Genomic DNA, 54,595 nt, shown 5'->3' with positions numbered 1-54,595 from the left:
CCTGTGCGGGTGGTTCTTTTTATCCATACGATCCTGGGGGGGACTCGGCCGGACCCCCGCGCGTGGTGCCGACCGAAATCGGGTGGGGGGGGCGTCCGGCGGGGGGGGCGGCGGGGCCCCCCCGGCCGCCCCCACTCCCTCGCCGACGGGCTCAGGCGCCGATCGGTGCGGGCCGCTCGACGCCGCCCGCAACGTCGTTGACGCCCGGCGAGGCGCTGCCGCCCCGACCACCGTCGCCGGAGAGCGGCCCGCCCGTCGCCGCCGCCCGCCGGGCGCGGAGACCGAACGCGCTGACGGCGGCGGTCAGGGCGGCGGCCAGCGGGACGACCAGGGCCGCCCGGTAGCCGTCGAGGAGGGCGGCGGACGACGTGCCGTCCGTGGCGGCGATGTTGACGGCGGCCACCGCCGACAGCCCCAGCGCGGCCCCGAACTGGAAGGACGTGTAGAGCAGCCCGCCCGCCACACCCTGCTCCTCCTCGGCGATGCCGTCGGTGGCCACGATGGTGAGGGGCCCGTAGACCAGGGAGAAGGACACGCCCAGGAGGAGCAGGCCGGGGAACATCGCCGCGTACGTCCAGTCCTCGGCGATCGGCAGGAACAGGGCGTACGACAGCGACGCGACGAGCAGCCCGCCGAAGATGACCCGGGCGTCGCCGAACCGGGCCACCAGCCTCGGGGTGAGGAGCGGCGAGAGGACCGCGTCCACACCGATCACGATCAGCGCGAAGCTGGTCCGCAGGGACGACCAGCCGCGCAGCTCCTGGAGGTAGAGCACGGCGATGAACTGGAAGCCGAAGAATCCCGCGGCGAACAGCAGCCCCGACACATTGGCGCGGACCAGCGCCCCGCTGCGGAAGAGGCCCAGGCGCACCAGCGGTGAGGACGAGGCGCGCTCGATGAGGACGAACGCGAGGAAGAGGAGCAGGGCCGCGCCGATCGTGCCGACGGTCCAGGCGGCCGGGACGTGCGTGGCCCGCTCGACGCCGAAGACGAGCAGCAGGATCCCGGCGGTGACGGCGACCGCCCCGGCGAGGTCGACGCCCTGCCCTGCGCGGTCCGGCCGGGGCGAGGCGGGGACGAGCGCGAGCGCGGCGAGGAGGATGCCGAACGAGAGGATGACCGGGGCGAAGAACACCCAGCGCCAGTCGATGGCGGAGAGCAGCCCTCCGACGACCAGGCCGATCGAGAAGCCCCCGGCGGCGGTGCCCGCGTAGACCAGCAGGGCCTTGTTGCGCTGCGGCCCCTCCGGGAAGCCGGTGGTGATGATCGACAGGCCGGCCGGGGTCATGAAGGCCGCGGCGATCCCCGTCACGAAGCGGGCGACGACCAGCATCCAGCCCTCGGTGGCCAGCCCGCCCAGACCGGAGAAGAGCAGGAACACCACGAGCCAGAGGACGAACATCCGGCGGCGGCCGAACAGGTCGGCCGCCCGTCCGCCCAGCAGCATGAAGCCGCCGTAGCCCAGGACGTACGCGCTCATCACCCACTGGAGCGTGCCGGTGGACAGATCCAGATCGTCCCGGATCGCGGGCAGGGCCACGTTGAGCATGGCCACATCGATGCCCTCCAGGAAGATCGCGCCGCACAGGACGAACAGCACGCCCCAGGCGCGTCCGGTCATGCGGTCACTGCTCGAACTCGACGGGGACGGTTCCGAAAGGGTCGGTGATGAGGGCACGGGACTTCTCCTTGTACGCGGACGAGTGGGCATGGCGAGGCAGCGCAACGGCAGCCGTGCGGAGCGGGGTTGTTGTGCGGAGACCTCAAGCGGGTCGATGCATCCGGGAGTTACCGAAGTGCTGGTCGGTTCCCTCTTGTAACCACTCGAAGCTTGCGGCACCGTGGGGAGGTATGGAAGAAGGCACTTCGAAGTCACCGAGTAACTGCGCGGATACCGACGTCGGTCAGGACTACGACATCAGCCAGTGGGACGTCCGTGAGGGATGCGAGGTGCGGCAGATCCTCGACCGCGTCGCGGACAAGTGGTCGCTCCTCGCCATCGCCCACCTGGAACGCCGCACGCTGCGCTTCTCCGAGCTGCGCCGGCTGATCGAAGGCATCAGCCAGCGCATGCTGACGGTGACCCTGCGCCAGCTCGAACGCGACGGCCTGGTGCGGCGCACGGTCTACCCCGTCGTCCCGCCCCGCGTGGAGTACGAGCTCACAGAGCTGGGCGCGACACTGCACACGACGATCAGGTCCCTGGTCGACTGGACCGAGAGCCACCAGCAGGAGATCGCGAAAGCGCGTGCCGACTACGACGCCCGCCAGGAGGCCGGGGCGGCGGTCTCCTGAGGCCGAGAGGCCTCACCATGTCCGTGGCGGCCGGGGCCGCACTAAAGTGAAGCGGTGAACTCACCCCAGGGAAGAGCCGTTTCGCGTGTGAGCGAGGACGACCGCGAGAGCGCCGTGCGGCGCGTGCGGGAGGCGTACGCCGACGGGCACATCGCGCACGAGGAGATGGACGAGCGCCTCGACCGGGTGCTGGCCGCCACGACGCACGGAGAGCTCACAGCGGCCCTGGACTCCCTCCCGGCGGAGGACCCGGGCACCACGGCGACGATCGCCGCCGCCGGCGGGCGGATCAAGCGGCGCGGCGCATGGCGGGTGCCCCGCGTCCTCAAGGTCGAGTCCGCCTTCGGGCGGGTGCGCCTGGATCTGTCCCGGGCGATCATCGACCACCCGGTCGTCGACATCGAGCTGAACCTCGGCACCGGCAACGCGAGCATCACCGTGCCGCGCGACGCGATCGTCGAGGTCGAGGGCCTGACGACCGGCTGGAAGGACCTGCGCTACAGGCCCCGCCAGCCGGCCCGCCCCGGCGCGCCGCGCATCCGCTTCTCGGGGGCGCTGGGTTACGGCCGGCTGAAGATCCGCCACGCCTGGCGCTGAGACGGCCGCGGATACAAGGGTCGGAGACTCGCGTGGGGTGAGTACGCGTACTCACGCGGGCCGCACGGTGTCGGCGGAGACTCGGCGGATGACCCGTATACGTGCCTCCGCCAGTGCGTTCGCCCACCCCCGGCCGAGCCGATCGAGCCAGGCCCCCTCACCGGACCTGCGGCGGAGTTGAGCGCACGGGACTGGTGCGCGAGTGCTCACCATGAACAGCGCGTCATCGAGGCGCTGCAGTCGGTCCCGGAACCGACCCCCGCCAAAGTCCGGGCGACCCTGAACAGCCTCGGATACATCGACGAACACATCCACGGCCTCCAGCAGTACGGCAAGGCCACACGCTTCTACCTCGACCTGCGGGAGAGCCGCGGACGGCTCTGCGAGGCGGGTCGTCCGGGCCCTGGCGACGGCATCCGTGGCCTGCTCCTCACAGGATCAGCCGACGCGTGAACCCGGCCGCGACCAGCCGCTCGTAGGCCTTCGCGACTCCGTCCGGGACGGGCTGCTCGATCATGAAACCCTGCGCCGGGTAGACGAGCAGCCGTTGCAGGGTCCCGACGAGCATGTCGACGACCATCCGGTCGTCCCCGATGGAGTCCACGTACTCCTCGAAGGTCATCGGACTCGAAGCGCTCACGATGTCGACACCCGGCCACAGCTTGCGGGCCGTGGCGTACGCCCGCCGCTCCTCGTACGGCTTGCTGACCAGCAGGACGGATTCCACGTTCACCCCGGCCTCTTCGAGGAGGGCCCGCGAGAAGCGGATGTTCTCACCGGTGTTGCGGGCATTCGGCTCGACCAGCACGGCGGACACCGGCACGCCCAGCTCTACGGCCCGCTCCCGGTAGTGCACGGCCTCGCCGCGCGGCATCCGGTCGCGGGTGGTGGGGCTGGTCGAGCCGGTGAACACGATGACGGGGGCCAGCCCGCGCAGGTAGAACCCCGCCGACACGTCGGCCACCCCGAGGTCATGGCTGCCGAGCCCGACGATGACCGAGCAGGGGCGCGGGGTGTGGTGCATGAGGTGGTGATCCCACACCTGCCGGGCATCCGACCATGACTGGGTAGTGATCACGACTGCTTGCCCTTCGTGCGTGCCGAGTCCGGTACTGCGAAGTCGTATGTCCAGCGGAACCTTGACGCGGCGTGCACACCGATGGCGAACTCGACAGGCGATCCGCCTGCGGTGAAGGCTGTCCGATGAAGCTCCACCACGGGTTCACCAGAGGGTAGTTGTAGCAGCTTCGCCTCCTCCGGCGTGGCCGGGCGAGCGAAGAGCTCTTCGCGCATGTGGTCGATCTCGTACCCGGCGTCGTACAGGACACGGAACCCTCCACCACGCCCAGCCGGGCCGGGCGCTGGGTCGACCAGGCGGGTACCTTCGACGTGTTCGGGGCGGTAGTAGCTGGTCAGGGTGTGCGTGGGGTGGCCGCTCTCCTTGATGAGGCGGGCACGCGCGTACACGTCGGATCCTGGCCGCAGGCCAAGGGCGGCGGCAATGGTGTCCGTGGCTTCGATGCGGCTCACTGTCTGCGTCTGGTCGCCACGGCTGTGCGGTCGCCCAGACGCTACTCGGTCCGCGATGAACGCGACTTCGTCGCCGTCGCGCCACTTCGCCTTGTCGTAGCGGTCGATGCCCAACCGCTTGAGAGCCGCAGGCGGCCGTACGACAGTGCCGTGACCGCGAAATGAGGTGACCAGGCCCTCTGCCTCCAGCGCCTTGTACGCCGCATGGACCGTCGACTTGGACCCCTCGCCCGTTGCCACGAGATCCCTGATGTGCGGCAGCTGATGGCCCGGCGCGTACTCGCCACTCCTGATGCGTTCGGCCAGCTTGTCGGCCAAGTCTCGCCACTTGGGCGCCATGCGTCGCTCCTCTCAACAGGAGCAGTCAAACACAGCGAGAAGAAGGTTGACAGTCCTGGGACTGTGAGTCACAGTGGCATCACTGGCGGTTGTAGTCCCAGGGCTGAAAGGCTGGTTCCGTGATGACGGAGAGCAGTAGTGGTCGGCGGAATCTCTCTCGACTCGTCAGAGAGCTGGGCAGTGACGGAGTTCTCGTCGTCCCGATCGGTGACTCTGGGCAGGGCGACCTCGATCTCGTTCCCGGTGCCGCGCTCCGGTGGCCGCCCTGTCAATGCGGGCACTCGCTCTGCCCCGACCTCGTACCGCCGGAGGGTGATGGGTGATCCCAGGTGACACCGCCGCCCCGGCCACCGTGAGGACATCCACGGCGACCGGGGCGGCGGTCGGAAAGCTGGGCGGCTCAGCCCGGCAGCCCCAACTCCCGGGCGATCAGCATCCGCTGCACCTCGCTCGTCCCCTCGCCGATCTCCAGGATCTTCGAGTCGCGCCACATCCGCGCCACCGGGTACTCGTTCATGAAGCCGTAGCCGCCGTGGATCTGCGTCGCCTCGCGGGCGTTGTCCACCGCGACCGTCGAGGAGTACAGCTTCGCGATCGCCGCCTCCTTCTTGAAGGGTTCGCCCGCCACCAGCCGCGAGGCCGCGTCGCGCCAGCCCACCCGGGCCATGTGGGCGCGCATCTCCATGTCGGCGATCTTGAACTGGATGGCCTGGTTCGCGCCGATCGGCCTGCCGAACGCGTGGCGCTCGGCCGCGTACTTCACCGACTCGTCCACGCAGCCCTGCGCCAGGCCCGTGGCCAGCGCGGAGATCGCGACCCGGCCCTCGTCCAGGATCCGCAGGAACTGCGCGTAGCCCCGGCCCTCCTCGCCCAGGAGGTTCGCCGCCGGGACGTGGACGTCGGAGAAGGACAGCTCCCGGGTGTCCGAGGCGTTCCAGCCGACCTTGGAGTAGGGGGCGGCGACCGTGAAGCCGGGGGTGCCGGACGGGACGATGATCGCGGAGATCCGGGGGCGGCCGTCCTCCTTGCGGCCGGTCACCGCCGTCACCGTGACCAACTCGGTGATGTCCGTACCGGAGTTGGTGATGAAGCACTTCGAGCCGTTGATCACCCACTCGTCTCTGGCCTCGTCCAGGACCGCCGTCGTCCGGGTGCCGCCCGCGTCCGAGCCGCCGTCCGGCTCGGTCAGGCCGAACGCGCCGAGCGCCTCGCCCGAGCAGAGCTTCGGCAGCCACTGCCGCTTCTGCTCCTCCGTGCCGAACAGGTGCAGCGGCATCGCGCCCAGCGAGACCCCGGCCTCCAGGGTGATCGCCACCGAGGAGTCGACCCGGGCCAGCTCCTCCAGGGCGATCCCGAGCGCCAGGTAGTCGCCGCCCATGCCGCCGTACTCCTCCGGGAACGGCAGCCCGAACAGGCCCATCCGGCCCATCTCGCGCACGATCTCGTACGGGAACTCATGGCGCTCGTAGAAGTCGCCGATCTTCGGCGCGACCACGTCGTGCGCGAACGCCTCGACCGTGCGGCGCAGTTCCTCGTGTTCGGCGGTCAGACGGTGGTCCAGGGACATGGTGTGGCTCACTCCTTGTGGGAGGGGGAGGAAGAGGAAGGTGTCAGGGCGCGGACCGTGCGGGATGGGCTCGGTCGGCCCAGGTGTTCGGCCAGCCAGACACTGGTGGCGGTCAACTCGCGCAGGTCGACGCCTGTTTCGATGCCGAGGCCGTCGAGCATCCACACGAGGTCCTCGGTGGCGAGATTGCCCGTGGCGCTCTTCGCGTACGGGCAGCCGCCCAGGCCGCCCGCGGAGGCGTCGACCGTGCTCACCCCGTGCTGGAGCGCCGCCAGGGTGTTGGACAGTGCCTGGCCGTACGTGTCGTGGAAGTGGACGCCGATGACGGGGGTCGTCACGCCCGCCTCGTTCAGCGCTGTCAGCAGTGCCGTCACGTGGCCCGGCGTCGCCACCCCGATCGTGTCGCCCAGCGACAGCTCGTCGCAGCCCAGGTCCATCAGCGCCTTCGCGACCCGGACCACCTGTGCCACGGGCACCGCGCCTTCCCACGGGTCGCCGAAGCACATCGACAGATACCCGCGCACATACGCCTTCTCCGCCTTGGCGCGGGCCACCACCGGCTCGAACATGGCCAGCGACTCGTCCACGGTCCGGTTCAGATTGCGTGCGGCGAACGTCTCCGTCGCCGAACCGAACACCGCGATCGACCGGGCCCCGAGCGCCAGCGCCCGGTCCAGTCCGCGTTCGTTCGGCACGAGGACCGGAAGGGAGACGTCGCCCACGTCCGCGATATCCCCGAGGAGGGGGAACAAGGCCTCCGCGTCCGCCAGTTGGGGCACCCACTTCGGGTGCACGAAGCTCGTCGCCTCGATGGTGGACAGGCCGGCCACCGCCAGGCGGCGGATGAACTCCGCCTTCACCTCCGTCGGGACGGCCCCCTTCTCGTTCTGGAGGCCGTCGCGCGCCCCCACCTCGTGGATCCTGACCCGGGCGGGCAGTCCGGGGGCCGGGACGGTCATGGGGAGCGTGCGCGGGCTCATGAGCCCTCCTGGGCCGAAGCAGCCGCGACGGGGACCACTACCGCCAGGATCTGGTCCATCGCGACCGTCGCACCCGCCGTGACGTCCAGCTCGGTGACGGTCCCCGCGTGCGGCGCGGAGATCACGTGCTCCATCTTCATCGCCTCCACCACGAGCAGGCTCTGCCCCGCCTCGACCTCGTCCCCGACGGCGACCTTCACCACCGTGACCGTGCCCGGCATCGGGGCCGCCAGAGTGTCCGCCCCGCCCCGGCCCGCCCCGCTCAGGGACGCCTCCACCGGATCGTGGTCCTGGACGTGCCAGGTGTCGCCGTCCCGGCCGAGCCAGTCCCCGGAGCGGTGGAAGTGGCCCACCGCGCCGTCGAGTTCGACCGTGACCCGGTCGGCCGTGACCGTCGCGGAGGCCGGAGCGCTCCGGACGACGGGTTCAAGTCCCGCTACTCGCAGCGGGAAGAGCAAAGGCGCCGGCACACCCCCCGTCCGCCAGCCGTTCGGCACCGAGAACGGGTCCGTCCAGCCGCCCGCGTCCGGCCGGGGGGCCAGCGCCTCCCGGCGGACCGCTGCCGCCGCCGCGTACACCTCGTCCGGCACCCCGTCCGGCACCAGGCCCTCCGCCTCGCGCTCCACCAGCCCGGTGTCCAGGTCGCCGGAGACCACGTCCGGGTGGGCCAGCAGACGGCGCAGGAAGCCCGCGTTGGTCGGGACGCCCAGGATGACCGTGTCCGCGAGGGCCGCCCGCAGCTTGCGCAGAGCACTCGCGCGGTCGGGGCCGTACGCGATGACCTTCGACAGCATCGGGTCGTACAGGCTGCCCACCGGCACGCCCTCGCTGAGACCCGAGTCCGTCCGCACCCCGCCGCCCTGCGGCTCGCGCAGCGCCAGCACCGTACCGCCGGACGGCAGGAAGCCCCGGGCGGGGTCTTCGGCGCAGACGCGGGCCTCGATCGCCCAGCCGGTCAGGGTGATGTCCTCCTGTGCGTACGGCAGTCGCTCGCCGGACGCCACCCGCAGCTGCCACTCCACCAGGTCCAGGCCGGTGACCAGCTCGGTGACCGGGTGCTCGACCTGGAGGCGGGTGTTCATCTCCATGAAGTAGTACGAGGCCGGGTCGTCGCCCGGGACGATGAACTCCACCGTGCCCGCGCCCGCGTACCCGCAGGAGCGCGCCGCCTGCACGGCCGCCTCGCCCATCGCCGCCCGGGTCTCCTCGTCGAGGAAGACCGAAGGGGCCTCCTCGATGATCTTCTGGTGGCGGCGCTGGAGCGAGCACTCGCGCTCGCCGAGGTGGATCACGTTGCCGTGGGTGTCGGCCAGCACCTGGATCTCGATGTGGCGCGGCCGGTCGATCCACCGCTCCACGAGGAGGGTGTCGTCGCCGAAGGAGGCCCGTGCCTCGCGGCGGGCCGCCGCGATCTCCTCCGCCAGCCCCGAGGCGTCGCGGACCAGGCGCATGCCCTTGCCGCCACCGCCCGCCGAGGGCTTCAGGAGGACCGGCACGCCGATCTCCCGTGCCGCTTCCTCCAGTTGGGCGTCGGTCAGGCCGCTTCCGGAGGAGCCGGGCACGACCGGGACCCCGGCCGCGGCGACCGTCTCCTTGGCCCGGATCTTGTCGCCCATGAGCGAGATCGCGGAGGCGGGCGGGCCGATGAAGACCAGCCCCGCGTCCGCGCACGCCTGGGCGAAACCGGCGTTCTCCGCCAGGAATCCGTACCCGGGGTGCACGGCCTGCGCGCCGGTGCGGCGGGCCGCCTCCAGGAGCGCGGGCACGTTCAGATAGCTCTCGGACGCGGGCGGCGGGCCGATCCGGACCGCCGTGTCCGCCTCCCGTACATGCCGGGCGTCCGCGTCCGCGTCGCTGAAGACCGCGACCGAGCGCACGCCCTGCTCCCGCAGGGTCCGGATCACCCGGACCGCGATCTCGCCGCGGTTGGCGACCAGAACGGTGTCGAACATCGTCATCTGTTCCTCACATCCGGAAGACGCCGAAGCCGGGCCCGGCCGGGTCCTTCTGGGGCAGCGGGGCATTGGCGCAGGCCGTGAGCGCGAGGCCCAGGACCTGCCGGGTGTCCACGGGGTCGATCACACCGTCGTCCCAGAGCCGGGCGGTCGCGTAGTAGGCGTTGCCCTGGGTCTCGTACTGGGCGCGGATCGGGGCCTTGAACGTCTCCTCGTCCTCGGCGCTCCAGTCGTCGCCGAGCTGGTCGCGCTTGACGGTGGCCAGCACGGAGGCGGCCTGCTCGCCGCCCATCACCGAGATCTTGGCGTTCGGCCACATCCACAGGAAGCGGGGGCTGTAGGCCCGGCCGCACATCGAGTAGTTGCCCGCGCCGTACGAACCGCCGACCACGACCGTCAGCTTCGGCACGCGGGTGCAGGCCACGGCCGTGACCATCTTCGCGCCGTGCTTGGCGATGCCGCCCGCCTCGTAGTCCCGGCCGACCATGAAGCCGGAGATGTTCTGGAGGAAGACGAGCGGGATGCCGCGCTGGTCGCACAGCTCGATGAAGTGCGCGCCCTTCTGGGCCGACTCGGAGAACAGGATGCCGTTGTTCGCGACGATCCCGACCGGGTGGCCGTGGATCCGGGCGAAGCCGGTGATCAGCGTCTGCCCGTACTCCGCCTTGAACTCCTGGAAGCGCGAGCCGTCCACCACCCGGGCGATGACCTCGCGTACGTCGTACGGCGTCCGGGAGTCCACCGGGACCGCGCCGTACAGCGCGGCCGGGTCCACCTTCGGCTCGTCGGCCGGCTCGACCGACCAGGGGAGCGGGGCGCGGTCCGGGAGGGTCGCGACGATGTTGCGGACGATCCGCAGCGCGTGCGCGTCGTCCTCCGCGAGATGGTCGGTGACCCCCGACGTACGGGAGTGGACCTCGCCGCCGCCCAGCTCCTCCGCCGTGACGACCTCGCCGGTGGCGGCCTTCACCAGCGGCGGGCCGCCGAGGAAGATCGTGCCCTGGTCGCGGACGATGACGGCCTCGTCGCTCATCGCCGGGACGTACGCGCCGCCCGCCGTGCAGGAGCCCAGCACCGCCGCGATCTGCGGAATGCCGGCCCCCGACATCCGGGCCTGGTTGTAGAAGATCCGCCCGAAGTGGTCGCGGTCGGGGAAGACCTCGTCCTGCATGGGCAGGAACGCGCCGCCCGAGTCGACCAGATAGAGACAGGGGAGACGATTCTCCAGCGCCACTTCCTGGGCGCGCAGGTGCTTCTTCACGGTCATCGGGTAGTACGTGCCGCCCTTGACGGTCGCGTCATTGGCGACGATCACGCACTCCCGGCCGCTGACCCGCCCGATCCCGGCGATCACCCCGGCGGCCGGGGCGGCGCCCCCGTACAGCCCCTCGGCCGCCAGCGGAGCCAGCTCCAGGAACGGCGAGCCCGGGTCGAGGAGGGTGTCCACCCGGTCCCGGGGGAGCAGCTTGCCGCGCGCCTCGTGGCGGGCCCGCGCCTTCTCACCCCCGCCCAGCCGTGCCGTGGCGAGGCGTCCCGCCAGCTCGTCGGAGAGCGCGCGATGAGCCGCCTCGTTGGCCTGCCAGGCCTCCGAGGCGGGATCGGCCGCGCTCGCCAGGACCGGTGCCTGCTGCATCGTGTCGAGCCCCCTTGCCCGTACCGCGATAGTCAACCGCTGCTGTCGCGCTGCTGTCACACTGCGGTTAGTGATCGTTAACGCGTTTCCCTCAGGTTAACGAGCGCTAACGACCCTGTCTAGAATGAATCCTCATGAGCACCCATGCCGCCGCCCGCGTCGCGGCCCCCACCCGCCGCGAGCAGATCCTCCGGGAGGCCGCCCGCCTCTTCGCCGAGCGCGGCTTCCACGGCGTCGGCGTCGACGAGATAGGCGCCGCCGTCGGCATCAGCGGTCCCGGCCTCTACCGCCACTTCCCCGGCAAGGACGCGATGCTCGCCGAGCTTCTGGTGGGCATCAGCGAACGGCTGCTGGAGGGCGGCCGCATGCGGGTGTCGGAGGACGCCGCCCGGGGTGACGGCTCCCCGGAGGCCCTCCTGGACGCGCTCATCGAGGGCCACATCGACTTCGCCCTCGACGACCGTCCCCTGATCACCCTCCACGACCGCGAGCTGGACCGGCTGCGCGACACGGACCGCAAGCGGGTGCGCCGGCTCCAGCGCGAGTACGTCGAGGTCTGGGTCGGCGTCGTCCGCGCCCTCTACCCGTCGCTGGCCGAGAACCGGGCCCGTGTCACCGTGCACGCCGTCTTCGGCCTGCTGAACTCCACCCCGCACCTGGCCCGCCCCGAGGCCCTGCCCGGCCGCGCCGTGACCGCCGCCCTGCTGCACCGGCTGGCCCGGGGCGCCTTCGCCGCCGCGGAACCCTCCTGAGCAGCGGTTTCGCCTCCTGAGCAACCTCGGACCGGGCGCGCGCGTCTGTCCGGTCGACACCTAACGATGCGGGGAGTCGCACCATGGCCGTCTCACTGGGCGAAGAGATCATGTTGCTGTCGCTGGACGACACCACCGGCGCGGCGAAGGGGGAGACCGCGGCCCGCTGGGGCGTGGCGGCCGGGATGCTCCTGGAACTGGTCATGGCGGGCCGCGTCACGGTGAAGGCCGGCCGCGTCGAGGTCTTCGACCCGTCCCCTACGGGCGACCCGCTCCTGGACGGACGGCTCGACCGGCTGGCGCGCTGGGTCCACGGGACGTCCAGCAGCCGCAAGGTCACCGACTGGCTGACCCGGGACCACGCCAAGGGCTCGCAGGACGTCGTGGAGAGCCTCTGTGCTCGCGGCCTGGTGACCGAGGAGAAGCACCGGGCCCTCGGCGTCTTCCCCGTGCGCCGCTACCCGGAGGCCGACGGAACCGTCGAGCGGGAACTGCGCGCCCGGCTGGCCGCCGCGGTGCTGCACGGGGCCGAGCCGGACGTCCGCACCAGCTCCCTCGTCGCCCTGCTGCACGCCACGGGCATGCACCCCCAGGCCTTCCCCGGCCTGCCGAAGAAGCAGGTCGCCCCGCGCATGGCCCGCATCGCCGAAGGCCACTGGGCGGGCGTGAGCGTGGGCGAGGCGATCCGCAACCTCCAGGCGGCGATCTCCGTGGTGACGATGGTGACGGTCCTGACCGTGGTGACGTAGGACCGACCGGGCCGTTCCCCGGATGGAGGCTTGTCAGGCCTCTGCCGTCGGATGCCGGGTCGAGGTCGTCAGGCCGGTTGAGGCTGTCAGGCCTCCGCCGTCAGATGCCGATCCGCCCAGGCGGCGAACGAGGTCACCGGAATCCCGAGTTCCACGGCGAGTTCGGGGCGGGCGGGCTGCGTGATGGCGTTGCTCCACAGGTGGCCGGCGCCCCAGGCCGGCATCCCCGCCGCGAGGGCCTCGTCGAGATCCATCGACGGGGCCTCCACCTGCACGCCCCACGCGGTGGACAGCACCCCGGCCACCTGCTCCATCGTGAGCCGGTCGCCCGCGAGTTCCAGCTCCACCCCGTGGAAGCGGTCGGGGTCCCGTACGGCGTGGGCGACGGCCGTGCCGATGTCCTCGCAGGCCACCAGCGCCAGGGTCGTGTCCGGCCGGATGACCGTCGCGAGACCGCCGCCGGGGCCGTCCGGCGCCAGCTGGGGCAGGTTCTCCATGAAGAACGCGGGCTTGACCACCGTCCAACGGGCGAAGCCCGCCCCGCGCACCGCCTCCAGGATGGCCTGCTTGGTGTCGAAGTAGGGCTCCATCGCCGCCCAGCGCCCCTCCGCCCAGCCCGGGGTCTCCGCGTGCACGCCGACCCCGCTGGTCGAGGACTGCACGAACTGGGGCACGCCCGCCGCCCGTGCCGCCTCGACGAGGTGCGTCGCCTGCGCCAGCTCCCCGGCGAAGTCGACGCCGCTCTCGCTCATCGGCGGCATCTGCACCGAGAACACGGCCCGGACGCCCGCGCAGGCCGCGTCCAGCGAGGACCGGTCGGCCAGGTCCCCGGTCACCAGCTCGACACCCAGCGCCTCGACGTCCTTCGCACGCTGCGTGTGCGGGTCGCGCACCAGGGCGCGCACCGGGATGCCGGCGGCCAGCAGGGCCCGGGCGGTGGCCCCGCCCTGGCGGCCGGTGGCGCCGGTGACCAGGACGGGGGCGGATCGTGGTGCCATGGCGGTGTCTCCTCGCAAACCGGGGAACGCGAAAACGGCGGGGCCCGCCGTTTCCCTCCCGGCTACGATATGGCGGGGCCCACCACTTAGCAACTGGAGTGAGAACGTGACCGGTCAGCGCGCGGACGCCCGCCGCAACTACAGCCGCATCCTCGCCGTGGCGGAGGCCGAGGTCGCCCAGCACGGAGCCGCCGCCTCCCTCGAACAGGTCGCCCGCACGGCAGGCGTCGGCTCCGCCACCGTGCGCCGTCACTTCCCCACCCGCCAGGCGCTCCTGGAAGCCGTCTTCCAGGAGCGCATCCAGGCCCTCTGCGGGCGCGCGGACGAGCTGAGCCGGACCGAGGACAGCCGCGCCGCCCTGCTGGACTGGCTGCGCGCCTTCGTGGAGTACGCCGTCTCCGCCCGGGGGTTCGCGGACGCGCTGACCTACGAGTCGCCGACCGACGCGCCCGCAGGCGACGCGCCGCACTCCTGCGGCGCGGTGCTCGACAGCGCGGCCGCCCCCCTGCTCCGGCGCGCGCTGCGCGACGGGACGGTCAGGCCGGGCGTCACCTTCCACGACCTGATCACCCTGGTCGTCGGCATCGCCCTGGCCACCGAGCATTTCGCCGAACCGTCGGTCCAGGCCGACCGCCTCTTCACGCTCGCGGTCGAAGGCCTCAGCCCCAGCCCCTGAGGGGCGTGGTTCCCCGGTCAGCCGGCCCGGCCCTTGACCGCGACCCTGACCCGGTCGACCCGCATCGGGTGACCCGGCTCGGTCGCGGGGCCCACCGTCGCCCCGTCCGCCTCCGGCAGCTTGCCGCCGACCGCCACGTTCAGGATCAGGAACACCCCGTGGTCCACGGCCCGCTTCCAGGTCCCGGCGTCCATCGCGTCGGCCCGCACCCGGTGGTACACCCGGTCGTCCAGATACCAGCGCACCTCCTCCGCCCCGGGGGAGAGATCGACCTCGACGGTGTACGTGCGGAACGCCCCACGGCAGTCCGCGCACGCCTGCGGACCTGACGTCAGCCCCACGGGCTCCTCGCACGGGCCGCCGTCCAGGACCCCGCAGTGCATCGAGCCGAAGAAGGCGTCCCGGCCGTTGACCGACTCCATCACGTCCAGCTCGCCGACCCCGGGCCAGCCGGTGTACCCGTCGCGCAGGTCCGCGCCCAGGGTCCAGAACGCCGGCCAGTAGCCCGCCGCCTTCGGCCCCGTCACGTCCGGCAGCGCGATCGACGCCTCGATCCGCAGCACCCCGCCGGACGGCGGCGCGAAGTCGGACCGCACGGTCGTGATCCGGCCCGAACTCCACTGCCCGCCCTTCCTGGTGGGCACGATCTCCAGTGCGCCCTTCCCGTCCAGGCGCACGTTGTCGGTCGAGTCGGTCATGGTCTCGATCTCGCCGGTGCCCCACCGCGGCGCCGGGCAGCCGGGGTAGCAGGTGCCGAGGTCGTAACTCCAGTTCGCGGGGGAGGGGCGGCTGTTCGCCGGGCCGTCGAAGTCGTCCCGCAGCAGCTCGGTCCAGCCGTCCGCCCCGGGTGCGGCGGAAGGCGCGGGAGCGGGGGCGCCGACCGGGGGCAGCGCGCCCGACTCCGTCAGCAGCCGCTCCAGCCGGGGGGCCAGCACGATGGCCGCCACGTTCGTCAGATGGGCGTCGTCCCGGTAGAGCAGGACCCGGTCCCGTACCGCCGGGCAGGTCGGGCCGTCCCCCGGGCACAGCACCTGGTTCACGCCGACGGACCGCACGCCCGGCACCGCGCCCGCCGCGATCCGCCGCGCCAGCCCGTCCGCCGGGACCGCCTCCGCCCGGCTGAACGCGCAGGCGGCAGTGGCGTCCGGAGCGCCGGACACGCACGCGGGAATGTCTGTCCCCGGTACGGGGGTGTCCTCGATGTACACGATCGGCGCGCCGGTCGCCCGCAGCGGCTTCAGCGTCTTCTCCCAGGCGGCGGAGAGGAGTTCACGGTCGGCGGTGTACCGGTTGAGCGAGGCGATCACGATGAGCCGGGGCTTCGGCCCCGTACGCAGCCGGTCCAGGGCGTCGGCCCGCCAGGTGTCGCACTCCGGTACTCACGCCCCAACTGGGGGTTTTTCACGGTCAGTTCCGGCAGCGGGCAGCCCTGCTTCACCAGCTCCTGGAGCGCCCAGCCGCGCTGGGAGGCCAGCGCGAGCAGCGGGGAGAACCACTGCCCGGCGTGGGAGTCGCCGAGCAGGACGACGCGGTCGGGGCTGTCCACCGCCCCGAACAGGCACTCCGGGCTGCGGGTCACCGCGGGCGCGACCTGGCAGGCCCCGTCCGGCGGGAAGTCCTTGCGCGCCTGCGCCGGTCCCGGCACCAGGGGGCCGTCCGCGAGCGGGGAGCCGTCGGCCCGGGCGAGCAGCGAGGGACCGGCGGCCGCACCCGGCGGGAGGCCCTTGGCGTCGACGGGGGTGGCCGGGCCCATCAGGTGCAGGGTCGTGGTGCCGACGACCAGCGCGAGCACGACCGGCAGGACGATGGCGGAGATCCCCACCGCCAGTCCCCGGCGCGGGAGTTCGGAGACCGTACGGCTGCGGCGCAGCGGCTGCTCGACCCAGCGCATCGTGGCGAGGGCGGGCAGCGCGGCGGCCAGCGTCAGCGCCGTCTTCGCGGGCCAGCCGAGCGCCCCGAGCCGCGCCTCGGCGAGGACGAGTACCGGCCAGTGCCACAGGTAGAGGTTGTAGGAGAGCCGCCCGACCGCCCGAGGAGCCCGGCCGCTCAGCAACCGCCCGACCCCTGGGGCCCCTTGGGCCTCGCGCTCGCCCCGGCCCGGTATCGCGGCGAGGATCACGGCGGCCGTGCCCAGGGTGGGGACGAGCGCCGCGTAGCCGGGGTACGGGGTTGACGCGTCGTACGACACGACGCACCAGACGATCGCCGCGGCCCCCGCCCACCCGCAGGCCAGCCGCAGGGGGCGCGGCCCGCGCAGCAGGTGCCAGGGCAGCAGTGCCAGCAGCGCGCCGACGGCGAACTGCCAGACTCGCGAGGGGGTTCCGAGGTACGCGAGCGAGACGGAGTCCCGCGTCCAGTGCAGGGACAGCGCGAACGAGGCGAGCGCGACGGCGGCGGTGGCGAGCGCCACGACCGCGCGCACGGCCCGGCCCCGGCGGACCGCACGGGCGGCGACGAGCATGATCACCGCCAGCAGCGGGGCCCAGAAAAGGTAGAACTGCTCCTCGACGGCGAGCGACCAGAAGTGCAGCAGCGGACTCTGGTCGTGCCCGGCGGCCAGGTAGTCGGTCTGCTGGGAGACGAACCGCCAGTTGGCGACGGACAGCGCGGCCGCGAGGACGTCCTGCTCCAGGTCGGCGCGGAGCAGCGGTACGGTCAGCCACGCCCCGGCCACCGCGACCGCGGCGAGGACGACGGCGGCGGACGGCAGCAGCCGGCGGGCCCGGCGGGAGAAGAAGTCGCCGAGCCGGATCCGGCCGGTGGTGATCGCCTCCCGGACCAGGAGTCCGGTGATCAGATAGCCGGAGATGACGAAGAAGACGTCCACCCCGACGAAGCCGCCCGCGGTCCCAGGTATCTGCGCGTGGAAGGCGAGGACCGCGAGGACGGCGACTGCGCGCAACCCCTCGATGTCGGGCCGGAACGTGGACCGGTGCGGACTGGGCCCGGACTCGCTGCCCGAGCTGCGCGAACTGCGCGAGCTGCGCGAGCTGCCCGAGCCGGCCGGGCTGCCCGGGCGCGGGGGTGTGGCCGACGGGGGCAGGGGAGCGGGCCGCTTCCGGCGGGGGCCGTGGGCGAGGAGGAACGGCATCGGGTGGCGCCTTTCGGTGCGGCTCAACTCAGCCACGGGAGCATCGGGTCGACCCACCCGGAGGCGAGCAGGCCGGTGAGCAGGAGGACGGAGGAGGCGGCGAGGGCCTCGGGCCAGCGGCGGGGCAGCACGCCCGTCCGGGGTCGAGTCCGGGGCCGGGTCCGGAGACGGGTCCGGAGACGGTGGCCGGCGGGCGACGCGGCGGTCTCGGCGGGCGCCCGGCCGTCCGGCCGCAGTTCGGTCAGCAGGTCCCGGATCAGGGGCACGTTGATCTGGAGCTGGACCAGGAGGTAGAGGCCGAGGCCCCAGGCGGGCTCCCAGCCGTTGCGGGCCACCACCAGTGCGAGGCCCCCGGCGGCGGCCCCGTTGGACAGGACCAGCCAGACCAGCGAGACGCCCACGACCCGGCGGGCCATCGAGCCCGAACTCCCGGTGCTCCGGACCCCGGTGGGCACCCAGGCGGCGCTGCGGCCCCGCAGGGTGTGCCAGAACGCGGTGGCGGCGGCCACGCTGGTGAGGACGTTGGCGCGGATGACCTCCACCCGCCACCGGGTCCGGCTGATCCGGGGCAGCAGCACATGCCACAGCCACAGCGGGGCGAGCAGCGGCAGCACGTGCCAGGGGCGGACGTGGTCCGGGTACCAGAACATCATCACCAGCGGCGGCAGCGGGGCGGCGAAGGTGTTCACGGCCGTGGTCAGGTAGCCGACGACGCCCTCGTAGAAGCAGAGCCGCATCCGCCACGGCGCGCCCATGCGCCCCAGGACGGGGGTGCCGAGGAGGTGCAGGTTGCCCATCGCCCACCGGTACTGCTGGTTGACGAACGAGGTGACGGTGTCGGGCGAGGTGCCCTTGGCGACCAGGACGGGGACGTACTGGGTGCGGAATCCCCGTTCGTGCAGGGCGAGTCCGGTGTAGAGGTCCTCGCTGTGGTCGAGCCGGGCGAAGCCGCCCGCCAGGTCGATCGCGGCGCGCCGGTAGACGGCGTTGCTGCCGCAGCAGATCGCGGCGTCGCTGGCGTCCCGCGAGGGCTGGATCCAGCGGAAGAACCACTCCTGCGCGGCTCCGGCGGCGCGCTGGATCCAGTCCATGCCCGCTTCGGTGTCGAAGCACTGCGGGCTCTGCACGATGCCGACGGCCGGGTCCGCGAGATACGGGACCAGATGGCGCAGGAAGTCCGGCCGGGGCGCGAAGTCCGCGTCCAGGATCGCGATGTACTCGGCCCCGGACAGCGTGAGCGCGTGGTTGAGGTTCCCCGCCTTCTTCAGGTGGCCCCGGTCGGGGCGTACGACGTACCGGTAGCCGTGCTCGGCCGCCAGGGCCGCCACCTCGGACCGGTCGGCGTCGTCGAGCACCCAGACGGTGAGCGCGTCGGGCCAGTCGAGGGCGGCGACCGCGCGGTAGGCGTTGGCGAGGACCGGGAGGGGCTCGCCGCAGGTCGGCAGATAGAGGTCCACGCCCGGCAGTACGGCGGGTCGCCAGGCGCGGACGAGCACCTCGTGCGAGGCGCGGGTCAGCCGGCGTTGGCGCAGGCTGTTCACGGAGGAGAGCAGCAGGGCCACGACGTTCAGCCCGAGGATCGCGAGGAAGGCCCACAGGGCGGGGGTCCGTAACGCGAAGGTGAACATCGTCGCCGCCGTGAACACGAAGGTCAGCGAACTGCTCACCAGCACCCACCGGCGTTGCGGCCCGAAGTACCAGTAGAGCTCGTCGTCGGACGGAGGTTGCGGAAGGTGATGCACGGTCATAAAGCCCCCCACGGCTGTGTATGTGCCCGTTTCAGGTGGCCCACCCTAATGTCAAAGGTATAGACCACTTACCCGAGAAGGCTCCGACGGAGAGAATCGGACACCGGTTTGGCGCGTCTCGATTGGTCCAGACCTCTGGGTGGTTCCATTCGAGCCCGAACCCCGCCCGACGGGGGAAGAAGCAGGTCACGCGGGGGTGAACAGTCCCGGAAGACTTGCCGGGCCGGACGTCGGCCCGGACACACCACTGGCCACCGGCCCGCACGTCCGGGCCGGAAGCGGACCCTCCGCCGGACCGAGGACCCGGCACACCCGTCCGTCGGGCGTCCGTCGGGCAAGACACCGGGCACGCCCCTCACACCGGACGGCACAATGGGTCCATGCCGATACCCAGCCGCGCCGCCCTCGTCGACCACCTCGTCCGTACGCGTATCGCGGGGGACGTCGCCACGCCACGCGACAACAACCTCTCCCACTACCGCAAGCTCGCCAACGGCGACCGCCACTACTGGCTGGGCCTGGAGCTGGGCGACCGCTGGACCGACGAGCAGGATGTGCTCGCCGTGATGGCCGAGCGCTGCGGGGTCAACGACGACCCGGCGCACCGGCAGGGCCAGGACACCATCGACCCGGAGCTGACGGTCGACGCCCTGGAGCGGATGGCGGCCCGGCTGCGCAAGGCCGCGGACGGCCGCGAGCGGGTCCTGTTCGCCACCGGGCACCCCGGCGGCATGCTGGACGTGCACCGGCAGACGGCGGACGCGCTGCGCCGCGCGGGCTGCGAGATCGTCCGTATTCCCTCAGGGCTGATGGCGGACGAGGGCATGGTCTTCCAGTTCGCCGACGTCGCGATGCTGGAACGCGGGGCGACCCTGTGGCACACCCACTCCCCGGCCCCGATGGCCGCCATCCTGGACGCCATGGCCCACCTGGGCCGCCCGCTGCCCGACCTGGTCGTCGCCGACCACGGCTGGGCGGGCTGCGCGGGGCAGCGGGGGCTGGACGCGATCGGTTACGCGGACTGCAACGACCCGGCCCTGTTCCTCGGCGAGGCGGAGGGCACCCTCCAGGTCACGGTCCCGCTGGACGACCACGTCACCGACCCGCGCTTCTACGACCCGATGACGGACTACCTGCTGCACGCGGCGGGGCTGCTGGAGGCGGAGCCGGTGGAGTCCGCGGCGCCCGTGGAGGAGCCCGCCGCCTAGGGCCGACGAGGGCCGGCGATGAGTTTCGGGCCCGGCGGGCGTCTTCACGGACACGACGCAGACGTAAGGGGCAAGCCATGAAGTTCAGCACGACGATGTTCCGGACCGGGAACAACACGGGCATCGAGGTGCCGGAGGCCGTGGTCGAGGCCCTCGGCGCGGGAAAGCGCCCCCCGGTGAACGTCACGGTCAACGGGTACGCGTACCGCTCGACGATCGCCCCGATGGGCGGGCAGTACCTCATCCCGTTCAGCGCCGACAAGCGCTCGGAGACCGGCATCGGCGGCGGGGACGCCATCGAGGTGGAGCTGACCCTCGACACCGCGTCCCGCACGGTGGAGCCGCCCGAGGACCTGGCGGCCGCGCTGGCCGCGGCCCCCGGAGCGGCGGAGGCGTTCGCCGCGCTCTCGCCCAGCAGGCAGAAGGCGTACGTCACGTCGGTCGAGGGAGCGAAGGCGCGGGAGACGCGGGAGCGGCGGATCGCGAAGGCGGTGACGGAGCTGACGCCGTAGGGATCAGGGCCGGTGGCGGGAGCCGACGCCGTAGGGATCAGGGGCCGGTGGCGGGAGCCGACGCCGTAAGCGTCAGGAGCCCGGGTGCTGCCGCCGCAGCCGCTGCGCCCGCCCCGGCGTCGGGTCCAGATAGACCCGCCGCACCGACGGGAACCGCTCGCGCAACTGCGCCTCCGCCTCCTCGCAGGCCCACTCGACCTCCGAAGCGGTGGCCATGTCCCGGAAGTCGATCTTCGCGGCGATCAGGATCTCGGACGGCCCCTGGATGAGTGTGGTCAGCTCCAGTACGTCCACGATGTGCGGCACCGACAGCAGCTCCTCGCGCACCCCGGACCGCATCGCCGGGGGCAGCGGCCGCCCGATGAGCAGCTGCGCGTTGGTGCGGCCGAGCACCCAGGCCACGTACACGAGCAGCAGGCCGATCAGGCAGGACGCGATCCCGTCCCAGACGCCCGAGCCCGAGAGCTGCCCGCCGAGCAGTCCGCCCGCTGCCAGCAGCAGCCCGATCAGGGCCGCCGAGTCCTCCATCACGACGGCCTTCACCGCCGTGTCCGGGGTGTGGCGCAGGTAGTACGTGTCCGGTACCCGCAGCCGTGACGCCTCGCGCCGCACCTGCTTGACCCCGGTGCGCAGCGAGTAGCCCTCCAGGAGGAAGGCGACGCCGAGGACGAGGTAGGAGACGAGCGGGTCGCCCAGCTCCTCGCCCGCGACCAGGGTGTGGACTCCGTCGTAGAGGGAGAAGACGGCCCCGCCGACGAAGGTGGCGATGGAGGCGAGCATCGCCCAGATGTAGCGCTCGGGGCCGTAACCGAGCGGATGGTCCTCGTCGGCCGGCTTCCCGCTCCGCTTGAGCGCGGCGAGGAGCATGACCTCGGTGACGGTGTCGGCGACCGAGTGGGCCGCCTCGGAGAGCATCGCGCTGGAGCCGCTGATCAATCCGGCGACGGCCTTCGCCACGGCGATGCCGAGGTTGGCGACGGCCGCCACGATCACCGTGAACGTGGACTCCCCGCCATCGGTTTCGCTGCCCGCTTTCGCGTCACTCATGGTGGGGAGTATGTCCGAAATGGCGCTTCAGGTGGCGCTCATTCCCCGGGGACGCGATTCCCCGGGGACGCGTCATCACCGGGGGATACGGACGACGCCTTCCTGGATGACGGTGATCGCGAGGCGCCCGTCGGCGGTGTAGATGCGGGCCTGGCCCAGTCCGCGACCGCCGGAGGCGGAGGGCGACTCCTGGTCGTACAGCAGCCACTCGTCCGCCCGGAACGGCCGGTGGAACCACATCGCGTGGTCCAGGCTCGCGCCGACCACGTCCCCGACCGCCCAGCCGCCCCGCCCGTGGGCGAGGAGCACCGAGTCGAGCAGGGTCATGTCGGAGACGTAGGTCGCCAGGCAGACGTGCAGCAGCGGGTCGTCAGCGAGCTTGCCGTTCGTCCGGAACCACACCTGGGACCGCGGTTCGCGCGCCTCGCCCACCGTGCCGAACGGCGGCGCGTCCACGTACCGCAGGTCCACCGCGGCCCGCGCCTCGATCAGCCGATCCACGACCCCCGGATCGCTGAAGCGGTCGGCGTACCGGGGCAGCATCTCGGCCGCCGTCGGCAGCGTCTCCGGGTCCGGGGCGGCGGGCATGGGCGCCTGGTGCTCCATGCCCTCCTCGTACGTCTGGAAGGACGCGGAGAGGTGGAAGATCGGCTGCCCGTGCTGGACGGCGACGACGCGGCGGGTGGTGAAGGACCGCCCGTCGCGGATGCGGTCGACGCTGTAGACGATGGGCGCGCCCGGGTCGCCCGCCCGCAGGAAGTACGCGTGCAGGGAGTGGGCGGCCCTGTCGGCGGGGACGGTGCGGCCCGCGGCGACGAGCGCCTGGGCCGCGACCTGGCCGCCGAACACCCGGGGCACGACCGCGCTGCGGCTCACGCCCCGGAAGATGTCCCGCTCGATCTGCTCCAGGTCGAGCAGGTGGAGCAGATCGAGCAGGGGGTCGGGACTCTCGTTCATGGACGGAACGTAACCCCTTACAGACCCATGGACTTGGCGATGATCGACTTCATGACCTCGCTGGTGCCGCCGTAGATGCGGTTGACCCGGTTGTCCGCGTACAGGCGGGCGATCGGGTACTCGTTCATGAAGCCGTAGCCGCCGTGCAGCTGGAGGCAGCGGTCGATGACGCGGTGGGCGACCTCGGTGCAGAACAGCTTCGCGGAGGCGGCCTCGGCCGCCGTCAGCTCACCGGCGTCCAGGGCCTCCAGCGCGCGGTCGGCGACGGCCTGGGCCGCGTCGACCTCGGTCTGGCAGGCGGCCAGCTCGAACTTGGTGTTCTGGAACGAGGCGACCGTCTTGCCGAAGACCGTGCGGTCCTGCACGTACTCCTTGGCGAACCGGACGGCGGCCGCGGCCTGGGCGTACGCGCCGAAGGCGATGCCCCAGCGCTCGGAGGCCAGGTTGGTGCCGAGGTAGCCGAAGCCCTTGTTCTCCTCGCCCATGAGGTCCTCGACCGGGACCTTGACGTCGACGAACGCCAGCTCGGCGGTGTCCGAGACCCGCAGGCCCAGCTTGTCGAGCTTGCGGCCGACCGAGTAGCCCTCGGACGTCGTGTCGACGGCGAAGAGGGAGATGCCGAAGCGGCGGTCGTCCTCGCGCGGGGCGGCGGTGCGGGCGCAGACGATCACACGGTCGGCGTGGACACCGCCGGTGATGAAGGTCTTGGACCCGTTGAGGACGTAGTGCGTGCCGTCCTCGGAGAGCTTGGCGGTGGTCTTCATGCCCGCGACGTCGGAGCCGGTGCCCGGCTCGGTCATCGCGAGGGCCCACATCTCCTCACCGCTCGCGAACTTCGGCAGCCAGCGCTTCTTCTGCTCGCCGGTGGCCAGCATCTTGATGTACGGGAGGCCGAGCAGCGTGTGCACGCCGGAGCCGCCGAAGGAGACGCCCGCACGGGCGGTCTCCTCGTAGATGACGGCCTCGTACTTGTGCGAGTCGATGCCCGCGCCGCCGTACTCCTCGTCGACCTCGATGCCGAAGATGCCCAGCTCGCCCAGCTTGAGGTAGAAGTCGCGCGGCGCCTGGCCGGCGGCGAACCACTCGTCGTAGACCGGCACGACCTCGGCCGCGATGAAGGCGCGGATGGTCTCCCGGAACGCCTCGTGGTCCTCGTTGAATACCGTACGGCGCACGGGATGCCTCCTAGGTCGGCAGTCGATTCGATCGTGTTGTTCTTGTCGTGCTCGTCGTGCTCGGCTAAGCGCTTGCTCAGACTTCCTTCGAAGTTACCCGCCGGTTGTGGCCGCTGTCCAGGGTGATGCTCGGCACGCGGACGCCCGGTGCGCACCGGACCCCCGCCACCCGCGTGCGGCCCGATTGTCAGTGGCGTGGGGGAGTATCGGAACGACGGCGACGGAACGTACGGAACGCATGCGGGAGACCACCGTGACCATCACGAACGAGCAGCTGGCGCAGTACACGTTCCTGGCCCTGCTGTACGAGGACGACTACTTCCCCGACCATGTCCTGGACAAGGGCACGGCGGTCCTGCGCGCCCTCTGCGAACGGATCGAGACCGAGAAGCCCGCGGACCTCACCGCCCTGTACGCCCTGACCGCCGCGCCGACCCGGGCCTTCAACGACCTGGAGGCCGAGTTCGAGGCGGCGGGCAGCGAGATCGAGACCGTCGCCCGCGAGGAGATAGGCGAGGCCTTCTGGATCATCGCGACGGCGTACGGCTTCACGGACGCGGACCCGGAGAAGCTCATCGCCGAGCGCGAGTGGTGACCGGGTACCGCCTCCGCGGGACGGGCCGGGCGCCGGCGGCCGTGGGAGGGTGAAGGAGTGAGGCTGGAGGACCTGGCCCGGTTGCGTCGGGCCCGCGACCGCATGGACCGCGAGTACGCCGAACCGCTCGACGTCCCCTCGCTGGCCCGGGACGCCCTGATGTCCGCGGGCCACTTCTCCCGCAGCTTCCGGGCCGCCTTCGGCGAGACCCCGTACAGCTATCTCATGACCCGCCGCATCGAGCGGGCCAAGGCACTGCTGCGCCGGGGCGACCTGTCGGTCACGGACGTCTGCTTCGCCGTCGGCTGTACGTCGCTCGGCTCGTTCAGCTCCCGCTTCACGGAGCTGGTCGGGGAGAGCCCGAGCGCCTACCGGACCCGCCCCCACGACGCGGGCGAGACCATCCCGGCGTGCGTCGCCAAGATGCTCACACGACCGGTCAGGAATGGAGAAGCGGATCGCAAGCCCCGCCCGTAGCGTGAAACGCATGGACATCAACCTCTCGCAGTGCTTCATCGCCGTCGACGACCACGACAAGGCGCTCGCCTTCTACCGCGACGCCCTGGGAATGGAGGTGCGCAACGACGTCGGATTCGAAGGCATGCGCTGGGTGACCGTCGGGTCCCCCGCACAGCCCGACGTGGAGATCGTCCTCGAACCCCCGCTCGCGGACCCGAACGCCCCGGAAGCCGACCGCCGGACCATGGCCGAGCTGCTCGCCAAGGGCATGCTGCGCGGCGTCATCCTCTCCTCCGAGGACGTCGACGCGGCCTTCGAGAAGGTGCGCGCGGCGGGTGGAGAGGTGCTCCAGGAGCCGATCGACCAGCCGTACGGCGTCCGCGACTGCGCCTTCCGCGACCCCTCCGGCAACATGCTCCGCATCACCCAGGCCAAGAAGTAGCACCAGCCCGTGAGGGGCCGGGGCCGAAACAGGCCCCGGCCCTCACGCACGACCAGTAGGCTCCGCGCACCAGCGGGCCGCCCGTACCAGCCGCACGAGCCGTACCAGCAGGACTCCCGCACCGGCAGGCTCCGCGCACCAGCAATGGAGAGACGACGAGCATGGCTCCGCGAACGAAGACCCAGCAGCCGCCCGCGCCGCACGCTGCCGACAGCCACGACCTGATCCGTGTGCACGGTGCGCGGGAGAACAACCTGAAGGACGTCAGCATCGAGCTCCCGAAGCGCCGGCTGACGGTGTTCACCGGAGTCTCCGGCTCGGGCAAGAGCTCGCTGGTGTTCAGCACCATCGCCGCCGAGTCCCAGCGGCTGATCAACGAGACCTACCCCGCCTTCGTCCAGGGCTTCATGCCCACGCAGGCACGACCCGACGTCGACGTCCTCGACGGGCTGACGACCGCGATCATCGTCGACCAGCAGCGTATGGGCAGCGACCCCCGCTCCACGGTCGGCACCGCCACCGACGCCAACGCCATGCTGCGCATCCTCTTCAGCCGGCTGGGCAAGCCCCACATCGGCCCGCCCGGCGCGTTCGCCTTCAACGTCCCCTCGGTGACGGCGAGCGGCGCGATCACCGTCGAGCGCGGCAACAAGAAGGCGGTCAAGGCGACCTTCAGCCGCACCGGCGGCATGTGCAACCGCTGCGAGGGCCGCGGCTCGGTCTCCGACATCGACCTCACCCAGCTCTACGACGACTCCAAGTCGATCGCCGAGGGCGCGTTCACCATCCCCGGCTGGAAGTCGGACAGTTGGTGGACCGTACGGATCTACGCGGATTCCGGCTTCCTCGACCCGAACAAGCCGATCGCCAAGTTCACCAAGAAGGAGATGCAGGACTTCCTCTACCGGGAGCCGACCAAGGTGAAGGTCGAGGGCTCCACCCTCACCTTCGAGGGTCTGATCCCCAAGATCCAGAAGTCGTTCCTGTCCAAGGACCGCGAGTCGATGCAGCCCCACATCCGGGAGTTCGTCGACCGGGCGGTCACCTTCGCCACCTGCCCCGAGTGCGAGGGGACCCGGCTCACCGAGGGCGCCCGCTCCTCGAAGATCAACAAGATCTCGATCGCCGACGCCTGCGCGATGGAGATCCGCGACCTCGCGGAATGGGTCCGGAGCCTGGACGAACCCTCGGTCGCCCCGCTCCTCGAAGCCCTCCAGCAGACCCTGGACTCCTTCGTGGAGATCGGCCTCGGCTACCTCGCTCTGGAGCGCCCCTCCGGCACCCTGTCCGGCGGCGAGGCGCAGCGCGTCAAGATGATCCGCCACCTCGGCTCCTCGCTCACCGACGTCACGTACGTCTTCGACGAGCCCACCATCGGCCTGCACCCGCACGACATCCAGCGCATGAACGACCTGCTGCTGCGCCTGCGGGACAAGGGCAACACGGTCCTGGTCGTCGAGCACAAGCCCGAGGCCATCGCCATCGCCGACCACGTGGTCGACCTCGGCCCCGGGGCCGGCACGGCGGGCGGCACCGTCTGCTTCGAAGGCACCCTGGAAGGACTCCGCGCCTCCGGCACCGTCACCGGCCGCCACCTCGACGACCGGGCCGTCCTCAAGGACGAGGTGCGCAAGTCCACCGGCGCGCTGGAGATCCGCGGCGCGACCTCGCACAACCTCCGCGACGTCGACGTCGACATCCCGCTCGGTGTCCTCACCGTCATCACCGGCGTCGCCGGTTCCGGAAAGAGCTCGCTCGTCCACGGCTCGATCCCGGCGGGCGAGAACGTCATCTCGGTCGACCAGAGCCCCATCAAGGGCTCCCGCCGCAGCAACCCGGCGACGTACACGGGCCTCCTGGAGCCGATCCGCAAGGCCTTCGCCAAGGCCAACGGCGTGAAGCCCGCCCTGTTCAGCGCCAACTCCGAGGGCGCCTGCCCCACCTGCAACGGCGCGGGCGCCATCTTCACCGACCTCGGCATGATGGCGAGCGTCTCCAGCCCCTGCGAGGACTGCGAGGGCAAGCGGTTCCAGGCCTCGGTGCTCGACTACCACCTGGGCGGCCGCGACATCAGCGAGGTCCTCGCGATGTCGGTCGCCCAGGCCGAGGAGTTCTTCGGCTCCGGCGAGGCGGCCATCCCGGCCGCACACAAGATCCTCGACCGCCTCGTGGACGTCGGCCTGGGCTACCTGAGCCTCGGCCAGCCGCTCACCACCCTGTCCGGCGGCGAACGCCAACGCCTGAAGCTGGCCACGCACATGGCCGACAAGGGCGGCGTCTACGTACTCGACGAGCCGACCACCGGCCTGCACCTCGCGGACGTGGAACAGCTCCTCGGCCTCCTGGACCGGTTGGTCGACTCCGGAAAGTCGGTGATCGTCATCGAGCACCACCAGGCGGTGATGGCCCACGCCGACTGGATCATCGACCTCGGCCCCGGCGCCGGCCACGACGGCGGCCGGATCGTCTTCGAGGGCACCCCGGCGGACCTGGTGGCCGACCGCTCCACGCTGACGGGCGAGCACCTGGCGGAGTACGTGGGGGAGTGAGGCGGACCGCCTTCCGCGCTGTGCCTTCTCCGCCCGGCCTCCGGGTCAGGCGGAGAAGGCCCCGCCCTTGACGGCGTCCACGAAGGAGGCCCACCCGGCGGCGGGGATGAGCAGGACGGGCCCGCCGGGGACCTTGGAGTCGCGGACGGGGACGGCGGTGGGGTGGTCCTGGACTTCGAGGCAGCTGTCCTTGTCAGGACCGCTGTAGGACGACTTTCGCCAGACGGCGAGCAGGTTGGTGCGTTCACTCACGGTATCCGTACTCCTTCGCCGCTGCCCTGAGCACATTCAGCGACTCGGGGAGGGACAGCGCGTCGCTCATGGCCAGAGAGTAGGTGGCCTCGATCCGCTCGACCAAGTGCGGTGCATCGTGCACCTTGGCCACCTGCGTGCCTTCCGAGTAGGCCACCGGTGGCTGATCCTCGAAGTGCATCAGCGTCACCATGCTCTGGTGCAGATTGCAGATGGGACCGCCCAGAGGCAGCACATGGGCGCGGATTCGGCCACGCTCGGCCAGACGCACCACGTGCATGATCTGTTCCGCCATGATGTCCGCACTCCCCGCCACGCGCCGGAGAACAGCTTCGTCCAGAACCGCCCAGACTACGGGCGACGTGGGGCGCTCCAGAACCTTGGCCCGCTCCAGTCGTGAGACAACGGCCTTGTCACGTTCCTCATCGCTGTACGGCGGAAAAGCTGTGCCCAGCACCGCATCCGCGTACCGGCGGGTCTGGAGGATTCCAGGAAAATAGGCGATGGCGAACTCACGGATGAACGTTGCCTGTTCCTCAAGTTTCCGAGCCGCCTTGAATCGTTCCGCGACGGAACGGTCATCTGCCTGGGGCCGGAAAGTGGTCAGCACATCCCCTGTACCCAGCGCCCTGTCCAGCCGCAGGGCGTCCTCCTCGCTCGGCATGCGACGCCCCGCCTCGATGTGCGAGATATGCGACCGCGTCATGATCGCCATGTCCGCAAGCTGCTGCTGCGTCAGCCCGACCGCCTCTCGCTGAGCCTTCAACCATGCGCCATAGGTGTTACTCACAGCCAACTCCCGTGCGACGAGCGCGATGTCACCCCGAACCCCCTGGCGAGCCTAGCCTCACCGCTCGCACGCTGTGAGTGGATCGCTACGCAGCGAAGAATTCACCCCCACCGCGCACGGAGTTGACAGCCCCCATGAACGAACAGCCCCTGAACGCCGCACGCCTGCTTCCCTGGGTCGGAACGGAAGGCAGGCCCTGCTACGTAGTCGGCGACGGCGACGGCAAGGTCTCGCGTGAGGCCGACAAGGTCGAGGACATGCAGCTCGGCATGGCGTACGAAATCCTCGACCACGCCGACGACATGGTCGCGGACGACGGGTCCACGGCCGTCCAGCTCCGCCATGTCGCCGCCGCCCTGGCGCACTCCTTGCGGGACGTCCACCGGGTCGCCCGGAGCCGGGGCCTCAGGCTGGGGATTCCCGACGCCTTCGGGCCCGGTCACCCGTCGGGCCCGGGGCTGGTCCGGCTGCGGCCGTGAGGTGTGGGCGGGCGACCGGGCCCGCTCCGGGCGCTCCGGTACGGTCGCGGCATGCCGTTCTACGTTCATGCTCAGGACCAGCCGGGTGTCGCCGACCAGTTGATGGAGCTGTCCGAGGAGCACTGGTCCTACATGGACCGCTTCGACAGCCGGCTGATACTCCGCGGACCCACCCTGTCCGACGACGGGGAGGAGCACACGGGGAGCGTCCACGTCGTTGACGTCACCGACCGTGCCGCCGCCGAGCGGTTCGCGACCGAGGAGCCGTTCTGGCAGGCCGGTCTCTACCGGGCGTTCACGGCGGTCGCGACGGTGGTGCTGCTGCGCCGTGAACCGGCGGCGGATGCCCCGTACACGCTGGCCACCGCCCGGTGGCCGGCGCGGGACCGCGCCCCGGGCCGGGGCGAGCAGGGGCTGTTGGGCGCGGAGCCGGACAGGCGGCTGAGCTTCGTGGCTGTTCTGGTCGACGACGAGGAAGCCCGAACGACGGGGGTGGTCGCGGCGGTGCGAGCGCTCCCGGACGAGGCGCAGCGCCTGGTCCAGCCGTTCGCGGATCAGCTCGCCGGTGGACCCACGCCCCTCGGTGCGCAGCGCTGGCAGCGCGGCGGACGCTCCTGAGGGGCCGGGACAGGGGCCGGGACAGGGGTCGGGACGCGGGCGCTCAGACCCCGGCCGCGCAGAACACGCACACATCCCAGAACGGCAGCGCGTCCAGAACCCGGTGACGTACGCACGAGGCCATCGCGGCGTTCTCAGGCCCGGGCAGAGCAGCCGCGTCGGCCTTCGCTGTCCCAGGGTCGAACTCCTCCACCATCGACCGGTACGTGCGCAGGTACCCCTCGGCGCGGGGAGGCTCGTACGTCAGTTCGTCCCACCGGTGGTTGGTCAGCGCCAGATCGAGGACGCGCAGCAGGAAGTCCTTTGCCGCAGCCCGCTCGTGCGGTGTGTCCCCCCAGTCGAGGTCAGCCAGGTCGAAGCCGACCACCCCGCGCCCCATGATGCTCTGATCCTGGAGCGTCAGCAGGGCGGCGAAGCGGAAGTCCCACGGGTCGTGGGCGAGCGTGGACACGGCGAGCATCAGCACGTCAACGAATACGGCCGTGCCACCGTTGGTCATCTCCAGGTAGTGACCGTCACCGCCGCGGAACACGTTCATGTACCGAGAGTAGGGGGACCGGGGGGATGACCTTGACGCGCGGGCTCGCCGCCGGGCGACCATGAGGCCATGACTCGTACACTGTCGACGCTTCCCGCCATGGCCTCCGGCTGCCTCTCCGCCACTCCGCAACCCGTGCTCCCGGCAAGCGACGGCGGTGGCCTGCTGCTGCGCCCCTGGGAACGGACCGACGCGGCGGCGTTCCTCTCCGCCTACCGGGACGAGGAGACCCGCCGCTGGCACACGCACCGGCCCTCGACCGAGGCCCAGGTCCGGGAGTGGTTCGAGGCGTACCGGCAGGACTGGGAGCGGGAGAAGGGCTGCCACTGGGCCGTTGCCCGTGACAGCGGCGAGGTGCTCGGCCGGATGGCGTTGCGCGGCCTGGACTTCGACGACGGCGTCGCGAACGCCGCGTACTGGGTGCTCCCGGCCGCACGCGGCGCGGGGGTCGCCTCCCGCGCACTCGCGGCGGTCAGCGCGTGGGCGCTGGACGACATCGGCTTCCACCGGCTGGAGTTGGACCACTCGACGCGCAACCACGCCTCGTGCAGGGTCGCCACGAAGGCCGGCTACCGCTTGGAGGGCACCAAGCGCAACGCGGCCGTGCATGACGACGGCCGGCACGACATGCATCTGCACGCCCGGGTCAGGGGCGACTGATCCTGTCGCGCAGCCAGGAGTGGATGCCGCTGAACGCCGTTGCGGCCAGAGCGGTGGGGTGGCCGGTGAAGCCGTGGGGCGACTCGGGATAGACGCGCAGCTCCACGTCGTTGCCGGCAGCCGACAAGCGACCGGCCAGCGTCAGGTTGTCCTCCAGCAGTACATCCTCGCTTCCCACGACCAGCAGGGCCGGGGGAAGCCCGCTCAGGTCGGCGTAGAGAGGCGAGATGTCGGGAAGGGTGCGGTCGGCGACATGGCCGACGTAGGCCTGGATGAAGTATTCGTCCGCGATGCGCCGGCCGCCGGGCGTCTGTGCGCTCAGGTCGTAGGCGCCGAAGCGGAGCGCGGCCCCTACGAACCGGTCGACGACGCCCCGGTCACGCAGCCGGAGCAAGGTCGCCAGGGCGAGGGTGGCCCCGGCCGAGCTTCCGCCGATCGCGAGCCGGGCGGTCCCGAAACGGGCCTCGGCCTCATCGACGAGCCACAACGCCGCCGCTGCGCAGTCGTCGGGCGCGGCCGGCCAGGGGTGCTCGGGCGCGAGCCGGTAGTCGACCCCGACGACGGCGATCTGGAGGGCGTCCGCGAGCGCGCGGTGGCGTTCGTCGCCCTGTGCCGCGGAGCCCATGTAGAAGCCGCCGCCGTGGATGCCCAGGTAGACAGCCCGGGGCGGACCGCCGGAAGGGAGGAAGATCCGGACCGGGACCCGTACCCCGGCGGCTTCGACCGTCTCTTCGACGGCAGGCGGAACGGCGGCACGAGGCTCGGGCTTCTTCGCGCGGGCCTCCTTCAGCTCCTCGAACGAGCCGGGCCCGCGGCCTGCCACCCTCGACCGGTAGAAGGCGCGAGCCTCGACGACCTGCTCGGCCGGCACGTCGGCCAGCAGTGCTTCCAGCGCGAATCGCACGCGTCGCTCCTCATCCGTCGTCCTGGCTCGTCCTGCCTGCCCGGCAGCCAATGTAGCGGCGGATCGTGGGGCGCGGTTCGCCACCGCTGCGGTGATCGCCGCTGTCACGACAGGGCTGTCGATCCGGAGGTCAAGCGTCCACCCGCTCCTCCAGGAGTACGGTCACGCTGTCGCCTTCCTCCTTGCCGATCGCCTTGCGTACATCAGCCTTCACCGGCAGCTTGTGCGTGCCGTCGCCCAGGGCCATGAACGAACTGCGGAACGGATGACCGTCGATGGTGCCCCGGACCTTCACCAGGCCGCGGGTGCCGAAGAACGCGGCCGACTCGGGCCACACGACGTAGGTCCAGCCACCCTTTTCCGGGCTCTTCCGCAGGGTCGCGGTGAACTGCTTGTTCATCGTGGATACCGCCTGTTCAGAAGCTCTCTCGATAGCCCTTGGTAGCTCTCGGTAGCTCTCGATGAGAACGGAGTTGTTGCCGTCCACCAGTAGGACCGAGGCGGGCGGGGAAACTCATCGCGTCGGCGCTCCCGGCCCACCTGGTGGAATTTAGTAGCCATGGACATAGTGTCTATGTACTCTATCCGTCATGAGTAAGGGTTCACGGAGTCCCACACCTGGATTCCTGGTATGGCGGCTCGCCAACAAGTGGCGCGTCGCGGTCGATCGCGCGGTGGCTCCGTTGGGTCTCACCCACGCGCAGTACTCGCTGGTCGCGTCGCTGTACGGCATGCAGCGCGTCGGCGAGTCTCCCAGTCAGCGCCAACTCGCCGACCACACGGGCCTGGAGGCGTTGTACGTCTCGAAGCTGGCGCGCGCCCTGGAGTCGGCCGGTCTGATCGATCGCACCCGCGATCCCCGCGACCCGCGCGCCATGCGACTCGCGCTCACCGAGCAGGGCGAGGCCGTCACGCGACAGGCCATCTCGGTGGTCCAGGGGCTGCTCCAGCAGTTGCTGGAGCCACTCGGCGGCCTCGACGCCCCGCGGACGCGTGCGTTCACCGCCGAACTGACCAACCTGCTCGACGCACCTCTCGCTCCATCCATTCCGAACGACGAGAGCAATCAGAGGACTACGTCATGACCACTACCGCATCCGCCCCCGCCACCCCCGCCACCCCCGCAACCCCCGCAACCCCCGCAACCCCCGCCACCCGCGTCGCCAACGCCCGTGACCTCGCCCTGGCCCACTACGCCGCCCGCGGCGTCCTGGAGACCGTCCTGGCCAGGCACGGCGCCACGTTCCAGCAGCAGGTCGCCCTGCGTGCCGCCGTCACCTCCGACGCCCCGCAGACGCCGGAGGGTCTCCTCACCCAGGTCCAGGAGTCGCTCAAGGCGGATCCGGCCGACATACGCGCCACGCTCGACGAGCTGCGGGCCAAGCGGCTGCTCGTCGCCGACGGTGTGCACCTTCGCCCCACCGACGCGGGGCGCGAGCTCCTCGCCGCCGTCGGCGCGGAGACCGCCCCCGTCTCGGCCCGCATCTGGGGCGGGATCCCCGCCGAGGACCTGGCCGCCGCCGGCCGTGTCCTCGCCCTGGTCACCGAGCGCGCCAACGCGGAGTTCGCGGCACTGAACGCCTGACCGAGCCGGTTGGGGCTGTTCCCGGCTCGGGGCGCCGTCAGGAACGGCGAGGGCTGGCCACCCACTACGGCGCAGACCCTCACCAGCTACCTCCGGTCAGGGCCCTGGTCCCGGCTCAGGCGGGGCGGCGGGCCATCCACGTCTCACGCGTCGACCGTACGACGAGGTCGTCCCGGTGGCGTACGTCCTCGGGCCCGCCGTCGATGAGCCGGTCGAGCGCGGCCAGGTCCTCAGGTGAGATGCGCCCGACCAGGTTGCCGCGGATGCGCTCGAAGACGAGGTAGGCGTACCGGCCGGCCCCGTCGGGAAGCGGGGCGCGCAGCTCCCACGGCTCGGCGCGTTCCTGCTCGACGGAGAGGCCGGCGGCCGCCAGCAGCGAGCCCCAGTCGGCCCCCCGGTGCGGCAACTGCTCGGCATGCAGGCCGTCGAGGGCCTCCCGGCAGCGGAACTCCAGGGCGCCCGGCTCCCCGCCCTCGGGCAGGAAGGTCGGCATCCCGTCCACCTCCGCGACGGCCAACAGCCCACCGGGACGCAGCGCGGCGCGGATGCCGGCCAGGGCGGTGGCGGGGTCGTCCAGGTGGTGCAGGGACGCCGACGCCCAGACGAGGTCGGCGTCGACGACCCCGGGCAGCCCCGCACCGGCGTCGGCCTCCCTCGTGTGCACGCGATCGCCGAGCCCCCGGTCCCGGGCCGCCGAGGCGAGCCGCTCCAGCATCGCGGGGGAGCTGTCGACAGCGGTCACCCGGGCGGTCGGGAACCGCTCCAGCAGGGCGAACGTGCCGGTCCCGGTGCCCGAGCCGAGGTCGACGATGTTCCGGACGTCGTCACCGGCCAGGCAGGCGATACGGCCGGTGAGCGCGGTCAGGTGGGGCGCGAAGAGGGCGGCGTCGAGGTCGAGGATCTCGGGGAGACCGTTCGGCGTCGCGGCGGAGCCGTGGGAGTGAGCCGCATGTCCGTGCTGGTGCTGGTGCTGGTGTTCGTGAGCCATGAGATCGAGCGTACGGGCCCTTGCGTCAGATGCATGCAAGCTTGCCGATAACGCAAGAAGATGGGGCCGGAGCCACCCTCCTACGCAAAGGGATCGGGTGCCGGAGTACGCAACCATTCGCGGTACGGATGGTCTTCCTCAGCAGTGAGCACGTGCGCACACCAGGGGGATGAACAACGATGAAGACTTCTCGACTCCGTACCGCTTCGGCGATCTTCGTGACGCTCGCGGCCACGGCGGCCGCCGCACCGGCCTTCTCCGGTACGGCGATGGCGGCCGCACCGGTCTCCGCCGCGCGTCAGCAGGTCGACTTCAACGGGGACGGATACGCGGACATGTACGCCTCGGTGCCGGACGGGACCGTGTCCGGCCTCAAGAAGGCCGGGTACCTGGTGGTCTACCCGGGCGACGCGAAGGGCATCAGCCCGGCCCGCCACCGGGTGATCAACCAGAACACGTCCGGGGTTCCCGGCACGGCCGCCGCGAACGCCCGCTTCGGCACGGGCACGCCCGCGGACATCGACCGGGACGGGTACACCGACCTGCTGGTCTCGGCCGGCGACGGCCCGCGGGTCATCCTGTTCGGCGGCAGGAGCGGCCTCGGCACCCGGGCCGTCGAGTTCCGGGGCCAGGGGTACGCGGTGGGCGACTTCGACGGCAACGGCCGGACGGACGCGGCCTGGATCGACCACACCGAGTGGGACGGGAAGGTCGTCCTGGACGAGAACATCGGCGCGGACGGCTCGGTCGGCGGCACCCGCACGGCACTCACCGTGAACAACGGCGCCACCGTCTTCGAGGACGTGCAGGCCGTGGACATGAACAACGACGGCAAGGACGACCTGCTGGTGAGCACCGGCTGCAACGACGAGCCGGACTGCGGCGGGCGGTCGCTGTACCTGTCGACGGGTACGGGATTCATGTACACGCCCCTCGTCACCGCGCCGGGGACGTACCTGGAGCACTCCACGGTGACGGTCGGTTCGGTCAACGGCGACGCGTACCCGGACCTGGTCTTCACCCGCCGGCCCACCGGCCTGGACAGCGACCTGGACTTCCCGAGCAAGGGCGGCGCGGTGGCGGTCGTCCTCGGAGGCCCCAAGGGCCAGAACACCGCCGTGAAGCCGAAGTGGATCACCCAGGCCACCACCGGAGTGCCGGGCGCCGACGAGAAGGGCGACGCCATGGGCGCGAGCGCCGCGGTGGGGGACCTGGACGGCGACGGCTACGGCGAGGTCGTCGTGGGCCTGCCGGGCGAGGACGTGGGCACGGCCAAGGACACCGGCGGGGCCCTGGTCTTCAAGGGCCGCGCCTCGGGCATCACGGGCGCCGGCACGAAGGTGATCGGCCAGTCCACGGCAAACGTCCCCGGGGTCGACGAGAACGGCGACACGTTCGGCGGCGAGGTCCACGTAGTGCCGCCGGCCAAGGGCGTACCGGCCACGCTGGCCCTGGCCGCTCCCGGCGAGAACACCGGCCAGGGCGGCGTCTGGCTCCTCAAGGGCAGCCGCACGGGCCCGGTCACGAAGGGCAGCGTCTCCTTCGGCGAGCCGAGCCTGGGCGCAAAGCCGTCGGCGGTCCGCTTCGGGGGATTGCTGGGGTGATGGGTCCAGGAGTCGCGCACGGCGGGGGACATGGTGGCAACCTGCGCCAAGTTGGTGTCGATGGCGGAGCGTTGACCAGTGCAGGACGTTTCTGATCTCGTGGAGAAGACGGCCGAAGGGTGATGCGGGCCGGATCCCGCCAGGGATTACGGGACAGCCCTTAGCCGAGCACCGCGTCGGTGAGGTCCGGTCCCCGTCCGTCAACAAGGTCGGGCGGCTCCAGCCCGTACCCCTCCGCTCGCCCGTAGTACGTCGGCTCGCCGGGCTCCGGCTCGGCTCCGAGCACCTGAACGAGCTCCTGGAGAGCCGATGCGAGGCGCGGCGCGTTGGCGGCGTGGATGGCTGGATGCGGCTCGCCCCGGAAATCGCACTGACCCCAGACATCGTGATGCACGGACAGTTCGACCCAGAGGTCCGTCTCGTCCGGCGCCACCATGAGTTCCACCAGACGGTATTCCCCGTGCCGTTCCCCGTCCGCGTCGAACCAGGCGCCCGATCCCAGCACGAGGATTCCGCCGATCTCTGCCCGCGGATGACCGGTCGGCCGGCAGGCGCGGAGCGCATCGGGCAGCGCAGGATCGTCGAGCGAACGCGTGCCGAGGTTCAGGCGGCTGTGGACACCGAGGCCGCCCCTGCCGGTCTGGAACCAGGCCCACTCAAGTGAGGAGGGCACCAGCAGGTCGCGCTTCTCCAGCACCCGACTCATGCGTGCCGCAGTCATGAGCGCGAACTCCAGACCAGGCTCCACGACGTCCTCCAGGTTCCAGGACCACGAGCCACTCTCTCTCGGCGTGCGCATCAGCACGGTCGCAAACTCCTTGAATTCTCCCGATCAGAATCCACGCAGTGGATCGAAGTTCGGTCTCTCACGCAGGCCATTAGTAGCCTGGCGGCATTGGCTGCTCCGGCGCGTCATTGAAAAGGTAGTCGTACATGTTGCGGAGATAGGTGTGAAGAGTTTCCCTGTCGGGGAATTCGATATCGGTCATCCCTTCGTACTCGTCCGGCCCGAAGGAGTCGTCCGCCATGATCCGCTCGAATCCCTCGCGGATCAATTTCACGTAGGAATCGCTGAAACTCAGCAATGTAGGCCTCAGTTCGCCTGTATTCTCGTACCCTCGCTCAAGATCCAGGTTTACTCTGAAGAAATTTCTGAAATGCTCAATACGGGCCACTTCACCTCCGGCTCGTATGGCTACTCGGGGAAATTGTTGCCTGCCATAAGGCCACCCTGTACTTTCTGGGCCAGCTCCCTGAGTTCGATTTCCTTCCCGGCGGTCACCAAATATTGTTTCTCTCACATGCGCAAGAAATAGGTCCGGCAGTCGCACATTATATTTCCGCATGTAAAGCAGAGATCGCCTCGCCAGATCCAGTCGCCGTCGCTGAATATCGAGTCGCCGCCGAGTACGGTCTCGCCGGATCCCAGAACGTCTCCTGAAGACCCCATCACGCTGAACAGGTCATGTTCTTTCAGGAGATACTTGGCGATCTCCTTGGAATCTTTGTAGGGTGATAATGAAGTGAAATTATGCATACTGTCAACGGGAGTGCCGAAGGAAGTCGGCCAGAACTCTTCGAAGAATCCCGCAATGTGCATTTATGTAATCGGTCCCTTACTTTCTTTTCCCTCTTACCTGCGGTGCTCGCCCACCGCCGCAAGGCCTGACGGGCGGCTGCTGATGCTGACTACCTCCGAAACGAGGCGTGCCGAGGCTTGACCGCCCGACGAGGTCAGGTGGTCTCGGCCAGCTTCTCCGCCAGGGACTCAATAAATGTGGCTGCCTCGATCTCGGTAATCTGCACATGATCGATGTCGTTGTGCCCGAGGTCGTACAGCTTGAGGTACTCGGTCGGTTCCCAACGGAGGTTGCGGGTAAAGGCCTCGTCATGGGACTGGTCATCGTCGACGCGTCGTCGCACGATGCCGCGCGGACTGTGCTGGGGGTACCCGTCGCTGATCTTCGCGAAGTACGTCGACTCACCCTCGCAGTCGAAGGCGTCGAGGGTGGCTGGGGACAGCGTGACGAAGGGAGTGGTGGAGGCGTTGCTTTCCAGGTTCCGCAAGGGAATCATCACGCCGTTGAGGTCGAGGTACTCCTGCAGGTAGAAGCCGCCGCCCCGCTCGTACATGCGCAGCAGCGGCTCGTACGGGTCTGGCAAGTTCTCTAGCAGGTCAGGGTGGGCGTCGCGCAATGCCGCCCACCGGACGGCTCCCCTGCAGGTGGTTCGCAGCGAGGCGGGGGCGAGATCCTTGAGGAGTTGCTCCAGATCCTCGGTGACGTCGAGTGGTGTTGTGATGTTGGCGTCGATGTGGGCGGCAATATCGAAGAACGGCCAGAGCTGCTCGGCTTGGTACGCCCGTGCCCACAGAGCCGCTCGTCGCAGGTATTCCCGCATGAGCAGGGCACGTGAGTGAGCGTGATGGAAGGCTGCGGTGTCGTGAGTCCAGCCGATGGCCCGCAGTCGGTCCAATACCTTACGTGAAGGCGTGTTACTCACTTCAGATTCAGCCCCTTGGCTCGCAGCTCTTGGAGAATATCTTTCACGAAGTCGTCGAGGTTGGACAAATCTGCGACAAGCTCCGTCTTGGGGTGCTTCAGGCCAAGCTTCTGCCAGGCGCTTCCGAACCCGCCGCGCACGGGATGCGGCGCCAGGTCGTGGACTCCAGTTGTGCTGAGACTCTTCGGTGAGTAGCGGCTACCGTCGGCGTACGTTCCGTCGGCTTCTCGCCGCCGGAGGCCTGTCTAGCCCTTCGCGAGATACCGCGACCGGGAAAATTTCTCACCCCGAGGGCCCGGACTTTGAGAGGTTCCCGGGTATGTGATCGCACAAGGTGATGATGCGGGAGTGTGAGCCTTGAATGCGCCCGATCAGAATTCAGACGTTCCTAACGGATCTCTGCGGCAGAAAAGCGGGTCGTCGTCTTTCTACTGGCTCTCGTCCAACGAGTTGAGATAAGAGGCGTCCAATGAGGTAAGCGGCTGACGATCGAGATGCTCCTGCCAACCGGACAGGCGAACGCGATAGTCGACAAAGTCGATGAACCCATTCTCGACCCAGAATCCTCCACCTCGCTCGAAAAGAATAATCAATGGTTCGAAAGGGTCTGGAAGGTCAGGGAATCTGGATAGAACTTCGTCTGGAAGTGAGGCCCAGTTCAAGGCGAAGCGGCAGATTTTTCCAGTCAAGGGCGCGCTTGCGTGTTCAGACAAGAAATCGTTCAGGCGGGCAGCGAGTTCAGCGCTCGGCCTTACCGAGCAATCTATCCGGTGTGCAATGTCGACGAAGGGCCAGTCTTCGGGCTGGCCGGCGACAAAGGGCGAGATGAGGTTCTTTTTCTCAAGCTCTTGCACCCAGAGCGCGGCTCGGCGGAGGTACTCGCGCATAAGCTTGGCACGGGATGGGCCATGGGTAAAACTAAGTTCCGCCTCCTGCCAGTTGATGGCAGAAATCCGATCTATGAGAGGTTCCGCATCTGGGGTCACCGTGCAGTGCCACTTTGCCGCTCCGAGGAATAAGGGCGGTGCATGGTAGCTGTCGCCTTCGGGCTCTTCGATGTCCTCGATGACTTCCTGTTCGGCCCTGATGACAGGCTTCGTGTGCTTCATAGCGGTGTTGGTATGAAAGAAATGGCGCGGAACCCTGGACCCCCTCCCGGCCTGCCGCGTTCCGCGTGGCACTCGACGGGGCCCTCACCCCGTGGTGAGGCCATCGTATACTTTCTGGGCAATCCTCCTGAGTTCGGGCTCATTCTCGGCAGGCATAAGGTATTTTTTCTCTCTCATGCGCGAAAGAAATTCGTCAGGTAGTCGCACGTTGTATTTCCGTACATAGAAACAGAGATCGCCGCGCCAGATCCATTCGCCGTCGGTGTAGATCGAGTCCCCGCCGAGTATGGTTTCCCCCGAACCCATCACGTCCTCAGAAGATCCCATCACGCTGAACAGGTCGTGCCCTGCCAAGAGATACTGGGTAATCTCTTTGGCATCGTCGTAGCGATTCGGTGTAACGTTATCTTTCAAGCTGCCGACTGGAACCCCGAAAGATGGCAGCCAGAGTTCCTCGAAAAAATCGGCAATTTTCATAATTTCACTCCTCTTTAGTGCGTCAGCGGCAGGAAGATTCGCCAATATCCGCCGCCGAATATTGTAGGGACTTGACCAGGCCCGAACTTTGAGCTAACGCCGACCTTATTTGTGGGGGCAGTTACGGGGACCCCCAGCTCATTGGCGATTGCCTGAGCGGCAGGGATGTCCAGAGCACCCTTTGAGGTGTTCCCCGTGTGACAAGAAACTAGTCGAACGGGTCCGCCATTATAGCTAGGGTTAGCCCGAATGGCTTCGGCAATGTGGGAAGGATGGGTGTCGCCGGCGGAGAAGCCTTCATCAGCCTGATTTACCCGTCCGGGTTCAAAGAATCCTTGGGCATTGCCATGTACGACGACATCATGGTAGCCGTCAAGAGGGCGCACGCGCTCGAAGTTCACCATGGTGCTCCTGTCGTAACCAATAGCAGTTCTTCCTTCTCGAAAGTACACGGGATCGCCTGTGCTTAGTACGAGATCGCCGGGCTCCTTAGGTGGGTATGGAATCCTGGATTCGGGAGCGATCCGAGCTTCGTAGCCGCGACGGGTTCCCATGTCGCTAACGTGATGATATGGGGAACCGTCCGATTGTGTGCCAGCTGATCCGCCCTCCCCATGACCCTCCGGGCTATCACCATTGTGGCCCTCTGTCCGCGTTTCAGGGCCCTCCGGCCTGTAAGGCAACGAGGCTTCAGAGCCCTCCGGCCTGTAAGGCAACGAGGGTGGGCCTGATGAGCCGCCTCCGCGGTGCATGTCGCCCTTGCTGGCGTCCAGATTGTGGGCCAGCCTCTCGTGGCCGGCACCCCCGGCGGTGATCTTCCCCTGCCCGTGACCTACAGATCCCACTTGTTCGGCAGACACGAAGCTACCTGCGGGTAGGCTTTCGTCTTTCGAGGCGTTGTGGTGCTGTTTGAGCGTGCCGTCCTCGCCGAGGATGTTGCCCTGGCGGTCGAGGTGGATGACGTTGCCGTCGGCGTCGAAGTCCTTGAAGGTTCCCTCGGGCAGGGCGGTGGTGCCTTCGGGGAGTTTGAGGGCGCCTTCCTGGATCGGCAGGGAGCCTGCGGGCGGGGCCACGCCTTCGGGGAGGTGGACCACGCCGTCGCCGAGGTCGATCGCTCCGGTGGGGATCTCCGCGCCGTCCGGCAGCTTGACCGAGTTCCTCGGGATCTCGAACGCGCCGTCCGGGAGCGCCGCGCCCTCGGGCAGGTGCAGGGTGCCGTCGCCGAGCTTGAACGCACCGTCCGGCAGGGTGATCGCGCCCGGCGGCAGTGGCGGGATCTCGACTCTGCCCGTGCCTCTGAGGCCGGCCATCACGTCGCTGATCTTGGTCAGGCCCGCCCCGGCGCCCTTGAAGAGGTACGTCGTCGGGTCGGCGTAGCGGCCCGCCTTGTTAGCGAACGACAGGGCCTTGGCCGCCACCGCCGCCTTGCCCGCGCCGGAGACCGCACCTCCGGTGCCGCCTGTGAAGACCGTCGTCAGGACGTTGAAGGTCACCGCGCCTCCGGCGCGGGCCGGGTTCTCGCCCCACTGGTCGTAGGCGATGAGGGCCTTGCCGGTCTCCTTCATCGCGTTGCGTGCGTCGCGGGCGAAGCCCGGCAGCTTGTCCTCCGGAGTGAGCCACAGGACGTGGGGCGCGGCGACGGTGAGGATGACGCCGGTGGTGAGGTTGCCCAGGCCGGTCCAGGCCTGCTTCGCTGCGTCCCAGCCTTCGGTGCCGAAGAGGGTGCCCAGTCCCTTGACCGTGCCCCACACGCCGTCCACGACGAAGCCCTTGCCGAAGTCCCAGGCGTGTTCGTGGATCTGCCACCACGGTGTGGATTCCTTGACCGGGTCGCCCCACGGCAGGCCCTTGGCGTGCTTCAGGGCCTCGACGTCGTACCCGTACATGCCCTTGCCGCCGGAGCCGTCGTCGGTCTTGAGCGGCTTGCCGTCGGGAACCAGCGTGATGATCTTGTTGTAGCAGGCGCGCTCCACCGCCTGGAACGCCGCCCAGGTCTCGGCGATCTCGTCGCGGCGGCGGTTGTTCTCCTCGACCAGGTCGCCGTCCTCGCGCCACTTGTCGTCCGCGTTCGCCTCGTCCAGGAAGGTCGAAGCCTCCCGCTTGAGCCGCTGCAGCTTCGCCACCAGCGGCTGCGCGTCGTCCGCGTACGCGCCGAGCGCGCCGGTGATCCTCGCCAGGTCCCCCTTCAGCGCGGACCCGCGGTGCGCGACCGGTTGTGTCGTCGCGAACAGCTGATCGGCCTCCGGGGCCTTGTAGAACGCCTGGAGCCCGCCGAAGCTGCTGTGGATGTCACCTGCGACCGTCGCGATGTTCTCCCCGTCCCCGGCCAGGGCGGTCACCTTCTGGTCCAGCACCGCCAGATCCCCGGTGAACACCGGAATGCCGGACGGGTCGATCGGCTCCTTGTCGCTCACTTCCCACCCCGCAGGTCCTTCAGCACGTCCAGCCGGACGGCCTTCGCCGCGTTCTGCGCCTGCTTCGCCGTGTCGAGGTCACCCTCCACGTACTCGTTCGTAGCTGTCGCCGCACCCAGCACCGCCGCCTGGATCCGCTCCGACATCGACTTCAGCTGCGCCTGCCGCGCCTGCGCGTACGCACCCAGCGCCGCTGCCACCGGACCCGTCGCCGTCGGGGCACTGACGAGCGCCGCGACCGGGCCGGCCTGCCGGTGCGGAACCACCGGGCCTACCGGCTGCCCCGCCTCCGTGCCCCCCGGCACCGCGGTTCCCGCCGCTGCCGCCGCCTCGGACAGGTGCGTCATCAGCGCGTTGAGCGCCTTCTCCAGCTCACCGGCGTGCCCGCCGACCACCTTCAACTGGCCTTGCACACCCTGCGGTTTGATATCCCACCCGGTCATCCCACGCCCCCGTACGCACAACAAAGCCGACCCACCCCGCAGGGTGGGCGAACACCTGAACCCGCCGGCGGTCAGCCGATGCCGTCTACCGCGGCTTTCGCCCGCGCCAGCGTCTGCGTGGCCGTGCCGTCGTTCTTCTCCAACGTTGTCCGCAGCAGCCGGATGATGTTCCGCACCTCCTGCGACGTCGCGTTCCACCGCAGTTCCTTGCCGTGGTACTCATCCGCCACGCCATCGGCCGCGAAGTCGTTCATCGCCGCTTTCACCTGCGTGTCCCGCGCCGTGATCACCTGCTCCAAGCGGCCGATCACCACCTGGAGAGCCGCCTGTACCTCCGTCGAGGCCCCCGTGTCGTACGAACGTCGATCCGTGCTGCCCGCCATCAGTCCTTCAACTCCCCGTCAGACAAGTAGGTATGGCCGAACCGCCCACCGCGACCGGTCACCGCGACCGCTCACCGCGACCGGTGTCAGCGGCCGCCGAAACGCGCCGCGTCGAAATTCGCCGACGCCATCTGCGACTTCGCGTTCTCGTCCTGCTCCTGGTCACCCGAACCGAACGCCGCGTCCATCCCCGACTGACCGCCCAGGATCCCCGACAGCGACGCGTTCAACGCCTTCGTGATCTCGTCCGAACGTGTCTTGAAATCGTCGAACGCGACCTTCCCCGCCCCGTTGAACTTCCCCTCCAACGGCTCCGCCGCGGCGATCAGCTGCTGGATCAGCGTCCCCAGATCCGTACTGGCACTCTGCGAATCCGACAGCAGCCTCGACAGGACCGACGCCCCCATGTCGAACTTCATGACATCCCCCGTTACATCGAATGCATCGCATACATCGACCGAACGCACGCCTGCTTGTGCGTACATCCTTGTCTATCAACCCCGGCATCACTACTGCAATCTGCAATCAGCCAGATTGCGGCGGGGAGTCCGGGAAGTCCCTACGCCCCCTTGAGGTGCCGCATCAGCCTCTCGAACTCCTGCCACCCCGCCAGATCCGAGGGGTTCCCCGGCAGCGGGTAGTACAGCGCCGGCCTGGTACGCGGGCCGAGCCGCACCGGCTGTTCCGCCAGCGGCGTGCGTCGCGCCCGGTCTCCCGGCATCGCGCGGACCTCCTCCGCGCCCAGCACGAAGGCCAGTGGGACCCCGGGGCCCTCGAAGCGCGGCGGTACGGCCACATCGCGGCGCGCTTTGCGAAGTTGTACGAGCATCGACTGGAGGTGGTGGCGCGTGGCGAGCGCCTCGGCGGCCGCGGGCAGGGCGTCCAGCGGAGGCTCCTCGTCGGCACCGTAGCCGAAGGCGAGGGTGACCTCCTCCTCCACGCCCGCCTTCGTCCTTGTGACGCGCACGGTCGCGATGCCGGGTCGCGAGCGGTTCCCGACCACGACGAACCACGTGGGTTCCGGCGCTCGTTCGAACGCGACGTCGGTCAGCCGGCCCGGGGACCAGGGGAGGGTCGCCGGTTCCGACGTGCCCCAGCCGGCCGGCGGTTCGCCCGTCAGCTCCCGCCACACCGTCTCCAGGCCACCGCCCAGCACCAGCCGCTCGTCCGCCGGGTGCACCATGCGGAAGGTCAGGCCCAGTTGGCGGTCGCCGGTGTCGTGGACCTGCTGGTAGGCAGCCGCCACCGGGGTGCGCGGGTCGTCGTCCGTGGCGTCGGGGGCGAGCACCGGGTCAAACGCGCCGTCCTGCCAGCGCAGTACGGCTCCGGTCAGTCCGTCGTAGTAGCCGTCCTGTTCGTCCTGGACGATCCAGCGGGACGGCCAGCCGCCCAGCGCGTCCCGTACGGCGGGGGAGAGCGTGGTGCCCGCCGGGCTGACGATCTGGAGGCCGAGACCCGCCTTCGCCGCCGCCCGGAAGGCGTCGGACAGCCAGGCCGTCATCGCCACCACCGGGCGGTCCTGGATGACGACCGCGACCTTGTCGGTGAGCACGTCGATGGCCGGCTGGGCGGCGGCGGGTTCGGGCGCGACGCTCACGCCGTCGGTCTTCACCACGGCGAGCGATCCGGCCGCGTCCGGCGGCCAGGCGGAGCCGCCCACCAGCGCGGCGAGCCGGGTCGCGAAGGTGCCCGCGAGCTGCTCCGCCTCCGCGACGCCCGTGGTGGCGCGGGCCTCCGTCCACCAGTACGGGACCGGCGGGGCCGTGGTTCCGAGCAGCCGCTCGGCCTCACCCTCGACGGAGACCAGCAGCGGGGCCTCCACGGAGACGAGCGGGCGGCCCTCCGTGTCGCAGAGCTGGATCACCGCGCCCTCGCCCCGCGTGCCCACCAGCTTGTCCGGGCCGCCCGAGAGCAGGCCCGCCAGTACGGCCCAGGGGTCGGGCATACGGGGTGTGAGAGCGATGACGTCCTTGGTCATGGAGTGGTCGTCCGGTCCTTCCGGTCCTACGTCGTTCGGCGGTGGGCCTGCGCCGCGGGGCGGCGCTTGTCTGTCCCGAGAGGTCTCACATCGGCGCGTACACCGTCTGGATCAGGCGGTTGGGCTGCCCACGGCGGACGAACACGCCGCGCCCGGGAGCCTGTTGGGAGGCGTACACGCCGGGGAACAACTGGCCCTCGCCGCGGTCGCCCGCCATCAGGAGCGCCGAGGCCCCCGACTCCCGCAGGCCCTGCACCAGCGGCTCGTACATGCCCCGTGAGGCACCGGCGACCCGGCGCGTCAGGACGAAGTGGAGGCCGATGTCGACCGCCGAGGGGATGTACGGAAGGAACGCCGACAGCGGGGACTGTCCGGCGGTCGTGAGGACGTCGTAGTCGTCGACGAGGACGACGATGCGCGGGCCCGCGCCCCAGTTGCCGGGCTCCAGGTCCTCCAGCCGGGCGTTCTCGTCGGGCAGGCGCTTCTCCAGCTCGGTGGCGATGCCCGCCGAAAGCCCGGCGCACAGCTTGGAGTTGTACGCGTACCCGCCGTTGAACTCCTCCGGGACCGCACCGCGCAGTGAGCGCCGCGGGTCCATCACGGCGAACACCAACTCGTCCTCGCCGTAACGGTCGATGAGACCGTGCGCGACCGTCCGCAGCAGGTTCGTCTTGCCGCACTCGCTGTCCCCCAGCACCAGCAGATGCTGATCGTGCTGGAACAGGTCGAGCAGTACGGGCGCGAGCGCCGACTGGTCGAGCCCGATCGGTACGCGCGTGGGCTCGGCCGCCGGCCCCGGCAGCGAGTGCGGCTCCAGAATCTGCGGCAACACGCGGACCGGCTGCGCCACTTCGCCGCTCCAGGTGGCCCGAACCGTACGCGCCGTGCGCTCCAGGACCGCGCCGAGGTCCGCCGTGTCGGCGACCCCGTCCGTACGGGGGAGCGCCACCTGGGCGAAGAGCTTTCCGTCGGTGAGGACCCGTCCGGGCTCGTCGGGCGACAGGGTCTCGGCGAGCTTGCGGTCGATGCTGGACTCGCCGGGGTCGTTGAGGCGCAGTTCGACGCGGGTGCCGAAGTTGGACTGGATGGCGATGCGTACGTCGTTCCAGCGCAGCATGGACGCGACGACGTGGATGCCGTAACCGCCGCCGCGCTTGAGGACGTCGGCGATCGCGTCGTCCAGCTCGTCGAAGTCGTCGCGCAGTGCGCCGAATCCGTCGATGACGAGGAGGACCTCGGCCGAAGCGAGTCCGGGCAGCCGGCCGGCCGCGTGCAGGGTGCGCAGTTGCTCGACCGAGTCGATGCCGTGCTCGCGGAAGAGGTCCTCGCGCATCGCGAGCATCGTGCGAACCTCCTCCACGGTGCGGGCCGCCCGTTCCCGGTCGGCGCGGCCCGCGATACCGCCGACGTGCGGCAGACCCGAAAGTGCCTGGAGACCGCCGCCGACCAGATCCAGTCCGTAGACGCCGATCTCGCGCGGGGTGTGGGTGAGCGCTAGGGAGAGGACGAGCGTGCGCAGCAGCGTCGTCTTGCCCGACTGGGGACCGCCGATCACCGCCGCGTGGCCGCCCGCCGTCGTGAGGTCCAGGAACCACTGCCCCTGCCACTGCTTGGCCGGGTCGTCGAGCAGGCCGACGGGAACGCGGAGAGGCCTCCGGCGTCCGTCCGTGACCGCCCCGGTCAGCCGCATCCCGCGCGGTCCGATGTCCAGCGGACCGGCGACGGTGTCCAGCGCGGTGACCGTGGGCAGGGGCGGCAGCCAGATGCTCCGCACGGGCGGCGCCGCTCCGGTCAACTGGTCGACCATGACGCCCAGTTCGGTCGGGCCCGTCTCGCGGCGACGGGACGCCGGCTCGGCGGACTGCCGCGCCTCGTCCGGTCCGGCCAGGGTGTTGAACGCCTCGTACGGCAGCGCCAGCGGGCCGGTCTCCTCCTCGTCGGTGCTGCGGACCGGACCGCGATAGCCGCCCGAGACATAGCCCGCCTTGAACCGGGCGTAGTGGCTCGTGTCGACCTTCAGATAGCCGAACCCGGGCAGCGGAGGCAGGTGGAAGGCGTCCGTCGTGTCCAGGACGGTGCGGGACTCGTCGGCGGAGAAGGTCCGCAGACCGAGACGGTAGGAGAGATAGGTGTCCAGGCCCTTGAGCTTGCCGCCCTCGATGCGCTGGCTGGAGAGCAGCAGATGAACGCCGATGGAGCGGCCGATCCGTCCGACGGAGAGGAACAGGTCGATGAAGTCCGGCTTCGCGGTGAGCAGTTCGCCGAACTCGTCGATGACCACGAACAGGTGCGGCAGCGGATCCAGGTCCGGCCGCTTCTCGGCACGCAGAGCCGCGTAGTCCCCGATGTCCGCGACGTTCCCCGCGTCCTTGAGGGCCTGCTGGCGGCGCTTGACCTCACCGGCGAGGGAGGAGTGGACCCGCTCGACGAGCCCCGCCTGGTTCTCCAGGTTGGTGATGACCCCGGCCACGTGCGGCAGGTCCGCGAACGGCGCGAACGTCGCCCCGCCCTTGTAGTCGACCAGCACGAGCGCCAGGTCCTCCGGCGGATGGGTGGCCACCAGGGCGAGGACCAGGGTGCGCAGCAGCTCCGACTTGCCCGAGCCCGTCGCGCCCACGCACAGACCGTGCGGGCCCATCCCCAGCTCCGAGGACTCCTTGAGGTCCAGCAGCACCGGCTCGTGGGAGTCGCTGATGCCGATCGGGACGCGCAGGAAGGCGCGCTCGCCACGCGGCGCCCACAGCCGTTCCAGGTCGAGCCGGGCCACGTCGTCGATGCCGAGCATCGCCGCGAACTCCACCGGACCGGAGAGCGGGGCGTCCGCCAGGGATTCGGCGGACAGCCGCAGCGGTGCGAGCATCCGGGCCAGCCCCTCGGCGAACGGGATACCCGCCTCGTCCACCGTGCCGTGCGCCTCCACGGGCTCCGGCGTCCGCAGGTCCTCGATGGTCACGTCCGTGCCGTCCACCGTTATCCGTACGCTGACGTGGCCCGGCTCCTGCACCCGACGCTCCAGCAGATGCAGCACGGTGACGCCCATCTCGCGCAGGCCGACGGCCTCGTCGGGGCGCGGCAGGTCGACGGCGTCCTCGCCGTGCCCGTCGGTGACGACGAGCAGCCGGGAGTTCATGGACAGCGCGTCCCGGCCGGCCAGGCCCCGGCGTACCTCGGCCGCGTACGAGGCCCGGCGGCGCAGCTCCGCCCCGATCTGCCGGGCGAGCTGCGGGGCGGACGGGGCGATACGGCGAGCGGCCACGGGCCCGTCGAACTGCTCGGTGTCGAGCAGGTGCGGCAGCCACTTGGCCCATTCCCAGTCGGCCATGCGGTCGCCCGGCGCCGCGACGGCGATGGCCACGTCGTCGGGTGCGTGCAGGGCGGCCGTCTGGACCAGCAGGGCACGGGCCACCCGCAGACAGTCCTCGCGCGGGCCGATCACACTGACGTTGCCGATCCGGTCCAGCGGGACGGTGAGCGGCAGTTCGGTGCCGTTGCGGAACCGGTTCACCAGCGCCGACGCCTCGTTGAGCATGAACAGGTCGGGCGGGGTGAGGACCGTCGAACCCGGCTCGGCGATTCCCAGATCCCGTACGGGCATCTCGCCGGTGCCGACCCGCACCCGCAGGAAGTCGTCGTCGACCCTGCGCCGCTCCCAGAGGCGCGCCGGGTCCCGCACGATGTCGTACAGGGCGTACGGCGGGGGGTTCAGGACATCGGCGCGCTCACGCCGTTCGCGCTCCTCGCCCGACAGCTCCTCCCGCAGGTCCTCCACATAGGCGAGATAGGCCTCGCGCTGAGTGCGTCGGGTGCGCTGGGCCTTGCCCCGCTGCGAGAAGAGCAGCGCCACGGAGCCGATGACGGTGACCACGAGGATGATGGCGCCGAGGGCGGCGAACTGGCTGTTGCGGACGACCGTCATCATCACGACGGACGACATGACCCCGGCGACCGGCAGCAGCGACATCGCGATGTTGCCCGCCTTCCCCTCGGGGAGGTTGGGCGGGGCCTCGATGGTGCGGGGCACGGGCGCGGCCGGGGGACGGGTGGTCCGGGCGGGGCGGTGGATCAGTCGGGTGCTCATGGGTGTTACCGGCGCTTCTGGGAGAGCTGGAAGACCTCGGCGGCCAGCCGGGTGGCGGCCAGCCGCGTCGGGCGGGCGAGCAGTTCGGTGCGGAGTGCTCCGCCTGCCGCCAGATGCCGGTCGTGGGGCAGCACGTGGACGGTCGCGCCGGTGGACCGCAGCTTCTCGGCGGCGGCCTCCACATCGATCCCGGGGCGGGATGTGGTGCTCGTGAGCGCCACCACGGTCCCGGCGATCATGTGGCGCGGCAGCCCCTGCATCCACTGGAGGACCGCGTACGTGCTGGTGATGCCGTCCAGGGTGGCGGGAGCGGCCAGGACCCGGGCCTGGGCGGCGGAGAGCGCGACCCGGGCGACCTCGGCGGGCAGCGTCTCGCAGTCGACGACGGTCACCCCGAAGTAGCGGCGGAGCGCGACCATGACCCGTTCGTACGCCGCTGTGTCCAGCATCGCCCCGATCCGCCCCTGGCTGCCGGGCAGCAGCCAGGCGTTGTCGGGGAGTTGGACGAGGTATCCGGTGACGTCGAGCAGCGACATCTGCGGCTCCACGATGTCCGCCAGATCGGCCGTGGTCCAGCGCAGCGTCTGGGCTCCGAGACGCAGGGGCAGCGAGCCGAGCGCCGGATCGGCCTCGACGAGGAGGACCGGGTCCTGGCGGTAGTGCGCGTACGCCGTGCCGAGCAGGGCGGCCACCGTCGTCTTGCCCGCGCCGCCCCGGATGGAGGTGACGGCGATCTGCCGACCGGTCGTCACCGGCTGCTGGATCCGCTCGGCGGTGCGGGTGATCTCGGCGACCTCGCGGGCCGCCGACGAGGAGACGATCCGGCGTATCGCCCGTGAGACCCGCGCGGCGGCCGGCTCACCCTGCCGGGGGCGGCGTGCCGTACCGGACAGCGCGCTGTCGATCACGGGCCGTGAGTCGGGGGACCGGGCGGGCTGTTGCGCACGTGCCGGCGGTGCGGCGGGAGAGGGAGCGGGCGGCGCGGCGGGCGACGCGGGGAAGTTCGGGCCCGGCACCCGCGCACCCGTACGCTCCTGCGGTTGCGGCTGCTCCTGCGGCTGCGGCTGCGACGGCGGAAGCTGCTGCTGTTCCCGTGCCGCACCGTGGTTCTGTGCCGCACTGTGGCTCTGTGCCGCACCGTGGCTCTGCGCGCGCTGCGGAGGAGGGGTTCCTCTCAGGTCGCGCAGCACATCACCCTGCCAGTTGTCCGCGTTCGGCATGTCTGCCCTTCTCCTCCGCTCCGATGCCCCGACCGGAGTCGCCCGCGCATGAATGTCAGAACTTGTCGAGCAACTGGCCGTAGATGCCGAACACACCGATGGCGAGCGGGAACAGCCCCACCATGCCGATCGACTCGATCAGGTCGGCGGTGCGCCGGAGCCTCACCCGTACATGCTCGGGAGGCTCCACCGCGAGGGTGAGCAGGGGCAGCAGCGCCGCCACGCCGAGTACGACGACGGGGCCCGCGCCCCCCGACGGCTGCTCCATCCACAGCATCACGAGGCACACGAGCAGGACCGCCGCGCCGACGAACAGGGCCACCACCTCGGCCACCAGAGGAAACGCGCGGGCCCTCGACAGCAGCACCACCGCCACCAGCGAGGGCAGGAGCACCGTCCACACGGTCGGCCGCGGGGTCAGGGTGAGGAGCCAGCCGGCCGCCGTCGCCGACGCCGCGGTGACCACGGTGGCGAGAGCGAGTCCGCGGTGCGTGGCGGTCAGGGCGTCGGCCACGTCGTGACGGCTGACCGATGCCCCGCCCGACCGCCGGTCATCGAGCGCGGTGAGGCCGGACGCCATCAGCGCGAGCCGGGGCAGCACGCCGAGCAGCACCACGGAGAACACCGCCATCACGGCGCCCAGCCGGGCCGGATCCGGCTCCACGGCGGCGACGGCCTCCCACACCGCGGTGACGGCGGCGGTGGCACCGGCGCCGATCAGGCCACCGCGGCCGAGCGGCGAGAAGAACCCGAGCAGCAGCAGGGCCAGGGCCACCGCCGTCGCCACCGCGGCGAGCCGGGCCGGGCCCGACCAGGCGTACGCGTCGGCGGCGGTCCAGGCCGTGAGAACGCCGAGGCCGCCCGAGACGAACAGCAGCGCGGTCGCCAGGCCGCGATTGCCGCTTCCGATCCGGGCGCACAGCGCGCCGCCCACCAGAAGGACGACGGTGGCGACCGCCAGCGCGACGGCCAGGGCGCCGAGCGGGAACTCTCGCCGGGCCAACAGGGCGGCGATCACCGCGAAGGCCACGGTCGACGCCCCGGCGGTGACCCTGCGCGCGGCCGGACGCCAGCGCCAGGCCTGTAGGTCGAGGCTGTCGGCCACCTGGTCCGTGACGTCGTGGACGACCGGGGCGGGCGGCGCCGCGTGGGTCCTGACCAGGCGCAGCACGGCGCCGTCGCTGACGCCGGCCGAGGCGAGCGTGCTGTCGTGCGGCAGGGCCGAACCGTCGGAGGTGATCAACTGCCGGGTCAACGGCCGCGAAGCCGCCCGGTCGTCCAGCAACTGCAGTATGTCCGGCAGAAGTTGACCGATGGGCGTGTCCGAGGGCAGCACGATGTCGGCCCGGCGCCGCTCGCCGACCAGGGTCACCCGGCTCAGTTCCGATCGGGACGTCATTGCTGTGCTCACCACTTACGGAAACCTATCATCGTGATGTTCCGAAATTTCGGGCCAATTAGGCATAGCGCAGGGCGTGGTTGGCGCATTTCCGAGCTCGGCGAAATCTCGCCTGCGGTTTCCGAGCTCGGCGCAATCTCGCCTGCGGTACGTGCGCGCCTGGTGAATTTCCGGCCACTTCGTCGTTTCTCGGCCGGAGCTGATCAGGGGCCCTTCTCCGGGCCGGAAGAATGCGTCGGCGATTCGTACCGCTGCGCCTGCCGCTGCTGTTTCTCCTGCTCGGCCTTCTGTTTGTCCAGCGTGTGCTGGAGGAAGGACCAGCCGACGCACCCGGCGCAGAGCACGGCGGTGATGGCGATGCCCGCGAATACCTTCCCGAGCCGCTCGTCGGCGGTGCGCCGTGCGCGCCCCACGCCGAAGAGCAGAGCGTCTCGCGTCCTGCGGCGGCGTACCCCCACCGATTCCAGCAGCTGACTGTCGTAATCCCGTGCCACATGGTCCCCCTTTGCCACTGCAACATACCGAGGGGCGGTTGTGGAGTACACACCAGGGGGACGGGGACGGGGCGTGGGGGAAGCGGTGTTCACGCCCGGCCGGGGCGCGTCCAGTCGTGGTTCTCGCGTACGAGGGTGAATCCGGCCGATCGGTAGAGCGCGGCCGCCGCCTCGTTCCTGGCCGGCGTCAGAACGGCCACCGCGCTCGCGCCCCGGTCGGCGAGCGCCGCGCACGCGCCGCGTACGGCGTCGCGCCCGTAGCCGTGACCGCGGTGGTCCGGATGGGTGCCGACCGGTTCGAGCAGTCCGCACCTGCCTGTACCCCCGAACCATCCGGTTGCGGCGGCGGCCGGGTCCCCGGCGGGCGTGCGGACGAGCGTCTCCACGGCGAGATGGCCCGCGGGGGACTCCTTCATCCTGCGCCAGTGGTCGACGGAGAACGTGGATCCCGCGAAGGCGGCTCGGTGCACCAGCGCCCGGTCGGCGGCGTCGGACCCGGTGACCTGTACCGCGCGGCTCGACACCGGCCCCGGGGACCAGGAGAAGACGAGCCAGGGCTCCTCCGTGTCCGGCTCCCAACCGGGCACGGGCAGGCCGTCGGTCGCGTCGTTGCCGGGTACGAGCAGGTCCTCCGCGTCCGCCGCGAGCGCTCCGAAGTCGGCGTCGGGCGCGGCGGTCACGCGCAGCACGGGGCCGTCGAGGAAGCCGACCGCCACGGGTGCCGCCTTCGCCGCATCGCCGGACCGGGCCCCGGCCTGCGAGGAGGCCCGTGCGTCGGTCCGTCCGGAGGTTCGTGCGGAGTCCCGTGCGGAGGCCAGTGCGTCGGTCCAGAGGTAGACGGTCGCGTCGTCCAGTCGCAGTAGCCAGCCCACGTCCCCGGGGTGCAGGCTCCCGGACGGGGCATCGGGCGGTGTCCACGCGCGCAGTGCGCGCAGCGCCGGGCCGGTGTCGGCAGGGGACAGGCGGTGCCGCGCGAGTGAGGCCATGCGCGGAGACTAGTCAGCGTGCCACGGAGGCGCGAAGGCTTTTGTGTCCGGGCCGGTGGTCATGTCTGCCGCAGCGCGAACCACAACTCCGTCCGTACGTCCATGTCGTCCAGGTCCGCGCCCAGCAACTCCCCGCACCTCCCGATGCGTTGGCGGACGGTGTTGCGGTGGACGCCGAGGGCCACCGCCGTACGGTCCCAACTGCCGTGCAGGGAGAGCCAGCAGCGCAGGGTGTCGGCCAACGGCGCGGTGAGCGGGGCGAGGAGGGCGCGGGCGTGGGCGGCCGCCTGTTCGGGCGGGACCAGCGCGGCGAGGCCGCTCGTGGGGGCGTCCACCGTCAACGGGGCGCGGGTAGCCCGCGCGTGGGCCAGGGCGCGGGCGGCCAGGGCGTCGGCGGCGTCGAGAGCGGTGACGGGGGTGGGGGCGGACGCGCCGAGCGTCCAGCCGGGCTGCGGGGTGAGCCGGGCGGACCGGGGCCGTGGATCCGGCCCCGCGGGATCGTCGTTCAGCGGCTCACCGCCCGCCGCCGACCCCTCCCCGTCGTCCGGCAGCAGCAGCCGGACCGCCTCGCCCGCCCCGCGTCCCGCGTCGACCAGGGCCGTGCCAAGCGACGCGCCCAAGGCCCCGGCCGTCAGGGCGTCCGCCGGGGTGCCGTCCGTGCGGCGGGCGTGGATCACCGTCCAGGGGCGGGTGGAGCCGAGGAGCGGCGCCACCTCGGCGGGGGTGGCGCCCAGGAGCATGCGGACCAGGGCCGCCGAACGGCCCGCCGCGTCCGCGCCCTGGTGGGGGGCGGCCAGGAGGGAGAGGAGGACCACCGCGATGCCCGCCACCGTGTGGTCG

53 protein-coding genes and 1 pseudogene (1 of these 54 only partly in view) are annotated in these 54,595 nt (G+C 70.7%); 18 read left to right on the top strand and 36 right to left on the bottom strand.

The features are described from left to right. Window positions 1-151: 151 nt before the first annotated feature. Entirely contained in the window at window positions 152-1,621 is a 1,470-nt protein-coding gene (locus ACIQRW_RS17190) for an MFS transporter (protein ID WP_403760581.1), read from the bottom strand. 230 nt (window positions 1,622-1,851) lie between these two features. Here ACIQRW_RS17190 and ACIQRW_RS17185 point away from each other — a divergent pair, with 230 nt between their 5' ends. From ACIQRW_RS17185 to ACIQRW_RS17175, 3 genes are all read left to right on the top strand, one after another. Beyond that, entirely contained in the window at window positions 1,852-2,295 is a 444-nt protein-coding gene (locus ACIQRW_RS17185; RefSeq protein WP_403760578.1) for a winged helix-turn-helix transcriptional regulator, read from the top strand. Between the two features lie 87 nt (window positions 2,296-2,382). Beyond that, window positions 2,383-2,892 carry a DUF1707 domain-containing protein gene (locus ACIQRW_RS17180; RefSeq protein WP_403760575.1) on the top strand — a complete coding sequence of 170 codons (510 nt, stop codon included), beginning with the start codon at window positions 2,383-2,385 and terminating at the stop codon, window positions 2,890-2,892. A gap of 177 nt (window positions 2,893-3,069) precedes the next feature. Then, window positions 3,070-3,345, top strand: coding sequence for a hypothetical protein (locus ACIQRW_RS17175; protein ID WP_403760571.1), 276 nt, complete (start codon window positions 3,070-3,072; stop codon window positions 3,343-3,345). Here ACIQRW_RS17175 and ACIQRW_RS17170 read toward each other — a convergent pair. The 6 genes from ACIQRW_RS17170 to ACIQRW_RS17145 form a co-directional block, all read right to left on the bottom strand. Continuing rightward, on the bottom strand, window positions 3,323-3,970 hold the full coding sequence (locus ACIQRW_RS17170; protein ID WP_403760568.1) for a YdcF family protein: 648 nt from the start codon (window positions 3,968-3,970) through the stop codon (window positions 3,323-3,325). The two genes, ACIQRW_RS17175 and ACIQRW_RS17170, sit on opposite strands and share 23 nt — an antisense overlap. Further along, complete coding sequence (locus ACIQRW_RS17165; protein WP_403760565.1) at window positions 3,967-4,761, bottom strand: GntR family transcriptional regulator; 795 nt, start codon at window positions 4,759-4,761, stop codon at window positions 3,967-3,969. Before ACIQRW_RS17165 ends, ACIQRW_RS17170 begins: the two co-directional genes overlap by 4 nt. 400 nt (window positions 4,762-5,161) lie before the next feature. Then, window positions 5,162-6,328, bottom strand: a complete 1,167-nt coding sequence (locus ACIQRW_RS17160; RefSeq protein WP_403760562.1) for an acyl-CoA dehydrogenase family protein — start codon at window positions 6,326-6,328, stop codon at window positions 5,162-5,164. Window positions 6,329-6,336: 8 nt separating this feature from the next. Then, the gene (locus ACIQRW_RS17155; protein WP_403760559.1) at window positions 6,337-7,308 is read right to left on the bottom strand and encodes a hydroxymethylglutaryl-CoA lyase; all 972 of its coding nucleotides are present in this window, start codon (window positions 7,306-7,308) and stop codon (window positions 6,337-6,339) included. After that, a complete protein-coding gene (locus ACIQRW_RS17150; protein WP_403760556.1) occupies window positions 7,305-9,266 on the bottom strand; it encodes an acetyl/propionyl/methylcrotonyl-CoA carboxylase subunit alpha in 1,962 nt (653 codons plus the stop codon). The genes ACIQRW_RS17155 and ACIQRW_RS17150 overlap by 4 nt, the downstream gene beginning before the upstream one ends. Window positions 9,267-9,273: 7 nt before the next feature. After that, window positions 9,274-10,896, bottom strand: a complete 1,623-nt coding sequence (locus ACIQRW_RS17145) for a carboxyl transferase domain-containing protein (protein WP_403760553.1) — start codon at window positions 10,894-10,896, stop codon at window positions 9,274-9,276. A gap of 134 nt (window positions 10,897-11,030) precedes the next feature. Between ACIQRW_RS17145 and ACIQRW_RS17140 the strand changes: the two genes are divergently transcribed. Next, window positions 11,031-11,648, top strand: a complete 618-nt coding sequence (locus ACIQRW_RS17140; RefSeq protein WP_007452780.1) for a TetR/AcrR family transcriptional regulator — start codon at window positions 11,031-11,033, stop codon at window positions 11,646-11,648. A gap of 83 nt (window positions 11,649-11,731) precedes the next feature. Further along, entirely contained in the window at window positions 11,732-12,397 is a 666-nt protein-coding gene (locus tag ACIQRW_RS17135) for a GPP34 family phosphoprotein (protein WP_403760549.1), read from the top strand. An 86-nt stretch (window positions 12,398-12,483) separates the two neighbouring features. Here the strand turns inward: ACIQRW_RS17135 and ACIQRW_RS17130 are convergent, their stop codons facing one another. After that, complete coding sequence (locus tag ACIQRW_RS17130; protein WP_403760546.1) at window positions 12,484-13,395, bottom strand: NmrA family NAD(P)-binding protein; 912 nt, start codon at window positions 13,393-13,395, stop codon at window positions 12,484-12,486. 106 nt (window positions 13,396-13,501) lie between these two features. Between ACIQRW_RS17130 and ACIQRW_RS17125 the strand changes: the two genes are divergently transcribed. Then, on the top strand, window positions 13,502-14,071 hold the full coding sequence (locus tag ACIQRW_RS17125; protein WP_403760543.1) for a TetR/AcrR family transcriptional regulator: 570 nt from the start codon (window positions 13,502-13,504) through the stop codon (window positions 14,069-14,071). 17 nt (window positions 14,072-14,088) lie between these two features. Here the strand turns inward: ACIQRW_RS17125 and ACIQRW_RS17120 are convergent. Next, window positions 14,089-17,162 (bottom strand): annotated as a pseudogene (locus ACIQRW_RS17120) (acyltransferase family protein). A 23-nt stretch (window positions 17,163-17,185) separates the two neighbouring features. Then, a complete protein-coding gene (locus ACIQRW_RS17115; protein ID WP_403760540.1) occupies window positions 17,186-18,910 on the bottom strand; it encodes a glycosyltransferase family 2 protein in 1,725 nt (574 codons plus the stop codon). Between the two features lie 380 nt (window positions 18,911-19,290). Here ACIQRW_RS17115 and ACIQRW_RS17110 point away from each other — a divergent pair, with 380 nt between their 5' ends. Together ACIQRW_RS17110 and ACIQRW_RS17105 are read left to right on the top strand one after the other, a co-directional pair. Continuing rightward, window positions 19,291-20,118 (top strand): phosphatase, encoded by an 828-nt coding sequence (locus tag ACIQRW_RS17110; RefSeq protein WP_403760537.1) that lies wholly within the window; start codon window positions 19,291-19,293, stop codon window positions 20,116-20,118. 77 nt (window positions 20,119-20,195) lie between these two features. Then, a complete protein-coding gene (locus ACIQRW_RS17105) occupies window positions 20,196-20,630 on the top strand; it encodes a YdeI/OmpD-associated family protein (RefSeq protein ID WP_403760534.1) in 435 nt (144 codons plus the stop codon). Between the two features lie 72 nt (window positions 20,631-20,702). On the opposite strand, the gene ACIQRW_RS17100 is transcribed toward ACIQRW_RS17105, so the two are convergent. The 3 genes from ACIQRW_RS17100 to ACIQRW_RS17090 form a co-directional block, all read right to left on the bottom strand. Further along, on the bottom strand, window positions 20,703-21,677 hold the full coding sequence (locus ACIQRW_RS17100; RefSeq protein ID WP_403760531.1) for a cation diffusion facilitator family transporter: 975 nt from the start codon (window positions 21,675-21,677) through the stop codon (window positions 20,703-20,705). 75 nt (window positions 21,678-21,752) lie between these two features. Beyond that, window positions 21,753-22,634, bottom strand: a complete 882-nt coding sequence (locus tag ACIQRW_RS17095) for an acyl-CoA thioesterase (protein WP_403760528.1) — start codon at window positions 22,632-22,634, stop codon at window positions 21,753-21,755. A 17-nt stretch (window positions 22,635-22,651) separates the two neighbouring features. Then, window positions 22,652-23,809, bottom strand: a complete 1,158-nt coding sequence (locus ACIQRW_RS17090) for an acyl-CoA dehydrogenase family protein (protein ID WP_403760526.1) — start codon at window positions 23,807-23,809, stop codon at window positions 22,652-22,654. Between the two features lie 253 nt (window positions 23,810-24,062). Between ACIQRW_RS17090 and ACIQRW_RS17085 the strand changes: the two genes are divergently transcribed. The 4 genes from ACIQRW_RS17085 (at window position 24,063) to ACIQRW_RS17070 (ending at window position 27,854) form a co-directional block, all read left to right on the top strand. Then, complete coding sequence (locus ACIQRW_RS17085; protein WP_403760523.1) at window positions 24,063-24,404, top strand: DUF5713 family protein; 342 nt, start codon at window positions 24,063-24,065, stop codon at window positions 24,402-24,404. Between the two features lie 57 nt (window positions 24,405-24,461). Further along, window positions 24,462-24,881, top strand: a complete 420-nt coding sequence (locus ACIQRW_RS17080) for a helix-turn-helix transcriptional regulator (protein WP_329155648.1) — start codon at window positions 24,462-24,464, stop codon at window positions 24,879-24,881. 10 nt (window positions 24,882-24,891) lie between these two features. Continuing rightward, the gene (locus tag ACIQRW_RS17075; protein ID WP_403760519.1) at window positions 24,892-25,305 is read left to right on the top strand and encodes a VOC family protein; all 414 of its coding nucleotides are present in this window, start codon (window positions 24,892-24,894) and stop codon (window positions 25,303-25,305) included. Window positions 25,306-25,466: 161 nt separating this feature from the next. Further along, window positions 25,467-27,854, top strand: coding sequence for an ATP-binding cassette domain-containing protein (locus ACIQRW_RS17070; RefSeq protein ID WP_403760516.1), 2,388 nt, complete (start codon window positions 25,467-25,469; stop codon window positions 27,852-27,854). Between the two features lie 45 nt (window positions 27,855-27,899). Here ACIQRW_RS17070 and ACIQRW_RS17065 read toward each other — a convergent pair whose 3' ends face one another. Beyond that, window positions 27,900-28,142: a DUF397 domain-containing protein gene (locus ACIQRW_RS17065; RefSeq protein WP_403760513.1), complete on the bottom strand. Its 243-nt coding sequence runs from the start codon at window positions 28,140-28,142 to the stop codon at window positions 27,900-27,902. After that, window positions 28,099-28,896, bottom strand: coding sequence for a Scr1 family TA system antitoxin-like transcriptional regulator (locus ACIQRW_RS17060; protein WP_403760511.1), 798 nt, complete (start codon window positions 28,894-28,896; stop codon window positions 28,099-28,101). Before ACIQRW_RS17060 ends, ACIQRW_RS17065 begins: the two co-directional genes overlap by 44 nt. A 134-nt stretch (window positions 28,897-29,030) precedes the next feature. On the opposite strand from ACIQRW_RS17060, the gene ACIQRW_RS17055 reads away from it, so the two are divergent. Together ACIQRW_RS17055 and ACIQRW_RS17050 are read left to right on the top strand one after the other, a co-directional pair. Further along, the gene (locus ACIQRW_RS17055; RefSeq protein WP_403760508.1) at window positions 29,031-29,375 is read left to right on the top strand and encodes a hypothetical protein; all 345 of its coding nucleotides are present in this window, start codon (window positions 29,031-29,033) and stop codon (window positions 29,373-29,375) included. Window positions 29,376-29,426: 51 nt separating this feature from the next. Then, a complete protein-coding gene (locus ACIQRW_RS17050) occupies window positions 29,427-29,993 on the top strand; it encodes a YciI family protein (protein WP_403760505.1) in 567 nt (188 codons plus the stop codon). Window positions 29,994-30,036: 43 nt separating this feature from the next. Here the strand turns inward: ACIQRW_RS17050 and ACIQRW_RS17045 are convergent, their stop codons facing one another. Beyond that, window positions 30,037-30,531, bottom strand: coding sequence for a hypothetical protein (locus ACIQRW_RS17045; RefSeq protein ID WP_403760502.1), 495 nt, complete (start codon window positions 30,529-30,531; stop codon window positions 30,037-30,039). Between the two features lie 69 nt (window positions 30,532-30,600). Between ACIQRW_RS17045 and ACIQRW_RS17040 the strand changes: the two genes are divergently transcribed. Further along, window positions 30,601-31,191, top strand: coding sequence for a GNAT family N-acetyltransferase (locus ACIQRW_RS17040; RefSeq protein ID WP_403760499.1), 591 nt, complete (start codon window positions 30,601-30,603; stop codon window positions 31,189-31,191). Here the strand turns inward: ACIQRW_RS17040 and ACIQRW_RS17035 are convergent. Next, entirely contained in the window at window positions 31,178-32,095 is a 918-nt protein-coding gene (locus ACIQRW_RS17035; RefSeq protein ID WP_403760496.1) for an alpha/beta hydrolase, read from the bottom strand. The two genes, ACIQRW_RS17040 and ACIQRW_RS17035, sit on opposite strands and share 14 nt — an antisense overlap. 130 nt (window positions 32,096-32,225) lie before the next feature. Next, window positions 32,226-32,495 carry a DUF1905 domain-containing protein gene (locus ACIQRW_RS17030; protein ID WP_403760493.1) on the bottom strand — a complete coding sequence of 90 codons (270 nt, stop codon included), beginning with the start codon at window positions 32,493-32,495 and terminating at the stop codon, window positions 32,226-32,228. 190 nt (window positions 32,496-32,685) lie between these two features. Between ACIQRW_RS17030 and ACIQRW_RS17025 the strand changes: the two genes are divergently transcribed. Further along, complete coding sequence (locus ACIQRW_RS17025; RefSeq protein WP_403760490.1) at window positions 32,686-33,180, top strand: MarR family winged helix-turn-helix transcriptional regulator; 495 nt, start codon at window positions 32,686-32,688, stop codon at window positions 33,178-33,180. Then, window positions 33,177-33,680: a MarR family transcriptional regulator gene (locus tag ACIQRW_RS17020; protein WP_403760487.1), complete on the top strand. Its 504-nt coding sequence runs from the start codon at window positions 33,177-33,179 to the stop codon at window positions 33,678-33,680. Before ACIQRW_RS17025 ends, ACIQRW_RS17020 begins: the two co-directional genes overlap by 4 nt. Window positions 33,681-33,795: 115 nt before the next feature. Here the strand turns inward: ACIQRW_RS17020 and ACIQRW_RS17015 are convergent, their stop codons facing one another. Further along, on the bottom strand, window positions 33,796-34,668 hold the full coding sequence (locus tag ACIQRW_RS17015; RefSeq protein ID WP_403760484.1) for a class I SAM-dependent methyltransferase: 873 nt from the start codon (window positions 34,666-34,668) through the stop codon (window positions 33,796-33,798). A 179-nt stretch (window positions 34,669-34,847) separates the two neighbouring features. Between ACIQRW_RS17015 and ACIQRW_RS17010 the strand changes: the two genes are divergently transcribed. Then, a complete protein-coding gene (locus ACIQRW_RS17010) occupies window positions 34,848-36,272 on the top strand; it encodes an FG-GAP and VCBS repeat-containing protein (protein WP_403760481.1) in 1,425 nt (474 codons plus the stop codon). Window positions 36,273-36,432: 160 nt separating this feature from the next. Here ACIQRW_RS17010 and ACIQRW_RS17005 read toward each other — a convergent pair whose 3' ends face one another. The 17 genes from ACIQRW_RS17005 to ACIQRW_RS16925 all read right to left on the bottom strand — a co-directional run. After that, complete coding sequence (locus ACIQRW_RS17005) at window positions 36,433-37,071, bottom strand: hypothetical protein (RefSeq protein ID WP_403761038.1); 639 nt, start codon at window positions 37,069-37,071, stop codon at window positions 36,433-36,435. Between the two features lie 79 nt (window positions 37,072-37,150). Beyond that, entirely contained in the window at window positions 37,151-37,447 is a 297-nt protein-coding gene (locus ACIQRW_RS17000; RefSeq protein WP_403760478.1) for a hypothetical protein, read from the bottom strand. Between the two features lie 122 nt (window positions 37,448-37,569). After that, entirely contained in the window at window positions 37,570-37,872 is a 303-nt protein-coding gene (locus ACIQRW_RS16995; protein WP_403760475.1) for a hypothetical protein, read from the bottom strand. Window positions 37,873-38,006: 134 nt separating this feature from the next. Continuing rightward, window positions 38,007-38,774 carry a hypothetical protein gene (locus ACIQRW_RS16990; protein ID WP_403760472.1) on the bottom strand — a complete coding sequence of 256 codons (768 nt, stop codon included), beginning with the start codon at window positions 38,772-38,774 and terminating at the stop codon, window positions 38,007-38,009. A 428-nt stretch (window positions 38,775-39,202) separates the two neighbouring features. Next, window positions 39,203-39,883 carry a hypothetical protein gene (locus tag ACIQRW_RS16985; RefSeq protein WP_403760469.1) on the bottom strand — a complete coding sequence of 227 codons (681 nt, stop codon included), beginning with the start codon at window positions 39,881-39,883 and terminating at the stop codon, window positions 39,203-39,205. 84 nt (window positions 39,884-39,967) lie between these two features. Continuing rightward, on the bottom strand, window positions 39,968-40,360 hold the full coding sequence (locus ACIQRW_RS16980; RefSeq protein ID WP_403760465.1) for a hypothetical protein: 393 nt from the start codon (window positions 40,358-40,360) through the stop codon (window positions 39,968-39,970). 14 nt (window positions 40,361-40,374) lie between these two features. Continuing rightward, the gene (locus ACIQRW_RS16975; RefSeq protein WP_403760462.1) at window positions 40,375-42,774 is read right to left on the bottom strand and encodes a hypothetical protein; all 2,400 of its coding nucleotides are present in this window, start codon (window positions 42,772-42,774) and stop codon (window positions 40,375-40,377) included. Then, window positions 42,771-43,217 carry a DUF6507 family protein gene (locus ACIQRW_RS16970; protein WP_403760459.1) on the bottom strand — a complete coding sequence of 149 codons (447 nt, stop codon included), beginning with the start codon at window positions 43,215-43,217 and terminating at the stop codon, window positions 42,771-42,773. The genes ACIQRW_RS16975 and ACIQRW_RS16970 overlap by 4 nt, the downstream gene beginning before the upstream one ends. Window positions 43,218-43,288: 71 nt before the next feature. Next, on the bottom strand, window positions 43,289-43,600 hold the full coding sequence (locus ACIQRW_RS16965; protein ID WP_069754007.1) for a pore-forming ESAT-6 family protein: 312 nt from the start codon (window positions 43,598-43,600) through the stop codon (window positions 43,289-43,291). 86 nt (window positions 43,601-43,686) lie between these two features. Continuing rightward, on the bottom strand, window positions 43,687-44,019 hold the full coding sequence (locus ACIQRW_RS16960) for a hypothetical protein (protein WP_215101848.1): 333 nt from the start codon (window positions 44,017-44,019) through the stop codon (window positions 43,687-43,689). A 140-nt stretch (window positions 44,020-44,159) separates the two neighbouring features. Continuing rightward, window positions 44,160-45,578, bottom strand: coding sequence for a DUF6177 family protein (locus ACIQRW_RS16955; RefSeq protein WP_403760456.1), 1,419 nt, complete (start codon window positions 45,576-45,578; stop codon window positions 44,160-44,162). An 85-nt stretch (window positions 45,579-45,663) separates the two neighbouring features. Next, entirely contained in the window at window positions 45,664-49,656 is a 3,993-nt protein-coding gene (gene eccCa, locus ACIQRW_RS16950) for a type VII secretion protein EccCa (protein ID WP_403760453.1), read from the bottom strand. A 5-nt stretch (window positions 49,657-49,661) separates the two neighbouring features. Continuing rightward, complete coding sequence (locus ACIQRW_RS16945; RefSeq protein ID WP_403760448.1) at window positions 49,662-50,876, bottom strand: MinD/ParA family protein; 1,215 nt, start codon at window positions 50,874-50,876, stop codon at window positions 49,662-49,664. Between the two features lie 55 nt (window positions 50,877-50,931). Next, window positions 50,932-52,275, bottom strand: coding sequence for a type VII secretion integral membrane protein EccD (gene eccD / locus ACIQRW_RS16940; RefSeq protein ID WP_403760445.1), 1,344 nt, complete (start codon window positions 52,273-52,275; stop codon window positions 50,932-50,934). A 203-nt stretch (window positions 52,276-52,478) separates the two neighbouring features. Then, entirely contained in the window at window positions 52,479-52,769 is a 291-nt protein-coding gene (locus ACIQRW_RS16935) for a hypothetical protein (protein WP_403760442.1), read from the bottom strand. 89 nt (window positions 52,770-52,858) lie between these two features. Then, a complete protein-coding gene (locus ACIQRW_RS16930; RefSeq protein ID WP_403760439.1) occupies window positions 52,859-53,755 on the bottom strand; it encodes a GNAT family N-acetyltransferase in 897 nt (298 codons plus the stop codon). Between the two features lie 59 nt (window positions 53,756-53,814). Next, window positions 53,815-54,595, bottom strand: the 3' end of a protein-coding gene (locus ACIQRW_RS16925) for a PucR family transcriptional regulator (protein WP_403760436.1). 782 nt of this gene lie beyond the right edge of the window; only the last 781 of its 1,563 coding nucleotides appear in the window; its start codon lies beyond the right edge, outside the window; its stop codon occupies window positions 53,815-53,817.

Source organism: Streptomyces sp. NPDC091287 (assembly GCF_044768525.1).
GTDB lineage: Bacteria > Actinomycetota > Actinomycetes > Streptomycetales > Streptomycetaceae > Streptomyces.
The sequence above is the reverse complement of the archived record's forward strand: the minus strand, read 5'-3'. Positions and strand labels throughout refer to the sequence as shown.

Coding starts and splice junctions, on each gene's coding strand:
- ACIQRW_RS17115 (WP_403760540.1), bottom strand. CDS start 18,910: ATGACCGTGCATCACCTTCCGCAACCTCCGTCCGACGACGAGCTCTAC.
- ACIQRW_RS16995 (WP_403760475.1), bottom strand. CDS start 37,872: ATGCACATTGCGGGATTCTTCGAAGAGTTCTGGCCGACTTCCTTCGGC.
- ACIQRW_RS17140 (WP_007452780.1), top strand. CDS start 11,031: ATGAGCACCCATGCCGCCGCCCGCGTCGCGGCCCCCACCCGCCGCGAG.
- ACIQRW_RS17135 (WP_403760549.1), top strand. CDS start 11,732: ATGGCCGTCTCACTGGGCGAAGAGATCATGTTGCTGTCGCTGGACGAC.
- ACIQRW_RS17050 (WP_403760505.1), top strand. CDS start 29,427: ATGCCGTTCTACGTTCATGCTCAGGACCAGCCGGGTGTCGCCGACCAG.
- ACIQRW_RS17100 (WP_403760531.1), bottom strand. CDS start 21,677: ATGAGTGACGCGAAAGCGGGCAGCGAAACCGATGGCGGGGAGTCCACG.
- ACIQRW_RS17070 (WP_403760516.1), top strand. CDS start 25,467: ATGGCTCCGCGAACGAAGACCCAGCAGCCGCCCGCGCCGCACGCTGCC.
- ACIQRW_RS17110 (WP_403760537.1), top strand. CDS start 19,291: ATGCCGATACCCAGCCGCGCCGCCCTCGTCGACCACCTCGTCCGTACG.
- ACIQRW_RS17185 (WP_403760578.1), top strand. CDS start 1,852: ATGGAAGAAGGCACTTCGAAGTCACCGAGTAACTGCGCGGATACCGAC.
- ACIQRW_RS16970 (WP_403760459.1), bottom strand. CDS start 43,217: ATGACCGGGTGGGATATCAAACCGCAGGGTGTGCAAGGCCAGTTGAAG.
- ACIQRW_RS16945 (WP_403760448.1), bottom strand. CDS start 50,876: ATGCCGAACGCGGACAACTGGCAGGGTGATGTGCTGCGCGACCTGAGA.
- ACIQRW_RS17155 (WP_403760559.1), bottom strand. CDS start 7,308: ATGAGCCCGCGCACGCTCCCCATGACCGTCCCGGCCCCCGGACTGCCC.
- ACIQRW_RS17190 (WP_403760581.1), bottom strand. CDS start 1,621: ATGACCGGACGCGCCTGGGGCGTGCTGTTCGTCCTGTGCGGCGCGATC.
- eccCa (WP_403760453.1), bottom strand. CDS start 49,656: ATGAGCACCCGACTGATCCACCGCCCCGCCCGGACCACCCGTCCCCCG.
- ACIQRW_RS16965 (WP_069754007.1), bottom strand. CDS start 43,600: ATGGCGGGCAGCACGGATCGACGTTCGTACGACACGGGGGCCTCGACG.
- ACIQRW_RS17020 (WP_403760487.1), top strand. CDS start 33,177: ATGACCACTACCGCATCCGCCCCCGCCACCCCCGCCACCCCCGCAACC.
- ACIQRW_RS16980 (WP_403760465.1), bottom strand. CDS start 40,360: ATGAAAATTGCCGATTTTTTCGAGGAACTCTGGCTGCCATCTTTCGGG.
- ACIQRW_RS17040 (WP_403760499.1), top strand. CDS start 30,601: ATGACTCGTACACTGTCGACGCTTCCCGCCATGGCCTCCGGCTGCCTC.
- eccD (WP_403760445.1), bottom strand. CDS start 52,275: ATGACGTCCCGATCGGAACTGAGCCGGGTGACCCTGGTCGGCGAGCGG.
- ACIQRW_RS17030 (WP_403760493.1), bottom strand. CDS start 32,495: ATGAACAAGCAGTTCACCGCGACCCTGCGGAAGAGCCCGGAAAAGGGT.
- ACIQRW_RS17095 (WP_403760528.1), bottom strand. CDS start 22,634: ATGAACGAGAGTCCCGACCCCCTGCTCGATCTGCTCCACCTGCTCGAC.
- ACIQRW_RS16960 (WP_215101848.1), bottom strand. CDS start 44,019: ATGAAGTTCGACATGGGGGCGTCGGTCCTGTCGAGGCTGCTGTCGGAT.
- ACIQRW_RS17160 (WP_403760562.1), bottom strand. CDS start 6,328: ATGTCCCTGGACCACCGTCTGACCGCCGAACACGAGGAACTGCGCCGC.
- ACIQRW_RS17150 (WP_403760556.1), bottom strand. CDS start 9,266: ATGACGATGTTCGACACCGTTCTGGTCGCCAACCGCGGCGAGATCGCG.
- ACIQRW_RS17145 (WP_403760553.1), bottom strand. CDS start 10,896: ATGCAGCAGGCACCGGTCCTGGCGAGCGCGGCCGATCCCGCCTCGGAG.
- ACIQRW_RS16930 (WP_403760439.1), bottom strand. CDS start 53,755: ATGGCCTCACTCGCGCGGCACCGCCTGTCCCCTGCCGACACCGGCCCG.
- ACIQRW_RS17005 (WP_403761038.1), bottom strand. CDS start 37,071: ATGCGCACGCCGAGAGAGAGTGGCTCGTGGTCCTGGAACCTGGAGGAC.
- ACIQRW_RS16955 (WP_403760456.1), bottom strand. CDS start 45,578: ATGACCAAGGACGTCATCGCTCTCACACCCCGTATGCCCGACCCCTGG.
- ACIQRW_RS16985 (WP_403760469.1), bottom strand. CDS start 39,883: ATGAAGCACACGAAGCCTGTCATCAGGGCCGAACAGGAAGTCATCGAG.
- ACIQRW_RS17165 (WP_403760565.1), bottom strand. CDS start 4,761: ATGGCGCCCAAGTGGCGAGACTTGGCCGACAAGCTGGCCGAACGCATC.
- ACIQRW_RS17015 (WP_403760484.1), bottom strand. CDS start 34,668: ATGGCTCACGAACACCAGCACCAGCACCAGCACGGACATGCGGCTCAC.
- ACIQRW_RS17025 (WP_403760490.1), top strand. CDS start 32,686: ATGAGTAAGGGTTCACGGAGTCCCACACCTGGATTCCTGGTATGGCGG.
- ACIQRW_RS17045 (WP_403760502.1), bottom strand. CDS start 30,531: ATGAACGTGTTCCGCGGCGGTGACGGTCACTACCTGGAGATGACCAAC.
- ACIQRW_RS17065 (WP_403760513.1), bottom strand. CDS start 28,142: ATGTGCTCAGGGCAGCGGCGAAGGAGTACGGATACCGTGAGTGAACGC.
- ACIQRW_RS17105 (WP_403760534.1), top strand. CDS start 20,196: ATGAAGTTCAGCACGACGATGTTCCGGACCGGGAACAACACGGGCATC.
- ACIQRW_RS17075 (WP_403760519.1), top strand. CDS start 24,892: ATGGACATCAACCTCTCGCAGTGCTTCATCGCCGTCGACGACCACGAC.
- ACIQRW_RS17055 (WP_403760508.1), top strand. CDS start 29,031: ATGAACGAACAGCCCCTGAACGCCGCACGCCTGCTTCCCTGGGTCGGA.
- ACIQRW_RS17130 (WP_403760546.1), bottom strand. CDS start 13,395: ATGGCACCACGATCCGCCCCCGTCCTGGTCACCGGCGCCACCGGCCGC.
- ACIQRW_RS17010 (WP_403760481.1), top strand. CDS start 34,848: ATGAAGACTTCTCGACTCCGTACCGCTTCGGCGATCTTCGTGACGCTC.